Source organism: Alcaligenes sp. EGD-AK7 (assembly GCF_000465875.3).
In the GTDB taxonomy this organism is placed as follows: Bacteria; Pseudomonadota; Gammaproteobacteria; order Burkholderiales; family Burkholderiaceae_B; genus Alcaligenes; species Alcaligenes phenolicus.
In genome coordinates, this window is record NZ_AVOG02000001.1 from 1206517 (window position 1) to 1264187 (window position 57671).

The 57671-nt window shown below is 57.1% G+C and carries 53 protein-coding genes and 3 tRNA genes (2 of these 56 only partly in view); 18 read left to right on the top strand and 38 right to left on the bottom strand.

All coding sequences use genetic code 11. From position 1 onward, the window contains the following. From N879_RS05685 to flgB, 12 genes are all read right to left on the bottom strand, one after another. Positions 1-656 carry the beginning of a methyl-accepting chemotaxis protein gene (locus tag N879_RS05685; protein ID WP_279630676.1) on the bottom strand. 769 nt of this gene lie to the left of the window's left edge, so only the first 656 of its 1425 coding nucleotides appear in the window; it begins with the start codon at positions 654-656; its stop codon lies off the left edge, out of view. 68 nt (positions 657-724) lie between these two features. After that, positions 725-1942 (bottom strand): flagellar hook-associated protein FlgL, encoded by a 1218-nt coding sequence (flgL, locus tag N879_RS05690; protein WP_009458102.1) that lies wholly within the window; start codon positions 1940-1942, stop codon positions 725-727. Positions 1943-1977: 35 nt separating this feature from the next. Beyond that, a complete protein-coding gene (flgK, locus tag N879_RS05695) occupies positions 1978-3693 on the bottom strand; it encodes a flagellar hook-associated protein FlgK (protein ID WP_009458104.1) in 1716 nt (571 codons plus the stop codon). Between the two features lie 105 nt (positions 3694-3798). After that, on the bottom strand, positions 3799-4764 hold the full coding sequence (flgJ, locus tag N879_RS05700; protein WP_009458106.1) for a flagellar assembly peptidoglycan hydrolase FlgJ: 966 nt from the start codon (positions 4762-4764) through the stop codon (positions 3799-3801). Beyond that, positions 4764-5894 carry a flagellar basal body P-ring protein FlgI gene (locus tag N879_RS05705; RefSeq protein ID WP_009458108.1) on the bottom strand — a complete coding sequence of 377 codons (1131 nt, stop codon included), beginning with the start codon at positions 5892-5894 and terminating at the stop codon, positions 4764-4766. Before N879_RS05705 ends, flgJ begins: the two co-directional genes overlap by 1 nt. Positions 5895-5920: 26 nt before the next feature. Further along, positions 5921-6607 (bottom strand): flagellar basal body L-ring protein FlgH, encoded by a 687-nt coding sequence (locus tag N879_RS05710; protein ID WP_009458110.1) that lies wholly within the window; start codon positions 6605-6607, stop codon positions 5921-5923. 19 nt (positions 6608-6626) lie between these two features. After that, positions 6627-7412 carry a flagellar basal-body rod protein FlgG gene (flgG, locus tag N879_RS05715; RefSeq protein WP_021446824.1) on the bottom strand — a complete coding sequence of 262 codons (786 nt, stop codon included), beginning with the start codon at positions 7410-7412 and terminating at the stop codon, positions 6627-6629. 44 nt (positions 7413-7456) lie between these two features. Next, positions 7457-8206, bottom strand: a complete 750-nt coding sequence (gene flgF, locus N879_RS05720; protein ID WP_009458114.1) for a flagellar basal-body rod protein FlgF — start codon at positions 8204-8206, stop codon at positions 7457-7459. An 8-nt stretch (positions 8207-8214) separates the two neighbouring features. Then, on the bottom strand, positions 8215-9603 hold the full coding sequence (locus tag N879_RS05725; protein ID WP_009458116.1) for a flagellar hook protein FlgE: 1389 nt from the start codon (positions 9601-9603) through the stop codon (positions 8215-8217). A gap of 54 nt (positions 9604-9657) precedes the next feature. Next, positions 9658-10350 carry a flagellar hook capping FlgD N-terminal domain-containing protein gene (locus tag N879_RS05730; RefSeq protein WP_009458118.1) on the bottom strand — a complete coding sequence of 231 codons (693 nt, stop codon included), beginning with the start codon at positions 10348-10350 and terminating at the stop codon, positions 9658-9660. 22 nt (positions 10351-10372) lie between these two features. After that, positions 10373-10777: a flagellar basal body rod protein FlgC gene (gene flgC / locus N879_RS05735; protein ID WP_009458120.1), complete on the bottom strand. Its 405-nt coding sequence runs from the start codon at positions 10775-10777 to the stop codon at positions 10373-10375. Between the two features lie 12 nt (positions 10778-10789). Next, the gene (gene flgB, locus N879_RS05740; protein WP_009458122.1) at positions 10790-11206 is read right to left on the bottom strand and encodes a flagellar basal body rod protein FlgB; all 417 of its coding nucleotides are present in this window, start codon (positions 11204-11206) and stop codon (positions 10790-10792) included. A 175-nt stretch (positions 11207-11381) separates the two neighbouring features. Here flgB and flgA point away from each other — a divergent pair, with 175 nt between their 5' ends. The 3 genes from flgA to flgN all read left to right on the top strand — a co-directional run bounded on the left by flgA (position 11382) and on the right by flgN (position 12927). Further along, entirely contained in the window at positions 11382-12086 is a 705-nt protein-coding gene (gene flgA, locus N879_RS05745; RefSeq protein WP_021446825.1) for a flagellar basal body P-ring formation chaperone FlgA, read from the top strand. An 84-nt stretch (positions 12087-12170) separates the two neighbouring features. Further along, positions 12171-12461, top strand: a complete 291-nt coding sequence (gene flgM, locus N879_RS05750) for a flagellar biosynthesis anti-sigma factor FlgM (RefSeq protein WP_021446826.1) — start codon at positions 12171-12173, stop codon at positions 12459-12461. Positions 12462-12477: 16 nt separating this feature from the next. Next, positions 12478-12927 carry a flagellar export chaperone FlgN gene (flgN, locus tag N879_RS05755; protein ID WP_009458127.1) on the top strand — a complete coding sequence of 150 codons (450 nt, stop codon included), beginning with the start codon at positions 12478-12480 and terminating at the stop codon, positions 12925-12927. Between the two features lie 74 nt (positions 12928-13001). On the opposite strand, the gene flhF is transcribed toward flgN, so the two are convergent. From flhF to flhD, 14 genes are all read right to left on the bottom strand, one after another. Then, complete coding sequence (gene flhF, locus N879_RS05760) at positions 13002-15350, bottom strand: flagellar biosynthesis protein FlhF (RefSeq protein WP_009458128.1); 2349 nt, start codon at positions 15348-15350, stop codon at positions 13002-13004. After that, entirely contained in the window at positions 15347-17458 is a 2112-nt protein-coding gene (gene flhA, locus N879_RS05765; protein ID WP_021446828.1) for a flagellar biosynthesis protein FlhA, read from the bottom strand. Before flhA ends, flhF begins: the two co-directional genes overlap by 4 nt. A gap of 5 nt (positions 17459-17463) precedes the next feature. Further along, positions 17464-18615, bottom strand: a complete 1152-nt coding sequence (gene flhB / locus N879_RS05770; protein ID WP_021446829.1) for a flagellar biosynthesis protein FlhB — start codon at positions 18613-18615, stop codon at positions 17464-17466. Positions 18616-18830: 215 nt separating this feature from the next. Then, complete coding sequence (cheZ, locus tag N879_RS05775; protein ID WP_021446830.1) at positions 18831-19472, bottom strand: protein phosphatase CheZ; 642 nt, start codon at positions 19470-19472, stop codon at positions 18831-18833. 13 nt (positions 19473-19485) lie between these two features. After that, positions 19486-19875 carry a chemotaxis response regulator CheY gene (gene cheY / locus N879_RS05780; protein ID WP_009458133.1) on the bottom strand — a complete coding sequence of 130 codons (390 nt, stop codon included), beginning with the start codon at positions 19873-19875 and terminating at the stop codon, positions 19486-19488. Between the two features lie 44 nt (positions 19876-19919). Further along, positions 19920-20978, bottom strand: coding sequence for a protein-glutamate methylesterase/protein-glutamine glutaminase (locus tag N879_RS05785; protein WP_021446831.1), 1059 nt, complete (start codon positions 20976-20978; stop codon positions 19920-19922). Between the two features lie 62 nt (positions 20979-21040). After that, positions 21041-21883, bottom strand: a complete 843-nt coding sequence (locus N879_RS05790) for a CheR family methyltransferase (protein ID WP_026484567.1) — start codon at positions 21881-21883, stop codon at positions 21041-21043. Positions 21884-21887: 4 nt separating this feature from the next. Then, positions 21888-23624, bottom strand: a complete 1737-nt coding sequence (locus N879_RS05795) for a methyl-accepting chemotaxis protein (RefSeq protein ID WP_021446832.1) — start codon at positions 23622-23624, stop codon at positions 21888-21890. Positions 23625-23751: 127 nt separating this feature from the next. Continuing rightward, on the bottom strand, positions 23752-24252 hold the full coding sequence (locus tag N879_RS05800) for a chemotaxis protein CheW (protein WP_009455177.1): 501 nt from the start codon (positions 24250-24252) through the stop codon (positions 23752-23754). Positions 24253-24268: 16 nt separating this feature from the next. Then, a complete protein-coding gene (gene cheA, locus N879_RS05805) occupies positions 24269-26350 on the bottom strand; it encodes a chemotaxis protein CheA (RefSeq protein ID WP_009455179.1) in 2082 nt (693 codons plus the stop codon). An 86-nt stretch (positions 26351-26436) separates the two neighbouring features. Continuing rightward, on the bottom strand, positions 26437-27375 hold the full coding sequence (gene motB / locus N879_RS05810) for a flagellar motor protein MotB (protein ID WP_009455181.1): 939 nt from the start codon (positions 27373-27375) through the stop codon (positions 26437-26439). A 12-nt stretch (positions 27376-27387) separates the two neighbouring features. Next, positions 27388-28263: a flagellar motor stator protein MotA gene (gene motA, locus N879_RS05815; RefSeq protein WP_009455183.1), complete on the bottom strand. Its 876-nt coding sequence runs from the start codon at positions 28261-28263 to the stop codon at positions 27388-27390. 191 nt (positions 28264-28454) lie between these two features. After that, a complete protein-coding gene (gene flhC, locus N879_RS05820) occupies positions 28455-29105 on the bottom strand; it encodes a flagellar transcriptional regulator FlhC (RefSeq protein WP_009455185.1) in 651 nt (216 codons plus the stop codon). Between the two features lie 30 nt (positions 29106-29135). Next, on the bottom strand, positions 29136-29462 hold the full coding sequence (gene flhD, locus N879_RS05825) for a flagellar transcriptional regulator FlhD (RefSeq protein ID WP_009455187.1): 327 nt from the start codon (positions 29460-29462) through the stop codon (positions 29136-29138). 437 nt (positions 29463-29899) lie between these two features. Between flhD and N879_RS05830 the strand changes: the two genes are divergently transcribed. Next, complete coding sequence (locus N879_RS05830) at positions 29900-30397, top strand: C40 family peptidase (protein ID WP_009455189.1); 498 nt, start codon at positions 29900-29902, stop codon at positions 30395-30397. Positions 30398-30521: 124 nt separating this feature from the next. On the opposite strand, the gene N879_RS05835 is transcribed toward N879_RS05830, so the two are convergent. Beyond that, positions 30522-32120, bottom strand: coding sequence for a glycerol-3-phosphate dehydrogenase/oxidase (locus tag N879_RS05835; protein ID WP_031232312.1), 1599 nt, complete (start codon positions 32118-32120; stop codon positions 30522-30524). A gap of 201 nt (positions 32121-32321) precedes the next feature. Here N879_RS05835 and glpK point away from each other — a divergent pair, with 201 nt between their 5' ends. The 4 genes from glpK to N879_RS05855 all read left to right on the top strand — a co-directional run bounded on the left by glpK (position 32322) and on the right by N879_RS05855 (position 37497). Continuing rightward, positions 32322-33815 carry a glycerol kinase GlpK gene (gene glpK, locus N879_RS05840; RefSeq protein WP_021446835.1) on the top strand — a complete coding sequence of 498 codons (1494 nt, stop codon included), beginning with the start codon at positions 32322-32324 and terminating at the stop codon, positions 33813-33815. A 27-nt stretch (positions 33816-33842) separates the two neighbouring features. Next, positions 33843-34295 (top strand): TM2 domain-containing protein, encoded by a 453-nt coding sequence (locus tag N879_RS05845; RefSeq protein WP_021446836.1) that lies wholly within the window; start codon positions 33843-33845, stop codon positions 34293-34295. 393 nt (positions 34296-34688) lie between these two features. Continuing rightward, entirely contained in the window at positions 34689-36401 is a 1713-nt protein-coding gene (locus tag N879_RS05850; RefSeq protein WP_021446837.1) for an arylsulfatase, read from the top strand. Further along, positions 36388-37497 (top strand): formylglycine-generating enzyme family protein, encoded by a 1110-nt coding sequence (locus N879_RS05855; RefSeq protein WP_009455394.1) that lies wholly within the window; start codon positions 36388-36390, stop codon positions 37495-37497. Before N879_RS05850 ends, N879_RS05855 begins: the two co-directional genes overlap by 14 nt. A 118-nt stretch (positions 37498-37615) precedes the next feature. Here the strand turns inward: N879_RS05855 and N879_RS05860 are convergent, their stop codons facing one another. Continuing rightward, positions 37616-39316, bottom strand: coding sequence for a SulP family inorganic anion transporter (locus N879_RS05860; RefSeq protein ID WP_009455396.1), 1701 nt, complete (start codon positions 39314-39316; stop codon positions 37616-37618). A gap of 355 nt (positions 39317-39671) precedes the next feature. Next, on the bottom strand, positions 39672-41993 hold the full coding sequence (locus N879_RS05865; protein WP_235484244.1) for a heavy metal translocating P-type ATPase: 2322 nt from the start codon (positions 41991-41993) through the stop codon (positions 39672-39674). 78 nt (positions 41994-42071) lie between these two features. Between N879_RS05865 and cadR the strand changes: the two genes are divergently transcribed. Continuing rightward, positions 42072-42503 (top strand): Cd(II)/Pb(II)-responsive transcriptional regulator, encoded by a 432-nt coding sequence (gene cadR / locus N879_RS05870; RefSeq protein WP_021446839.1) that lies wholly within the window; start codon positions 42072-42074, stop codon positions 42501-42503. 18 nt (positions 42504-42521) lie between these two features. Here cadR and N879_RS05875 read toward each other — a convergent pair whose 3' ends face one another. The 3 genes from N879_RS05875 to N879_RS05885 are packed head-to-tail and all read right to left on the bottom strand — an operon-like array spanning position 42522 to position 43687. Next, on the bottom strand, positions 42522-42932 hold the full coding sequence (locus N879_RS05875; RefSeq protein WP_009455401.1) for a DUF6691 family protein: 411 nt from the start codon (positions 42930-42932) through the stop codon (positions 42522-42524). A gap of 10 nt (positions 42933-42942) precedes the next feature. Then, complete coding sequence (locus tag N879_RS05880) at positions 42943-43371, bottom strand: YeeE/YedE family protein (protein WP_026484580.1); 429 nt, start codon at positions 43369-43371, stop codon at positions 42943-42945. Continuing rightward, positions 43361-43687 (bottom strand): ArsR/SmtB family transcription factor, encoded by a 327-nt coding sequence (locus tag N879_RS05885; protein WP_009456065.1) that lies wholly within the window; start codon positions 43685-43687, stop codon positions 43361-43363. The genes N879_RS05880 and N879_RS05885 overlap by 11 nt, the downstream gene beginning before the upstream one ends. 74 nt (positions 43688-43761) lie before the next feature. Here N879_RS05885 and N879_RS05890 point away from each other — a divergent pair, with 74 nt between their 5' ends. Together N879_RS05890 and N879_RS05895 are read left to right on the top strand one after the other, a co-directional pair. Continuing rightward, the gene (locus N879_RS05890; RefSeq protein ID WP_009456066.1) at positions 43762-44628 is read left to right on the top strand and encodes an MBL fold metallo-hydrolase; all 867 of its coding nucleotides are present in this window, start codon (positions 43762-43764) and stop codon (positions 44626-44628) included. A gap of 117 nt (positions 44629-44745) precedes the next feature. Then, positions 44746-45126 (top strand): SirB2 family protein, encoded by a 381-nt coding sequence (locus tag N879_RS05895; RefSeq protein ID WP_021446841.1) that lies wholly within the window; start codon positions 44746-44748, stop codon positions 45124-45126. A gap of 231 nt (positions 45127-45357) precedes the next feature. On the opposite strand, the gene N879_RS05900 is transcribed toward N879_RS05895, so the two are convergent. Beyond that, positions 45358-46413, bottom strand: coding sequence for a YeiH family protein (locus N879_RS05900; protein ID WP_009456069.1), 1056 nt, complete (start codon positions 46411-46413; stop codon positions 45358-45360). 100 nt (positions 46414-46513) lie between these two features. On the opposite strand from N879_RS05900, the gene N879_RS05905 reads away from it, so the two are divergent. Further along, positions 46514-47419, top strand: coding sequence for a LysR family transcriptional regulator (locus tag N879_RS05905; RefSeq protein WP_009456071.1), 906 nt, complete (start codon positions 46514-46516; stop codon positions 47417-47419). 122 nt (positions 47420-47541) lie between these two features. Further along, complete coding sequence (locus tag N879_RS05910; protein ID WP_021446842.1) at positions 47542-48765, top strand: patatin-like phospholipase family protein; 1224 nt, start codon at positions 47542-47544, stop codon at positions 48763-48765. 18 nt (positions 48766-48783) lie between these two features. Here the strand turns inward: N879_RS05910 and N879_RS05915 are convergent, their stop codons facing one another. Beyond that, complete coding sequence (locus tag N879_RS05915) at positions 48784-49704, bottom strand: DMT family transporter (RefSeq protein WP_009456073.1); 921 nt, start codon at positions 49702-49704, stop codon at positions 48784-48786. Between the two features lie 330 nt (positions 49705-50034). On the opposite strand from N879_RS05915, the gene N879_RS05920 reads away from it, so the two are divergent. Then, positions 50035-50110 (top strand) — tRNA-Asn (locus N879_RS05920). 260 nt (positions 50111-50370) lie between these two features. Here N879_RS05920 and N879_RS05925 read toward each other — a convergent pair. Beyond that, positions 50371-51513, bottom strand: coding sequence for a porin (locus tag N879_RS05925; RefSeq protein WP_009456075.1), 1143 nt, complete (start codon positions 51511-51513; stop codon positions 50371-50373). Between the two features lie 546 nt (positions 51514-52059). Here N879_RS05925 and N879_RS05930 point away from each other — a divergent pair. After that, a tRNA-Asn gene (locus tag N879_RS05930) sits at positions 52060-52135 on the top strand. A gap of 115 nt (positions 52136-52250) precedes the next feature. Here the strand turns inward: N879_RS05930 and N879_RS05935 are convergent. Next, positions 52251-52697: an IrmA family protein gene (locus tag N879_RS05935; protein WP_021446843.1), complete on the bottom strand. Its 447-nt coding sequence runs from the start codon at positions 52695-52697 to the stop codon at positions 52251-52253. A 217-nt stretch (positions 52698-52914) separates the two neighbouring features. On the opposite strand from N879_RS05935, the gene N879_RS05940 reads away from it, so the two are divergent. After that, a complete protein-coding gene (locus N879_RS05940; RefSeq protein WP_022983200.1) occupies positions 52915-54492 on the top strand; it encodes a Na/Pi cotransporter family protein in 1578 nt (525 codons plus the stop codon). Between the two features lie 243 nt (positions 54493-54735). Further along, a complete protein-coding gene (locus N879_RS05945; RefSeq protein WP_021446845.1) occupies positions 54736-55824 on the top strand; it encodes an AI-2E family transporter in 1089 nt (362 codons plus the stop codon). 104 nt (positions 55825-55928) lie between these two features. Here N879_RS05945 and N879_RS05950 read toward each other — a convergent pair whose 3' ends face one another. After that, positions 55929-56312 carry an MAPEG family protein gene (locus N879_RS05950; RefSeq protein WP_021446846.1) on the bottom strand — a complete coding sequence of 128 codons (384 nt, stop codon included), beginning with the start codon at positions 56310-56312 and terminating at the stop codon, positions 55929-55931. A gap of 111 nt (positions 56313-56423) precedes the next feature. On the opposite strand from N879_RS05950, the gene N879_RS05955 reads away from it, so the two are divergent. Further along, a tRNA-Thr gene (locus tag N879_RS05955) sits at positions 56424-56499 on the top strand. A gap of 319 nt (positions 56500-56818) precedes the next feature. Here N879_RS05955 and N879_RS05960 read toward each other — a convergent pair. After that, positions 56819-57671, bottom strand: the 3' portion of a protein-coding gene (locus N879_RS05960; RefSeq protein ID WP_031232318.1) for a DUF1176 domain-containing protein. The gene runs 206 nt beyond the window's last position; 853 of the gene's 1059 nt are visible here — the last part of the coding sequence; its start codon lies off the right edge, out of view; its stop codon occupies positions 56819-56821.

Below are 57671 nucleotides of genomic sequence, written 5' to 3' on the forward strand. Positions count from 1 at the left end.
ATGCCTTGCATGGTTGCAACCACTTCATTGACGGCACTACCACCACGATGAGCCACATCCGATGCCGTGGCGGCCAACTGGTTGGCTTGCTGGGCGTTGTCCGCGTTCTGGCGAACAGTGCCGGCCAACTGCTCCATGCTGGCAGCGGTCTGCTGCAAGGAAGCGGCCTGCTCTTCGGTACGGCTGCTGATATTGGTATTGCCCTGGGCAATTTCCTGCGCACCGGCATGGATCTCTTCCAGGCCCAGACGTACCGTCGTGGTGGTCTTGACCAGGGATTCCTGCATGCGGCCCAGCGACTCGAACAGATCACCGATTTCATTGGCGGTCAGCACGCGAATACGTTGAGTCAGATCGCCTTTGGCAATTGCATCAAAGTACGCGGCAAAGTCGCCCAAGGGACGCACCACACGGCGGAAGAAGTAGCTGATCGCGGCCAGGCCCAGCAGCACGGCCAGCACCAGCACAACGGTCAGGACGATATTGAACGTGCTCTGCTGCTCTTGCAGGGTGCGCAAGACTTTGTCGCCCGAACCCAGGGCCAGCAGGCCATGAAAGTAATACAGCGCCCAACCTGCCATGGCCACTGTCAATGCCATCAGAGCAGCAATACAAAAGGTCATGCCGACCTTTAGACTCAAATTCTTAAAAAGCATAGAAGATTCCCGCACGTGGTGCTTGACTGCCGGTTTAAGGAAAAACCACCCAAAAAAGGAACGCAGGCTTAGCGATTCATATTGAACAAGCTCATGCTCTGAATCGTCTGGAACGCCATGGCCGACATTTCCAGCGCAGCCTTGCGCAACTCCAGATCGGTGGAAGCCTGAAAAATATTCAGATCCTCCAGACGCGAGAGTTCATTGGTGTAGTTCAAAGCACGAGCCGCGCCGTTGGCGCTCAAGGCATCAATTTCGTTCATGCGCGTACCCACCGAGGAAATCACGGTCTGCACGTTATCGAAGTTTTCCCCGATACGTTGCATGGCCGAGTTCATCGTGTTGCGGAACTCTGCCTGCCCAGCGGGATCGCCACTGACAGGTTTACGCAGGGCCTCAACCACCGATTGCAAGGTGTTGAACATGTTCATGTCTGCCGAGCTGGTGCTGTCTACCGAACTGACCTCGAAACTGTCACCGACGGCAGGCTTGCCTTCGATCTGGACGCTGACGCCACCGGGCAAATTAATGCGCTGGCGCTCGTTCTCGTCCAGTACGCCCTGGCTGACAACCGCGCCATTCACTTCGATGTCGTACTCGGTTTCCGAAGTAAAGCGGATGGTGTAATGGGCTTGGGCACCGGCCAGCGAGGAGTTGCCATTAGGCGCACTGACTACAGCCGAGCCCGTATTGGCATTGGCCTGGGTGAAATAGGCGGTCGAGCCGGGATTGGCGCGCTCGAAAATGGTGCGGCCATGATCGGCCGAATCCATTTGACGAGTTTGCTCAACCTGAATATTGCGGCTGTTGGTGTCGCCCGTGTAGCTGAAGGTATTGCCCGTACGCTCGAAGGCCTGTGTCGTGCCCTTGGCACCGGAGAACAGGTATTGCCCCGAACCATCCTTGGTATTGGCAAAGCCAAACAGAGTATCCAGAGCACTTTCCACCACCGTGGCCAAGGTGCTGCGGTCCGCGTCGGACATGGTGCCGGTAGAGGCTTCCACCAGACGGGTCTGCACGCCTTGCAACTGCAGGTTGACGGCATTGAGCAGGTTTTCTTCCTCACCCAGGGCACGCATGGCCACTTCACGGTTTTCACCGTAACGCTTGTCCATGGCCTGGGACTGGGCCAGATTAATGGTCTGGGCCGAGGCCAGCGGATCATCCGATGGGGTGATCATGCGCTTTTGCGAACCCATTTGCTGAAAAACCCGCATCAGATCGGACTGCTGCTTGTTGATCGAAGTCAGGCCCGTCTGAAAGAAAAGAGAAGAACTAATACGCATAGCAAGGTTCCAATTTCAAGACTAAAGAGCCGTACTCAACTACGCAGGCCTAAAAGGGTGTCAAACATCTGGGAGCTGACGTCAATCAGACGGGCAGCGGCCTGATACTGCTCCTGATAACGCTGGAGCATGATGTATTCCTCGTCCTTGTTCACGCCGGACAAGGTTTGCTGAGCGGCATAGTTTTGCTCGATCAGCTTTAACTGGGCTTTGGCCGCCGTGCCGTTTTGCTGCGTTTGCACCGCAATACGGTTCACGATCTGACCAAAAGAATCGTTCAGGCTCAAGGAGCCGTCGGCCAGCACCTTGCTATTGCGCAAGTCCGCCAATTTCTGGGCGATGGCACCGTTAGCCGAACCGGTATCTTTATCAGCTGCAGCAATATCCTGTGGACGCTTGATCTCCACCTGCAAGCTGCTGCCTGCATTGACGGTGGGCTGCAGCAACCAGGAGTCGCCATCCTGAGATTGGGTCTTCAAGCCGGAGACATCAATTTCCAGACCATCCACCCGGGTAATGCCACCGTTCTTGTCCGGACCGTTCAAGGGGGTAACGTCGTTGCTGCTCAAGTTACGCAGCTGGAAACGACCATCCACGCGCTCGATGCGGTAGTTGTCGCCCGTCAGCTTGTCGACTGGCTGGGTGTAGCCCTTGCTGGGATCAGCCGGATCAACAGGGTCTTTGTAGAAAGACACACCAGGCACACCGCTGCTGACCGGGTTATTGCCATTGGCAATCACTTTCGGGCCGCTGACGCTGAACATGTCTTTGCCCGCCTCACCCTTCAGGTCCACACCTTGACGGTGAATATCGTTCACCGTGTGAGCCAGACCCACAGCCAAACGCCCCAGCGCATTGATAGCCGGCTCCAGGCTTTCCTGACGGAACTGCAACAAGCCCCCCAAGGTGCCGCCTTTAATGGTGCCCTCGCGGAACTCGGACACCACCATCTTGCCGTCCACATTCAGTGCGGAGGTAAAGCCGACCACCATACGCTCGGGGTTTTCAGCCGAACGCACGGCGTGCAAGGGGTAAATACTTTCGCCACCCAGCAGCATCTGGCCGCCAGCGGTGGTGATGCTCATCCGTCCATCCTGCTCGACGGTACGCACATCAATCAGCTGCCCCAGCTCGGACACCAGCTGTTCGCGCTGGTCCAGCAAGTCATTGGGTTCGTGACCGGGCGTGGTGCCTTTGGCAGCAACGATCTGTTTGTTGACGTTATCAATCCGTTCCAGATAGCTGTTGATCTGGGTAACGGTGGTACCGACCTGGGTATTGATGTTCTCGTTGACGCGGTTCATGTAGGATGTCGCGTCACGAATCTGGGTAGCCAGGCTTTCTGCACGGCCCAGCAGTTCCTGGCGAGCCGAAGGATCCGCAGGTTGCGATGCCACGGCTTCCAGACCATTGAAAAAGTTTTGCAAGGCGGGGCTGACGCCGACCGTGCGGTCCGAGAACAGATTGTCCAGCTGGGCAATTTCCGTACCGTAGCTAACCAGAGCCGCACCGGTAGTTTGCGAGCGCACCAACTGCTGATACAGAAAGTTGTCGTAGGAGCGCTGAACGGTAACCACCTGCACGCCACGGCCGTAATAGCCATTGCCGCTTCCTACCGAGCCAGCCGTCTCAACCAGGACCGATTGGCGGTTATAGCCAGCGGTATCGATATTATTAATATTGTGGCCCGTCACCTGCATGCGCTTTTGAGCGGCAAACAAGCCGGTAATACCAAGGTTGGCGAGATTCATATCAAATCCTTTCTGTCCTGCCCGGCCCGTAGTGTCCAAGGCGAAAAATGAACATGCTGCTTTTTAACGACCACCTTGGTGCAATATTTAGACCTGTATCAATAATTAAGACTTGCCGCCATCAAAGTAGGCCATGATGGAGATCAGCTTTTTGGCGTAGGAGGGGTCAGTGGCGTAGCCCGCTTCCTGAATGCGTTGCGCCGCTTCTTGAGGCGAAGCCGCTTGTTTTACACTTTCATAGCGTTTGTTATTACCGATCAGGCGCGCGTAGTCCGCAAACGACTCGGCATAGGAGTCATAAGCACGGAAGGTCTGCGTCATTTTGCGCGCCACGCCGTTCTGATATTCCGTCGTCATGACCTCTACCGTTTTACCTTTCCAGGACGGTGTGGCCTTGATACCAAACAGGTTATGGCTGGTGGAGCCATCTGCGTGCATGATTTCACGCTTGCCCCAGCCCGACTCCAGCGCTGCCTGGCTCAAGATCAGTTGGGCCGGGACGCCACTGTCCTCGGCAGCCACTTTGGCGGCCGTGTTCATGCGGTCCACAAACTGACGAATATGATTGGGCGCACCCTGAATCGCGGAGTACACGCGCTGCACCGTATTGTTATTGCTGAGCTTGTCGATCAGCTCGGCAATCGATGCTGCATCAATGGAACGGTCATTAGGCATGCGCGAACGCAAATCCGCCCGACGCGAAGAGGCCGCTTCCGGATCATGGGACGCGACACCAAATGGCTCGCTGTTCTGCCCGCTCATCTGGGCCTGCAAGGCTTTGGCCAAACCAATGCCGGGGTCAGCCAGCTGCATGGCCAGTTGCTCATCACCCAGACTTTGTGCCATGCGCACCGACTGCGTATCAAACAGGCCGCCTTCGGGATTGGCTGCCCGTGCCTGCTTCAAAATATTTTGAATGAACAGGGACTCGAACTGACGCGCCACTTGCAGCTGAGTGGCCTGATTCTGACCGTCCTGCCCGGCTTGCCGACGCAGTTGGGCCAGTTGCTGCGGGTCAAAAATCGAAACCTGCGTTCCCGTGCCCGGACGTGGGAAGTACTGCACCGTCATTAGATGATCTCCAAATCGGCCCGCAAAGCGCCCGCGCTTTTCAGGTTCTGCAAGATGGACAACAAGTCTTGAGGGGTGGCACCCAAAGCGTTCAAAGCGCGCACCACATCGGCCAGATTGGCACTGGTCTTCACGCGTTGCAGGGAGCCGCTATCACTGCGCATTTCAATCTGGGTGCTGTCAGCCACTACGGTCTGACCACCACCAAAAGGAGTATCCGGCTGGCTGACCTGCGGTTGACGGCTGATGACCACGGACAGATTGCCGTAGGCAATGGCGGCTTCATCAATCGTGACCGTGCGGTTCATGACCACCGAACCCGTACGAGCATTGATCACCACGCGGGCACGTGCCGGTGGCAGATTCACTTGCAGGTTTTCAACATGCGAAATAAAGGCGGTTTGAGCCTGGGGGTCCAAGGGACCGCGCACCTGAATCAAGCGACCATCCAGCGCTGTTGCAGTTGAAGGGCCGAACTGCTTGTTCAGGGCCGCCACCACGTTCTGGGCTGTACCGAAATCCGAGGAATTCATTTCCAGATTGATCACGCCATCCCGAGCGTAAGTCGTGGGTACGCTCTGCTCAACCGTTGCGCCGCCTGGAATGGTGCCGCCATTGAGCTGGTTGACCTGGACGCTGGAACCACCTGCTTCGGCCCCTGCCCCACCCACCAGCAAGTTGCCTTGGGCAATGGCATAGACCTGACCGTTCGCACCTTTCAAGGGCGTCATCAACAAGGTCCCGCCACGCAAACTCTTGGCATTACCCATGGAGGACACGACCACATCCACGGCCTGACCAGGACGGGCAAAGGCGGGTAAACGGGCCGTCACCATGACAGCCGCCACGTTCTTGAGCTGCATATTGCTGCCCTGGGGAATGGTCACCCCCAACTGGGACAGCATATTGGTCAAGCTTTGCTGGGTGAAAGGAGCCTGACGCACCTGGTCACCGCTGCCATCCAGACCCACGACCAGACCGTAGCCGATCAGCGGGTTGTCTCGCACGCCCTGAATGGATGCCAGATCCTTGATACGCTCGGCCTGACTGACCGGAGCCAGCAACAGGCCCGCCGCCAGCATGGCTGCCTGCAGCACATGGCGACAAGAAGAAAAACGAGTACGACTCATGGAAAACGCCATAGCAAGCAAAAGGCTCAGAACGGAGAAATATTCAGGAAAAAACGCTGTAGCCAACCCATGGTCTGGACTTCGTCCATCACCCCTTTGCTACGAAACTCGATACGGGCATCGGCCACCTGGGTGGAGGACACCGTATTGCTGCCAGTAATGGAGCGTGGGTCCACCACACCAGAAAAGCGGATGTGCTCGCTGCCACGGTTAATGGCGATCTGCTTCTCACCGGCCACCTGCAAATTGCCGTTAGGCAAAACGCCGACCACGGTCGTCGTCAAGGTGCCGCTAAAGGTATTGTCGGCACGGCTGGAACCTTTGCCCTGGGCCTTGTTCGAGCCACTGACTTCAAAGTTCTGCTTGCTACCCACTTCGTTAGGCAGGAAAGCTGGAACGCCGGTAAAGTCCAGACCACCGCTTCCGGTCCGATCCGTATTGGTCGAGACATTCTTGGCCGCGTTGGTCCGCTCCTGGATCATGATCGTGACAATGTCGCCCACATTACGTGGTCGTCTGTCTTCAAACAGCGGATAGTTACCGTAAGCCGAGGGCTGGTAGATAGAGCCATTGGCCACCACGGCGGCAGGCACCGCCGGTGGCGGGGCCGCCGTCAGGGGGCCGGTTACCACATCTTCAGGGGGCACCAGCGCACAACCGGACAGGGCTACAAGCGCACACAAGGCAAGACGGCTCATCAGAGCTTGGAACATTGTCACGATCTCTTTAGATTTACAGCTGTGTCAGGCGAGCCAGCATCTGGTCAGCCGTGGAAACGGCCTTGCTGTTGATTTCGTAGGCACGCTGGGTGCTGATCATATTGACCAGTTCCTCGGCCACATTGACGTTGGAGGTTTCGTTGTACTTGTGCATGACCAGACCAGCACCGTCCATGCCAGGTTGCAGGAAGTTGGCGGCACCCGAGGCATCGGTTTCGATGTACAAGTTCTCGCCCATACTTTGCAGACCGGCCGGATTCACGAAGGTGCTCAATTGCAATTGGCCCACTTCCACACTCGTACCGGCTGCACCAGGCTGAGTGACCGACACGGTGCCATCACGGCCAATCGTCAGTTCCAGCGCGTTATCAGGGATATTGATGGGGGGCTGAATGGGATAACCGCCAGCAGTCACCAACTGACCATTCTGGTCACGCTGCAAGCTACCGTCACGTGTATAGGCAAACGTGCCGTCCGGCATTTCCACCTGCAGGAAACCGCTACCCTGAATCGCGATATCCATATTGTGGCCCGTGTGCTTCATGTCACCTTGGGTATGAATACGCTCGGTGGCTACGGTGCGCACACCGGTGCCAACCTGCAAGCCAGTAGGCAACTGGTTGGCAGCACCGACTTGAGCGCCAGGCTGACGAATGGTTTGGTACATCAAGTCCTCAAACACCGCACGGGTACGTTTGAAGCCGGTGGTATTCACGTTGGCCAAGTTATTGGAGATAACGTCCATATTGGTCTGCTGGGCTTCCAGACCGGTCTTGGCAATCCACAGAGAGCGAATCATGTGTGTGTAATCCTTGCAGCTAACGCCTGCGCAATCAGCGCGGCTTAGCCATTAAAAGAAAGTAGGGAGTTGGCCCGATCTTCGCGTGCGCTGGCGTCCTGGATGACCTTCATCTGGGTTTCAAAGCGGCGCGCATTGGCAATCATGGCCACCATCGCTTCAGCCGGGTTCACATTGCTTTTCTCGATAAAGCCCGAAACCATGCGTACCGACGGATCAGCCGGGGCCGGCGCCCCATTGCTCATGCGAAACAAACCATCCTGCCCCCGCAACAAATCAGCAGAAGGGGGATTGACCATCTTCAATTGACCCATCACCTGGATATCGCGTGGGTTGTCACCCGCACCCAGCGCGGTCAACTGACCGTCGCTGGAGAACGTGATCGATCCGCGATCCGGGATTTCAATGACCTGCCCATCGGCACTGAGCACGGGCAAGCCACCTTGTGTCACCAGCTGGTTCTGGGCATTGACCACCAGATCGCCTGCCCGCGTATAGGCTTCCTGACCATCCAGCGCACGGACGGCAAACCAGCCCTCGCCCGCAATGGCCACATCCAGCGCATTGCCGGTCTCGGCCATGGCGCCAGGTTGAAAACGGCTGCCAGGCGTCACCGTGGCCGTGCCTACGCGGGTTTGCGAACCCACATCGCTTGTGACGGGTACGGAACGGTAATACGCCAGCTGCTGGCGAAAACCGGACGTGTTCACGTTGGCCAGGTTGTTGGTAATGACGTCTTGTTGCTCCAGCGTGCGCTGGGCGCCATTCATGGCGGTGTAAATCAGGCGATCCATGACAGCTCTTAACGCAGGTTGACCAGGGTTTGCAGAACCTGATCCTGCGTTTTGATGGTCTGGGCATTCGCCTGGTAGGTACGCTGGGCAATAATCATATTGACCAGTTCCTGACCCATATCCACGTTGGAATCTTCCACCGCCTGACCCTTGATCGTGGCCAAGCCGTTCTCGCCGGGACGACCCAGGATAGGCTGGCCCGATGCGCCGGTTTCAGCCCAGGCGTTACCGCCTACAGGGCTCAGACCTTGCAGGTTGCTGAAGTCAGCCAGAACAAGGGAACCCAGACGCTGCGTTACACCGTTGGTGTAGGAGGCAATCATGGTGCCGTCCTTGTCGATGCTCATGCCAGCGTACTCACCCGTGGCGTAACCATCCTGGTAAGGCTTGCCCTTGGCAAACTCGCCACCGAACTGGGTGGTGCCGGTGTAACGCACATCAAACACCAGATCATCCGCTGGCGACGCATTGCCGCCCGGATTGGCCAGGGTCAGATTGACGGTAGCCGGATTGGGGCTGGTCATCACGCCTGCACCGTTAAAGGTCAAGGTCGCGCTGGCAGGCGACAAGGGCGTGCTGCCTTCCATGTAATACACGTCCCACACACTCTCACCGGCCGCATTGGCGGGGCGCTTGACGAAGTATTGGGAAACCTCGTGGCTGTTACCCAGCGAATCGTAGACAGAGTAGCTGAATGCGTTGCTGTAAGTGGTGGGGTCTTTGGGATCAAACACATTGACCGCAACGGTTTCCATGTCTGGTTCCATCACGGGCTCCATGACGGGGTTACCGCTGCCATCCAGAACGGGATCACCATTACCGTCCAGCTTGGGAGTCATTTCAGGATTACCGTTGGCATCCAGTTTGGGCTTGAATACCAGATCACCGTTGGCATCAACTTTTTGCTGCGTCTTTGTCGTTGGAATTGCTTCGGCACCGCCGGGCAGGTTGGGCTTGAAATCCAGGGCTGTCGTGGCTTTGGGAGGCACGTTGGCCGAAGGCACTTGCAAGCGCTCCAGCTGGCTACCACCTGGGCCGTAACCGGTCAGGTAATGACCTTGGGCGTTAACCAGATAGCCCGCCTTGTCCGGATAGAACTGGCCATTGCGCGAGAACAGGACAGCGCCGTTACTTTGCTCCAGGCGGAACAAACCGTTTGCACCGTCAATCGCCATGTCGAACTGATTACCCGAGTTGCTGACGTTACCTACCGAGAAACGCTGGCTGACCCGCGATACCTGCACACCCAGACCGATGCGCGAGTTGGCATACACGTCCGCAAACTGCACGGTCGAGGCCTTGTAGCCCACCGTGCCCGAGTTGGCGATGTTGTTACCAATAGAATCCAGGTTTTGGGAGGCGGCGTTCAAGCCACTCAATCCTTGTCCGAAGCTCATGAACTTTCCTTTTAATGTCGTGTTGGCCCAGCCCGCTGTTGGGGCAAGCGGCGCTTACATGATTTTGCGTATATCCAGCAGGGAGAACGAACCCGCCAGGCCAAGGTCCAGCATCAAGCCGCTGGAGGTGTAAGCCACGCTATCGACCTTGCCATGCGTCAATGGGCTGGCTGTGACGGCCGTGCCGTCATTACTGGCCAATACACTGACGGTGTACGAACCGTCGGCCAGCGGTGAACCATCGTTATCCAGGCCGTCCCACTCCAGCGAGTACACGCCCGCGTCTTTGGCGCCCAGATCGTATTCACGAACCACTTTGCCGCTGCTGTCCTTGATCTGAACCACGGTCGAAGTCGCTCCGCTGACCAGATCAATGCCGTAGGGCATGGCCACTTTTTCGCCATCCTGGCTGGTCCCCAGAGACACTTTCGAGCCCGGCACCAGCACTTGCTTGCCGATCAGATTGGCGGCCTGCATGGACTGGCTGACGTCCATTTGCCCGGCCACAGCCAGCAAGGTGTTATTCAATTGCTGAATCCCCGCCACCGTGGACATTTGCGCCATCTGGGTCGTGACCTGGGCGTTATCCATGGGGTTGAGCGGATCCTGATTACGCAGCTGCGTAATCAGCATGGTCAGAAAGCGGTCTTCCGTTTCCGCCATGGCGCTTTTGTTGCGGGCATCCACACCAGCCATGGCCCCTGCGGTGGGGTCCAGGGCGGTGCGATCGTTATTGACTGTGCTCATGTTCTATCTTCCGTAAACCGGCTTACTGGCCAATGGTCAAGGTGCGCAACATCAGGTTCTTGGAGGTGTTCACCACTTCCACATTGGCCTGATAAGAGCGCGACGCGGCCAGCATATTGACGGTCTCGGCCACCACATCCACATTGGGCAGAGTCACATAGCCTTGTTCGTCGGCGTAGGGATTGCCGGGGTCATATTGCAAACGGCCGGGCGCATCACTTTCCTGCACGCCCACCACTTGCACGCCACCCACGGGGCTGTTGCCCTGAGGAGTCATTTGAAACACCACTTGGCGGGCCTTGTAGGGCTGGCCATCGGGTCCAACCACGCTATCGGCGTTAGCCAGGTTGCTGGCCGACACGTTCAAGCGCTGCGATTGTGCCGTCAGAGCAGAACCGGCAATCTGGAAAATACTGAAACTGGACATGAAGACTCGCTATTACTGTTGCAAGGCCGCCATCAAGCCTTTCAAGCGCTGGGAAGCCAGGTTGATCGTGCTTTGATAGTGCAAGGTGTTATCGGCAAATTGCATGCGCTCCACATCCATCTCGACCGTGTTGCCGTCCAGAGAAGGTTGTACAGGAACGCGATAGAGCAACTCGTCCGTGCTGGGCGGACGGGTTGCCTGGGCGGGAATATGACGGGCCGAGGTCAAGGACAAACTGGTATTGGGCAATGCCATCTGGCCCTGCCCCCCTAAAGCGGCCTTCAAGGTGGCCGTAAAGTCCATATCCCTGGCCTTGTAGTTAGGCGTGTCGGCATTGGCAATATTGGAGGCCAGCACCTCCTGGCGCTCCTGGCGCACAGCCAGGGCCGTCTGGTAAAACTTCAGGTGCTCACCGATGCGATCAATCATGGAGTCAAGCCAATATTCTGTGTTCAAGTTTGAGATCCAGGTGAACGCGCGCACGCCTTTTCACCGCTATAACAGAATGGTAGCCAGAGGCACTGCTTCACAAATCAGGGAACAAAACGCAATTTATCGGCCAGTTCAGCTCTTGACCTGGCGACTGAGTCCGTAAAATTCAGTCATGACCTTATATAGACTCCTGATCTGCGTATGCCTGTTCGCCCTGGGTGCAACAGCGAACGTGCGCGCTCAAGAGAGCGTTCAGGCGCTGAGCGTGCAAGCCATGCAGGACCAGGCGCAGGACTATCTGCTCAAGCTGGCGCAAATGTATCCCGGTATCGCCACGATCACCCTGGACAGCGCGCGCCTGAACGCCATGCCTGCCTGCACCCAGAACCAGATATTTCTGCCCAGCGGTCAACGCCTGCGATCGCGCATGAGTATTGGCGTGCGCTGCCTGAGCCCACAAAGCTGGAGCACCTCCATCAGCGCCACCTTGTCTATTCAGGGACACTATTACGTCACCAACCGCCGCATCAATCCGGGCGAGACCATCAATCAGGACGATCTGCTTGAGCGCGAGGGGGATTTGCTGGCTCTGGCCAATGGCGTGGTCATTGATCCCAACCAGATCATCGGGTATGTCGCCAGCCAGCGTATTCCTTTGGGCAATGCGATACGGGCTTCGGCTCTACGCGACCCGCAGTCGGTAACACGCGGCCAGATGGTGCGCACCATTGCGCGCGGTATGGGTTTTGTAGCGACCGGCGAGGGCCAGGCGCTGCAAAGCGGCTCACCAGGCACCCAGATTCAGATCAAGGCCAGTTCGGGGCAAGTGATTTCAGCCACGGTACTGGATGCATCCACGGTTCAGGTCGTTCTCTAAACTAAATCGGATGAGCATGCTAAAGTTTGCGTCCAGAGCGCCGTTACAAGATCAACGCAAAGAACAGGCCGCACGGAGAAACACGTGAAGATCAGCCCCTCCCCCCTCAAGACACCCCTTGCTGAAACGTCTGCCGCAGAGCGCAGCACGGCATCCCCTCGTGCGCGCCACGCGTACAACAACAGCAGCAGCACCAACGAAGTGGACTTCAGCGCTGCAGCCCGCCAGCTCAATTCCCTGCAAGACAGCAGTGCCGATGTCGACATGAAAAAAGTCGAGGCCTTGCGCAAGGCCATTGCAGCCGGCGAGCTCAAAATTGACACCAGTCGGATCGCCGACTCCCTGATTGCCTCTGTGCGCGATCTTCTCAAGTAACTCACCTGAAACGGCCATGTCTTTGCAAACCTGTCTTGCCGATCAACGCCAAACCCTGCTGGACTTCGAGCAGCTACTGGCAGAAGAAAACACCCTGCTGCTGCGCAGCTTCGAGCCACAAGAACTGGCCCAGATCACCCTGCGCAAATATCAGCTGGTTGAACGTATCGAGCAACAGGACCAGGCTCGCGCCCAGCTCCTGCAAGCACGTGAACTGGAAAACAACCTCCAGGGCCTGCGCTACGCGGCTGAAGAAGACGAACTGGAAGAAGAACTAGAACAGTTGATCGAGCTGAGCGAGAAGGTGCGCAACGCCAGCGACAACAACCGCATTTTGGTGGATACCTTTTTGGTCGACACCCAGCAAAACCTGGACGCCCTGGAAGCCTTCACGGGTCGCAATACCTTTTACGACGCGTCCGGCAAAACGCAGAATACGCAGTCTTCCTTGAGCTTGAAGGTTTAGGGCCAAGCCAAAGCTGCGCTCTGACAGACATAAAAAAGCCTGTCACACGGCAGGCTTTTTCAATCTTGCTGAATTTAGCTCATCGCTTCCTTCAACACCAGCATCTTTACCAGCGCATCAACCGCGTGGCTGGACTTCAGCCCCGGTTTGCCCAGCAAGCGTGCGCTAAGTTGTCGCACACCCAGATTGTCCGGTGCCTGCAGCAAATCCCAGGCGGCCAGCGTCAATTGGGCGGCGGCCAGCAAGTTGAGTTCTTCTTCAAACTCGGAATTGCTGGTAGGCAAAATGCCACGCACAGTGCTTAGCAAGCGCGCCATTTCCTGCACTTCGCTACGCAGCATCATGTAGCAGGCCAGACTGGCCGGGGCGATAGCCTCGGAGCCTGCACGTTGGTGCACCAAGGCAAAACGGGTTTTCAACACTTTGCCGTCGTGACGACGCACGGTGCGCAGGATGATCAGGTCCAGATGCACAGGCTCGGCATTGCGTTGTCGCAACTGCACCGGCTCGACGGCGTACCACAGGGCGATTTCACCCTGCTTGGCGCGGCCCAACGTTTCCAGATGCAATCGTGCTGCCAGATCAGGAATCGCGTGAAAGGCCAGCTGTTTGCCAAGGGCATTAGGCGTGGTCTTGCCGTCCTTGTGCCACAAGGAAGTCGCACCCGGAATCAGGGCCAGCCAGTCGGCTTCCATATCAGCCCATTGACGCCACATGGTGGGCGAACCACCTTCAAAAATATGCAGCAAGTTTACCGGTTGGGCCTGGGCATTCAAGACCTGCATGGCCTGGTTCAGTGCCTGTGTCGGGCCCGGCCGTTCCATGCTGCGCACGCCCCGTACATCCGACCATTGGGAGGGCGTTTGGCGTTGATAATACGGCACGCTCAAGGCCTGGCCCTTAGGACTGAACAGGAAACTGAACGAGCATTGCTCCTGGCTACCGGCAAGCTGATGATCGGCATGGATCACCAGCAAGCGGGACACATTGCCCTCACTGACTTCCTGACACGCGGCACGCATCAGGCCTTCGGCACGCTGTGCCGCCGCCCCGTCCTGAACAGGGGCATTTTGCGCATGCAGATCGCGCCAGAAATCGTAGGCTTCCGCGCAGGCCAGACGCTCGTCCAGGTCGGCGGCTGCACGACGGGCCTGCTCCAGGGCGATAGGGCCACCCGCAGAGGCAGCCGACAACAGACGCGGCAAGACACGCGCACGGCGTTCTTCTTCAGCCTGTTGCTCCTGGGCGGACTGGCCACCGCTTTCCAGCAAGGCCGCCAGATCACCGGAACTGGGCGCGTACAAGGGACGCTGGTTCCCGCGCACCTGCAAGGCAGAATCGACCAGTTCGGCGGCACTCATGAAACGCAAATCCTCGGGCACTTTCTGGCCGTTGGACACGTAATGAATAGGCAGCTTGAAGCGAATGGCCGTATCCAGCGGGCCACCCAGCTTGATCGCCTCGTCCACTTTGGAGATGATGCAACCGCTTAGCGGTGTGCCACCATCTTGCGTGTAGCTGCGGGCGACCTCATCCAAGGTATCGCCCTGGCTGGCGGCGTTCAGGACCAGCAAGCGTTGCACCCGGCGTCCGGCACTGGCCAGCAATGCAGCTTGTTCTCGCACATAACGGTCGCGCTGGCTGATGCCCATATTGTCGATCAGGATCACCTGATCGGGCCGCACACCCAGCATCACGCTACGCAGTTGCGCCACGTCCTGAACGATATGCACGGCTACCCGCATCAGGTCGCCATAAATTTTCAGTTGCTCGTGCGCACCGATCCGATAGGTGTCAGTCGTCAGCAGAACGACCTTATCGGGACCAAAACGACGCACGGCACGCGCAGCCAGTTTGGCCAGCGTGGTGGTCTTGCCCACACCCGTGGGGCCCACTAGAGCCAAGGCCAAGCCGGGCTGCCACAAGGAGTCCTCGGAACGCAGCACCGGCAAATGGGTTTCCAGCTCGGTCCGCACCCATTGCAAGGCCGCCCGCGCGCCCAGCTCTTCAGGCAGGCGCTTGAGCATGGCACGCAACAAGGCAGTACTGAAGCCTTGCGATAAAAGACTCTGAAATAGATTCACCGCTACAGGCGAGCGCCGCATCTGGTGACTCCAGACCAGATCATCCATGCGGCCTTCCAGGGCACCACGCAATGCCCCAATCGCACCCATCACATTGTCGGCAGCGGGCGGCGGGGCCATTTCCTGCTGACGTATCCCCGCGGCTTGATGCGGCGCACTGCTGGGCATGGGCGCACGTTCGGTGGCGCCCCCCGGTACCGAGCTGGAGTCGGTAGCCAGAATCTCAACGCCGCCATTGACACGACGGTTGGACACAATCAAGGCATCGGGGCCCAAAGCGATGCGCACCTGACGCATGGCTTCCCGGCTGGTACTACCAAAAAAGCGACTTATATTCATTCAGACTGACCAATAATGGTGGTGACCCGAAGGATGCGTTCTTCAGGGATTTCAGCGTTGGACAAGACACCCAGTTGTGGGATGTGGTGACGCAAGAAACGCGACAAGGTGGCCCGCAAAACAGGCGGCACAACCAGCACGGGCGGATCCCCATGTTCCTCCTGGAACTGGGCCGCACGCATGGCATCGGTCAGTACCGACTCGGCCAGACCTGGTTCCAGCGCACCACTGCTGGTCAGCGCCTGCGTCATGACCCGCTCCAGACGGGCATCCAGACCAATCACACGCAATTCGCCCTCGCCAGGGAACCACTGCTGCACAATAGCGCGTCCCAAGGCCACGCGCAGAACCGCAAGCAATTCGCCAGCCTCCTGGCCGGGCTGAACCGCGCCGGGAGCCAGAATGCGCGGTGCGTGTTCAGCCAGCGTTTCCACAATGCTACGCATATCGCGAATCGGCACATCTTCAGCCAACAGACCACGCAAGACCTTGAGCAAGAGGCTGAGGGACAAGGTTTGCGGTACAAAATCTTCGACCAGCTTGGGCGCTTCGCGGCCCACGTGATCCAGCAATTGCTGCACTTCCTGACGGCCCAGCAAATCGGCCCCGTGGCGATGCAGCAAGTGATTGATATGCGTGGCAATCACCGTGCTGGCATCCACCACGGTGTAGCCCGCGATCTGGGCCTGCTCGCGCATGCTGACATCCACCCACACGGCGGGCAGGCCAAAGGCCGGGTCCGTGGTAGGTGTGCCGGGCAGCTTCATGGTGACGCCACCGGGATCAATGGCCAGCCACTGCCCTGGCGTGGCGGTACCCCGGCCAATTTCCACCCCGGCCAACAGGATGCGATAGTCGTTGGGCTTGAGCTCCAGATTGTCCCGAATATGAACCACAGGCGGCAAAAAGCCCACTTCCTGTGCGAACTTTTTACGCAAGCTGCGGATACGATGCAGCAGCTCGCCGTTTTGCGCATGGTCCACCAAAGAGATCAGGCGATAACCCACTTCCAGACCCAGCGGGTCCACCATGGACACATCATTCCAGCTGGCTTCACTGGCGGCAGAATCGGCTGCGGCCAGGACTTCATCATTGGGTTCGCTGGCTTGCTGCTGCTGCTCGAGCTGATGCTTTTGCATCATCCAGGCTCCAGCACCCAATATCGCGGCCAGCAGCAGGAACACCAGATTGGGCATGCCGGGAATCAAACCCATCAAACCCAGAATACCGGCGGTGATGTACAGCACCATGGGATTGCGGAAAAGCTGGCTGACCATTTGCTGGCCCACGTCTTCATCCGTCGCCACTCGCGACACCACCACACCGGCGGCAGTAGAAATGATCAGGGCTGGAATCTGGGCGACCAGGCCGTCACCAATGGTCAGCAAGGTGTAAACGCGACCGGCTTCCGAAAAAGACAAGTCATGCTGCAGGACACCAATAATCAGACCGCCAATCACGTTGATGACCATGATCAGCAAGCCCGCCACCGCGTCCCCGCGCACGAACTTGCTGGCACCGTCCATGGAGCCGTAAAACTCGGCTTCCTGCGAAACCTCGGTACGGCGACGACGGGCATCGTCTTCGCCAATCAGGCCAGCGTTCAAGTCGGCATCAATGGCCATCTGCTTGCCCGGCAAGGCGTCCAGGGTAAAGCGTGCCCCCACTTCCGCAATACGGCCAGCACCCTTGGTAATCACCACAAAGTTGATGATGACCAGAATCACGAACACGATCAGACCAACGGCAAAGTTACCGCCCACCAGAAAGTGGCCAAAAGCTTCAATCACCTGACCGGCAGCATCCGGACCTTTGTGGCCGTTCATCAGTACCACTCGCGTCGAGGCCACGTTCAGAGAAAGGCGCAATAGGGTGGCAAACAACAGCACTGCCGGGAAAGCGGCAAAATCCAGCGGCTTTTTGGTGAACATGGCCACCAGCAGGATCATGACGGCCAGGGCGATGTTAAAGGTAAACAGCAGGTCCAGCAGAAACGGTGGCAAGGGCAGAATCATCATGGCCATGACCATGAGGATCAGCACCGGACCGGCTAAAAGCCGGGCGTGTTGACCACCGTTTTGTTTCAGTAAGGCAAAAAAATTGTTCATTGCTTTTAGTGTTTGCGCGAACGCAGTGGCCCTTCATCCATGCCAGTTGGCACTTTCAATCGGGTGGGCATGATCGGGCGCTCGCCCTGCCCCTTGTTCCAGTTACGAAGCTGATAAACCCAGGCCAGCACTTCGGCCACGGCCGAGTACAAATCCACAGGAATCTCGCGCTCCAGCTCCACGTTGAAGTACAAGGCCCGTGCCAGCGCAGGCGCCTCCAGCATGGCCACCTTGTGCTCGGCGGCCAGCCCGCGAATCTTGGCAGCAATCAGCCCCGTGCCTTTGGCAACCACACGGGGGGCACCGCCCTTGCCGTCCTGATACTTCAAGGCCACCGCATAATGCGTGGGGTTGGTAACCACCACATCGGCCCCCGGCACCTGAGACATCATGCGCGAACGGGCCATGGACCGTTGCTGCTGCCGGATGCGCCCTTTCACATGCGGATCACCCTCGCTTTCCTTATGTTCTTCTTTCACATCCTGGCGCGACATGCGCAGCTTTTTGTAAAAGCTCCACAACTGCCAGGGCGCATCAATCAAGACAATCACCAGCAAGCTGGCGGCGATCAGGGCACAGCACTTGATGATCAGCGTCATCCCCGTGGCTATGGCCGCAGTGGGATGCACATACATCAGAGCCGTCATCTGCTCGCGCTCGGTCCAGATCACATACACCGCCACCGAACCTACCAGGCCGGCTTTGGCCAGGGTCTTGATCAGCTCGATCACGGTCTGCATGGAAAACATGCGCTTGATGCCCTTGGCCGGATTCATGCGCTCGAACTTGGGCTGCAAGGCCTTGCCGCTAAAGCTCATGCCGCCCAGGGCGATCGAGGCAAAGATCGCGACCACAACCAGCAGCAGGAACAGCGGTGCCAGACCTTTTAACGCTTCGCCTGCCAGACCGGCCGCCTGTACCACCATAGCGCTGGGATCGTGCGCTACGCGCGGATCAAACCAGACGCTGCGACGCACAATGCCGCCAAAAGTCTCGTACAAATAGCTGGCTCCGGCCCAGATTCCGCCAATCCCGGCCAGCAGCATCAGGAATGTCGTCAGCTCTCTGGAACGCGCCACCTGCCCCTCTTCCCGCGCCTTCTCCAGGCGCCGGGGTGAGGCCGGTTCTGTTTTTTCGAGATCGCTGTCTTCTGCCATGGACTGCCAAGACGCAGGAATTGAAAGAATGAATCACGCGCCCAGCACGAATGTCGCGTTCGCACTGCAGGCCGCGGGGTCATTCTAAAAGAGCACCGCGGCTCTGATAGCGCGGAGAAAGCCCGATAAAAGCAGGCTGTTCCCCACAAGCAAAAAGGCGCTGCAAGGTGCAGCGCCTTTCTGAAGCGAACGCGATGATCGAATTTGGGCGAGGATTAAAAGCCCAGATTCGCCAGCAAGTCGTCCACCTGGTCCTGGCTGGTGACCACTTCCGAGGCTACCGGCGAGACCACCGGGCCGTTGATAAGACTTTGAGTTTCTTCGCGTTTTTCTGTGGGGACATTATCGACCAGCACCTGGACCAGTTCGGTCTCGATAGTGCCAACCACACCCAGCATGCGCGTGATCACCTGCCCGGTCAGATCCTGAAAGTCCTGGGCCATGATGATTTCCAGCAGATTGTCCTGCGTCTGCTGGGCCTTGACGGGCACATCGCGCAAGAAGCCTCGAGTACGCTTGACCAGTTCGCGGGCCTGGTCCTGGTCCAGAGGCTGTTCAAACCACTGTTCCCATTCGGCATCCAGGGCCTGGGCATCCTCTTGCAAGGACTCCTGCAAAGGACGCACCTGCTCGGCCGCGTTCAGTACCCGGTTGGCGGCCTGCTCAGTCATGCGAGCCACATAGTGCAGACGATCACGGGCATCCGGAATCGCGTGCGCGGCATCTTTAATGGCCTGATCCAGACCCAGTTCGCGCATGCTTTCCCGCAGCAGGCGGGTCAGATTGGCGATGCGGTAGACCAGATCAACCGGTACGCTTTGGGGGTCGGGATGATTCGGTGTTTGCTGTGGATCCATGACGTACTCCGTATTAACCGGCCATTTTCTCGAAGATCTTGTTCAGCTTCTCTTCCAGAGTTGCGGCGGTAAAGGGTTTGACGACGTAGCCATTGGCGCCCGCCTGGGCGGCGGCAATAATGTTCTCTTTCTTGGCTTCGGCGGTCACCATCAGCACAGGCAAAGAGGACAGGTTGGCATCGGCACGAATCTGCTTGAGCATTTCCAGTCCATCCAGATTCGGCATATTCCAGTCAGAGACCACAAACTCGAAATTGCCGTTGCGCAGTTTTTCCAGGCCCATCTGACCATCTTCTGCTTCGTCTACATTCTCGTATCCCAGATCCTTGAGCAGGTTCTTGATGATCCGGCGCATGGTGGGAAAGTCATCGACGACGAGAATTTTTATATTTTTTTGTACCATTTACATTCTCCAAATGAGTAGCATGCCAGTGCGTTCAGGACCGTTTATACACGGTGCCCAAAGGCCCCCACACTGGCTAGAATTCGTTCGCTGATCTGCCCCAAGGGCAAGGCGATGTCCGCCGCGCCAATTTGCAGGGCTTCACGCGGCATGCCAAAGACCACGCTGGTGGCTTCGTCCTGGGCAAAAGTCATGGCACCGGCCTGTTTCATGGCCAGCAAACCTTGCGCGCCGTCCTTGCCCATGCCGGTCAGAATGACACCCACGGCATTGCGTCCGGCCAGCTCGGCGGCAGAGTGAAACAGCACATCAACCGAGGGCCGGTGGCGGTTGACAGGTTCACTGTCCACCAGCTTGACCACATAGTTGGCACCCGAGCGGGCCAGCTTCATGTGCGCCACGCCACCAGGAGCCAGATACACATGGCCGGGCAACACGCGCTGACCATCTTCGGCCTCGTGCACCTGCATGGAACACAGTCCATCCAGACGGTTCACAAACGAGCGCGTGAAACCGGCTGGCATATGTTGGGTAATCATGATGGCCGGACAATTGGCCGGCAAAGGCTCCAGCACCTGGCGAATGGCCTCGGTGCCGCCTGTGGATGCACCGATCATGATCAGTTTTTCAGTGGTCGAAAAGTTGTGCGTCAGGCGACGAGCCGGGGCGGACCCTGCCGGGGCCGGGGTCGCACGACGTGGACGGGCAATGGAGGCGGCGCGGATCTTGTCGGCAATCAGGTCCGAGTAATCCAGCAAGCCGTCCCGCAGGCCCAGCTTGGGCTTGGTCACAAAGTCCACCGCGCCCAGCTCCAGGGCACGCAAGGTCACGTCCGAATTGCGCTCGGTCAGCGAGGACACCATCACCACGGGCATGGGACGCAAGCGCATCAGGCGCTCCAGAAAGTCCAGCCCGTCCATACGCGGCATCTCGACGTCCAGCGTCAGCACATCCGGATTGTGTTCTTTGATCAGCTCGCGCGCCACCAGCGGATCGGGGGCCACGGCCACCACTTCCATATCCGCATGACTGTTGATAATTTCCACCATCAGGCTGCGCACCAGGGCGGAATCGTCTACACACAAAACTCGAATTTTCTTCATGCTACTCATAATCCCGATTTCAAACGCCAACAGAGCTTGGGGCGGGGTGAAACTAATGGGCCCTAGTTCCGGACATACACCGTCTGACCCAGCAGTCGAAAGGCCTTGGTCAGGTAGGAGAAGTTCTCGGAATGCCCCACAAACAGCAGTCCGCCAGGCTTGGTGACGGCGGCAAAGCGCTCCAGAATGCGTGTCTGATCATCACGATCAAAATAAATCATGGTGTTTCTACAGAAGATCACATCAAAACGGCTGGAAGACGGCCAGGCCGGCCCCACCAGATTGAACTCCTCGAACTCCACCATATTGCGCAACACGGGCTTGACGCGTGCCAGCCCCTTGCGAGCGCCCACGCCACGCTGAAAGTAACGCGGCAGCCACAAATCGGGCACGGGCTGAATGCGCTCCAGGGTATACACGCCCTGACGGGCCTTGTCCAAGGCAGCCGAGTCAATATCGCTAGCCAGAATGGACACATTCACATCCGGTGAGGGGCAGTGTTCGCGCACCGTCATGGCAATGGAATACGCTTCCTCGCCCGTAGAGGCGGCGCTGCACCAGATATCCAGGGGTTTGCCGCGTGTACTGACAAACTTGCCCAGAATATCGAAGTGATGCTGTTCCCGAAAAAACGCGGTGTGATTGATGGTGAAGGCGTTGACGAAGTCCTGCCACTCCTGGCTATGGGTGTCCTGTTCCAGAATATCCAGGTACTGGCGTACCTCGCGCATGCCCGCGTTCTGACTGCGCATACCCAGCGTGCGGGCAACCATATCTTCTTTGTGGGTACCTAAGATGATGCCCGCATACGACTTGAGCAAGCGCGCGGCTCGCTCACAGTCGGCCCTCGAGGCTTGCGGGATCGAGGGCAATGTATAAACAAAAGGTTCCACAGATGTGCTCATATAACTACAGGCTGGCCAAGGTCCCGCTAAAAGGCCCCGCCGACAGACGCTCGGTAGAACGTAATCGTTCCGGCTCGGGCGCTTCAAACGGATCATCAATAATGTCTTGCGCACTGACTTTGAACGCCGACACCGCATCGGACAAACGGGTTGCCTGATCCTGCAAAGAGCCCGCCGCAGCGGTAGCCTGCTCGACCAGGGCCGCGTTCTGCTGCACAACCACATCCATTTGCGCAACCGCCCGATTCACCTGCTCAATTCCTTCCGACTGCTCGTTTGAAGCCGAGGAAATTTCCGCCATGATGGTCGTTACGCTCTGTACCGAGCTGACCACTTCCATGACCACCTTGCCCGCCTCATCCACCTGTCGAGTCCCTTCTTTCACTTTGGCCAGCGACTGCTCGATCAAGCCCTTGATCTCGCGCGCCGCTTGCGCACTGCGCTGGGCCAGACTGCGTACTTCACCGGCTACCACCGCAAAACCCTTGCCCTGCTCGCCCGCACGGGCGGCTTCCACCGCGGCGTTCAAGGCCAGAATATTGGTCTGGAAGGCAATGCCGTCGATCACGTTCACGATCTGGGCAATCTGTCCCGAACTGGCCGACAAGTCTTCCATGGTTTGCACCACGGTAGAGACCGCCTGGCCACCGCGCAGAGCCACTTCGGAAGCATTCTTGGCAACCTGGTCCGCTTGCTGGGCATTGTCCGAGTTCTGGCGAACCGTGCTGGCCAACTGCTCCATGCTGGCCGCAGTCTGCTGCAAGGAGGCGGCCTGCTCTTCCGTGCGACTGCTCAAGTCCGTATTGCCCACATAAATTTCGCGCGAACCAAAGGTGATCTCTTCCACGCCCTGACGCACGGTTTGCACCATGGACTGCAAGCTGCCCTGCATGCGACGCACGGCGTCATACAGCACACCAATTTCATTGGTGGACTTCACTTCCACGCGCTGGGTCAGATCCCCGCTGGCAATGCGATCAAAGTGCGCACCAGCCTGACGCAAGGGGCGCAACACCATGCGATTCAAGAACACATACACGGCCAAGGAGATAAACAGACAAAGCACCATGGCCAGACCCACCAGACGGATCACCATGTTGTACTGGTCGTTTTCTTTCTGGTATTGCGAGTCGATAGAACGCTGCTGAGCTTCCTGCAAGGTGTTCAAGGCGCTGTACAGATCCTCTTCCAGGAACTTGGTGGTAGTCGCCACATAGCTGCGGAAACCCGCAATATCACCTTGCTCCAGGTAGGCGATCAAGGGCAGCACGCCACCTTGCATCAGGGACATGAACGCCGCGTCGACACGCTGGTAGTAATCGTTGGTGCCTTCCAGCTGGGTAGCGACACCCTGGTATTCAAAGAAGGATTCCTGGGCCAGCTCAAACTGCTTGCGCGTGGCGTCCAGGGCATCACGGGTTGCCGAGCTGATCGCCGAGGTTTTGGGAGCCACATCGCTCCACTCGGCCATCAAGTCCTGGTTTTGCAGATCATTGCTGACCACATAGCTGATGGCCGCTCGTCCAATCAGGGTTTGAGTCTCTTTGTAGCGCTCGATGGCCTGATACATGGCCGAGCCTACACGCTGATTGACCACGATGCTTTGCAGCGCACCGTTATTGGCGCGCAAGGACAAAATCCCCAGAGCGGCGCCTGCCACCAGCATTGCTAAAAAAAACACCAGTACCAGAATCAGACTGGTCCGCACCTTCAGATTGGCTAAACGTAATCCATCCAGCATTGCAAGCACCTTGTCTAGAGTAGATCCGAACATCAGAGGCGCTTGTGACGCCTCCCCCGGCCCGAACATTCCTTGAAGGACCCGTTAAACAAGTCCCCGCCTGGCAAGTCTTTGCAGACTCGGGCGATCAGGCCACTGCGCTGTCAACCAGAGCCATCTCTTCACTGGTCATCAGTTTTTCAATATCCACCAAAATCAGCATACGTTCGCCCAGCGTACCGATACCGGTCAGGTACTCGGTCGAGAAGGCGGTGCCGAAGCTGGGGGCAGCGCTGATCTGGGACGATTGCAGCACCAGTACATCCGAGACACCATCCACCACCACACCCACTACTCGGTCGTGCAAGTTCAGAATCACCACGACGGTCTGGTGGTCGTACTCCACCCGTTCCATATTGAAACGCACCCGCAAGTCTGCGATAGGAACAATTACGCCACGCAGATTGGTAACACCCTTGATGAAATTGGGCACGTTGGCGATACGAGTGACGGTCTGGGAGTCGTAGCCCCGGATCTCCTGAACTTTCAGAATATCGATGCCGTATTCCTGGTCGCCCAGAGTAAATACCAGATACTCCTTGCCGCCAGCCTCGGCAGCTTCGGAGTGGGAAGTAAAGTCGTTGGACATAAAGATCTCCGAATAATCAGGCCCACGTCGAGGCGGGGTCACGCGCCAGACGTTGCAAGGCAAAAACATCAACAATCAGGGCTACGCTGCCATCGCCCAAAATGGTGGCAGCAGAAATACCCGGAATTTTTCGATAATTGGCTTCCAGGTTCTTGACCACGACTTGATGCTGACCAATCAGGTGATCGACCAGCAAGGCAAAGCGCATGTCTTCGGCCTGCAAGATAACGGCAATCGCACGAGTCACATCAGTCTCGGCCCCTTCAACCGAGAAGATGTCACGCAGGGAAATCAGGGGCAGATACTCGCCACGCACAAACATGACGTGATCGGTATCGGTGACGCTGCGCAACTGCTCTTCTGTGGGCTGCATGGATTCGGTTACGTGAGCCAGCGGCAGGATGAACACCTCATTGCCCACCTGGACCGACATGCCATCCAGAATCGCCAGCGTCAGCGGCAAGACAATACGGGTGGTCGTTCCCTTGCCTGCGCGCGAGTACAGCTGCACATGGCCGCCCATGCTTTGGATATTGCGTCGCACCACGTCCATGCCCACGCCGCGTCCGGAAATTTCCGTGACTTTGTCGGCGGTGGAAAAGCCGGGGGCAAAAATCAGTTGCCACACTTCGTCGTCCGGCATGGTCTCGGTGACAGGCAGGCCCGAAGACATGGCTTTCTTCAGAATACGTTCGCGGTTCAGACCAGCGCCATCGTCCACCACTTCAATGATGATATGACCGCCCTGGTGCTGGGCCGACAAGGTCAGCACGCCCTCTTCTTCCTTGCCCGCTGCCAGACGATCCTCGGGCATTTCAATGCCGTGGTCGATACTGTTGCGCACCAGGTGCGTGAGCGGATCAATAATGCGTTCGATCAGGCTCTTGTCCAGCTCGGTGGCCTGCCCTTTGGTGACCAGACGAATCTTCTTGTTCATGCGGGCCGCGCTTTCACGCACCACACGCGGAAAGCGGCTGAACACGTAATCCATCGGCATCATGCGAATGGACATCACGGACTCTTGCAGATCGCGCGCATTGCGCTCCAACTGTTCGATGCCATTCAAAAGACGATCATGCACGACCGGGTCCAGCGTCGAGGCAGTTTGCACCAGCATGGCTTGTGTAATGACCAGCTCGCCCACCAGGTTGATGATCTGGTCAACTTTTTCCACGCCCACGCGGATCGTGCCGGACTCTTTGGGAGCCGCGGCCTTGGCGGGTTTGTCGGCAGCTTTAGGGGCAACAGCAGGAGCAGGCGTTTCGGTTTTTTCAGGTTCAGCCGCAACAGGGGCTGGTGCTGGAGCGGCCGGAGCGACAGCGGCGGGCTCGACAGCCACGGCGGCGGCAGGAGCAGAAGCTGCGGCGGATGCTGGAGCCGCCGCTTGCCCAGGAGCAGCAGCCGGTTTTACCGACACCTGGTCGGCATTCAGAATAAAGCAGCAAACGGCCAGGATGTCGTCCGCTGAACCTGTGGTTTCCACCCAGATATCCAGGCGATCGCCTTCACGGGTTTGATGGACGATGGTGCCCATCAACTCCATTTCTTGTTGCAGCGCCTCCGCATCTTTATCCGATACCGGTCCCATGGACACCCACAGTGGCAAGCCATCCGTGTTGGCAGCCGGTTCCGGCTCGGGTTCCGCTTCGGCTTGCAGAATCGCTTCGGTTCCTTTCGCGTCCGTTGCCAGAATGCCCTTTTGCTCCAGGGCCAGTTGCCTCAATTGCGCGCAGATACGGGTATAGGCTTCCTCGTCAGGCTCCTGTTCCTCGCGGTAGGCATTGACTTGTCCGGTTAGCACGTCCTTGGTTTCCAGAAAGAGGTCAATCATGTCCTTGCGCAATTGCATCTCGCCATTACGGACCAGATCGAGCAGATTTTCGAGTAAGTGGGTAGTTTCAGCCAGCTGACCGAAGCAACCAAACGTGCCTGCACCGCCCTTGATTGAGTGCGCGGCCCGGAAGATGGCATTGAGCTGATCGCGATCAGGCTCGTCCAGATCCAGCTCCAGCAGCAAGCGCTCCATGTCCGCCAGCAACTCATCGGCTTCATCGAAAAAGGTTTCGTAAAACTGACTCAGATCTACGCCGGAGCTCATGAACACTTCCTTCCTGGTTATGGCTTAGAACAACAAAACAAAAAGCACAGCCCAAACACCTGGGCCGTCGGGCCTGTTAACAAGCCCTAGGGCACCACTGGCAAGGCAGAAGGCATTTCAGGCAGACCGGGAATATGAATACTGATTGGCCCCTCGGTCTCCTGCATGGCTTCGCGCAAATCAAACTCTTCCGAACCGCTTGCGGCTTGCTCGTCCATGCGTCGTTCGGCCCGGCTATTGAGCACGAGCAGGCTGATACGTCGATTTACGGCTGCGGCGGGGTTATCTTTAACCAGGCTGACACTATCGGCCAAACCCACGACCTGCTTGACCTTGGCCTCGGCCAGACCACCAGCCACCAGCTCCTGTCGAGCCGCATTGGCACGATCGGCCGACAGCTCCCAGTTACTGTACAAACGCTCGCCACTGGCGTACTGCAGCGAGTCGGTATGACCGGAAATCAGAATACGGTTAGGCATCTCGTTCAAGGGAGCGCTTAGCGAGCGCAAAATAGCCCGCATATAAATCTGCACCTGTGCGCTGCCCGTGGAGAACATGGGGCGGCTTTGACGGTCGATAATCTGGATGCGCAAACCGTCCTGAGTCATGTCCAGCAGTAGTTGCGGACGGAACTCTTTCAGCACGGGGTCGATGCGGATCAGTTCTTCCAGAGCCGATTTCAAATCTTCCAGACGCTCCACATCCTGGCGATCATCGGCCGCCTGACTGCTGTTCGTGCCGGGATGGGGATTGGGCACCAGGCTGGGCTGGCCACCAGGAATGACGCTGCGCGAATAGTCGGCCTGATAGCCGCCCGAAACGGCGTCCATCAAGGGCATGCGGAAGTAATCGGCAATTTCCTTCAAGTCCTGCTTGGGAACCAGGGAAAGAATCCACATCACCAGGAAAAAAGCCATCATCGCCGTCATGAAGTCGGCGTAGGCAATTTTCCAGCTACCACCATGATGCTCGGCATGGGCCGTCTTCTTGCGACGGATGACCACGCGATCTTTATGATTGCTCATGAACGCATCCGCTTAGGCTTTGCGACCAGCACCCGAGCGGGCCTGACGCACATGCTCTTCCAGCTCCTGGAACGAAGGGCGATCGGAGGAAAACAGCACTTTACGGCCAAATTCCACGGCAAGCTGGGGCGGGTAACCGTTCAGATTGGCCAGCAAAGTGACCTTGATGCACTCCAGCACCTTGACCGAATCCGAGGTACGGCGCTCGATGGTAGCAGCCAAGGGAGCGACAAAGCCGTAGGCCAGCAAGATACCCAGGAAGGTACCAACCATGGCCTTGGAAATCAGGTCTGCCAGCACGGCAGGCGGCTGGTCTACAGAGGCCAGCGCTTTCACCACACCCAGCACGGCCGCCACAATCCCGAAAGCGGGCAAGGCGTCAGACACTTCACGCAAGGCACGTGCAGGCACGTTACGTTCGTGCTGGTGGGTTTCAATGTCCTGGTCCATCAGCGTTTCGATTTCAAACGAGCTCATATTGCCGCTGATCATCAAACGCAGGTAGTCGGACACAAAGTTCATCAAAGCCGGATCTTTCACCACATTGGGGTAATCAGCAAAGATGGGGCTTTGTTCGGGGTTTTCGATATCCGCTTCGATGGACATCATGCCATCGCGTCGAGCCTTGTTCAGCAGCACAGACAACATGCCCATCAACTGCATGTACAACTGCTTGTTGTAGGGGCTGCTGCGAAATGCAATCGGCAACGCTTTGGCCAGCAGCTTGATGGACTTGCCGCTGTTGGACGCAAAATAGGCTCCCAGGGCCGCGCCACCAATCAGCAGTAATTCAAAAGGCTGGTATAGCGCACCCAAGTGCCCGCCCAGCCCCACAAAGCTCCCGAAAACGGAGACGAAAACAATGATATATCCAAGGATAATAAGCACGGATACGCCTTCTTCAAATACACGCTGCTAATGATGGCGGCAAGCAACCGGGCTAAAACGACGCGTTAATGGCCTTTTTCCAGCCTAGATCAACGCTTCCAGTTGCCTTGACACATTCAGATTCTTATCAGATCCACATCAAAAACCAGCATCTATCCGGCTTTGCTGCACACTGACGACAAAAGCTATTGTTAGATGGGCACGTCTACCTGTGCGTTGACGTGCCCCGTGACCCTGGCTTGCGGCTCCTTGACCGGCTCTGATTTTCGACTTTTGCCGCCCGGAGATTTAGGTGTACTGCGCGCCTTGCTGGCACGGGTCTTGCCGGCCCGTGGTGGCGGACGGCAAATGGCACAAATAAAGCCTGATTCAGGATCGTGCGCATGGGCCACGAAGCCCCCCTTGCAGCGCTCGCACTGGGACAGTTGCAACAAACCGCTATCAAAAAAGCGCAGCAGCATCCAGGCACGGGTAAAACTCAGCACGGGCTCTTCGTCCGGCCCCACTTCCAGACGCCCGGCCGACGATTGCTCCAGGTAAAGGCGATAGGCCTCGACCAGTGCACGACTTTTGTCGCACGGCGTATGTACGGCCATGAACTGGTAAATGCTATAGAACAGGCTGGAATGAATATTGGGCAGCCAGGTCATGAACCAGTCGACAGAAAAAGGCAGCATCCCTTTGGGTGGCGAGCAGCCCTTGACTTCACGGTACAAACGGGCCAGCCGGTCGTAGCTTAATGATGTTTCTGCTTGCAGGACCTGCAAACGCGCCCCCAGCTCAATCATGTCGGAAGCAAGCCCAATTTCCTGGGCTTCTTTGGCGACGCTTTTTATAGCCATAGTTCTTGATGTAATAAGTTCGCAGCCGGTTTAACCGGCTTGTTCTGCCGTCGCGCGCTGTGACAGAAGAATAGTGGAGTGAGCCTGCTGCAATACCCCTCCCAGCACATCCTGCGTCAAGGTGGTGAGCAGGTCGTAATCATTGAAGCGAAAGCCGCAAATCAACGAGCTGGAGCTGGCCAGCTTGACCAATTGGGCCGGCGACAGACGCAACAAGGTCTCTGCCACATCAGTATCGAAGCCCAAACGGAACATACCTGCCGAAAAATTCTCCCGCAGCAGGCGCTGCGCGAGTAACAAGTACGACAAATTGACTTCCTGAATATCATTCAGCAGCGAATTTTCCGATACGGGCATGTCAGCCATCCTTGTAAATCTGTTAATCAGCCAGTTTCTTGTAACAAAACACATTTAAAACATATAAAGTTACATAAATATGTATCATGCCTTGCAATCTATTGCGTGAATATAAATTTTACATTCTCGATGTTTCCGACACGCACTCTCTTTTAATGCCCTAAAAACATGGAAAACAATAAATATATGCAATAAACGTATCAAGACACAGCAGAATATTATCAGATGCTCACTTAATGTTGTAGTTATAAACGAGATGTAACATGACAAAGATCAAAGCGCCTGTATCAAATTTATGTTTTGTTGCATACATTAGCCATTAATTAATGCATATTTCGACGATCCATCTCGCGTGCAGCCTAAAAAGCGTTGAAATATCGGATAATCTTCTGGGGACAGCTTTCCCCGCCGCCACCACATCCGTTTTGTAACAGCCCATGGTTCCTGCTGCTTTTACGCAACGTCTGTTCGCCTTGTGCCTGACACTGATCCTGGCAGCTTGTGCGCACACGCCCTCGTCCCGCCTACCCGCCGGCAAACCCATTGGTGTGGATGAGCAGCGCCGCTCAGCCGTCGTCCTGTCTGCCCTGACCTTGCTGGATACGCCTTATCGCTACGGCGGACGCGAACCGTCTACCGGCTTTGATTGCAGCGGCCTGGTGCACTATGTATTCAGCCAGGAGTCCAGCTCCCCCATTCCACGCCGCACCGGCGACCAGGCCAGCGCGGCCCGGCGTGTCAGCCGTTCACAGCTGCGCCCGGGTGATCTGGTGTTTTTCAATACACTGGGTACCCCGAACTCGCATGTAGGCATCTATATAGGCAAGCAACAATTCATCAACGCTCCCTCCAGTGGTGGACGCGTGCGGATTGATTCACTGGACAATCCCTATTTCGCCAAGCGCTTTGAAACAGCTCGCACTTTCTTTGATTGACTCATCAGCAAGCCAGCGCAGGTATTGAATGGAAGCGGGCCTGATCTTTCACCAGACCCAATTTCATTGAGCGCAGAAAGCAAAAGGGCCCGTAATGAACGGGCCCTTTCTTATTGCCATACGTTTAACGCGTAGGCACGGTGGCGTATTGCTCGGCCAGTTCCAGAAAGGCCCCCAGCTCGGGCGAGCGCCCGGTCTCTTCTTCCATAATTGCCGCCACCGCTGGGGCAAGTGACTGCGCCAGACGCGCATCAAGGAACAAAAGGCGCGAACGACGGGCCAGCATGTCTTCAACGGTACGGGCGTATTCAAAGCGGCAAGCAAAGCGCACCATGGCCACACTCAAGCCCGGCGCCAATTCCTGATCCGCTCCCGGCAAGGTCTGCACCCAGTCGGCCTCGCTGCCATACGCATCCAGACCGGCTGTACGCCCCAGAGAACGCCGATCGCCTACATAAGAAGCACCGACCAAACGTTGCTCCTGAGTCCGACAGGCTGGCAAAGGCCCCAGCAAGCCGGACTGCTGGCAGCGTTCCAGCACATCTTCGGCCATGGCACGATACGTCGTCCATTTGCCGCCAGTGACTGTCAGCAAACCATTCGCACTAACCGTAATGCTATGTTCCCGGCTGATGGATTGCGTCTGCCCCGCGGCCGACTCGGCTGCAGGGCGCACCAACGGTCGCAGCCCCACCCAGATACTGCGCACATCCCGCACCGTGGGCGCTTTTTGCAGATAATTCGCGGACTCTTTCAGAATGAAATCCACTTCCTGGGCCAAGGGGCGCGGCTCCAGCGGAATATCGTCTCGGGGAGTATCCGTCGTGCCCAAAATCAGCTTGCCCAACCAAGGCACGGCAAACAAGACCCGGCCATCCTTGGTCCGTGGCACAAGCAAGGCGTGTTCACCGGGCAAGAATTCCTGATCAACCACCAAGTGCACACCCTGGCTGGGCGAAACCATAGGGCGCAGTTCACGCCCGGCTTCCTGCGCATCCAGTTGTCGCACCTGATCCACCCACACGCCCGTGGCATTGACCACGCATTTGCTCTGGATCTCATAGGTCTGACCGCTTTCCTTGTCCTGGCAGCGCACCCCGCAGACCTTGCCCTCGCTGTGCATCACATCCACAACCGGACAGTAATTGATGAGCAAGGCCCCATTCAGTGCCGCCGTACGGGCCAGGGCCAAGGCCAGACGGGCATCATCAAACTGGCCGTCCCAATATTTCACGCCACCTTTCAGGCCACTTTGCCGCGCACCGGGCAGAAGCTGCCGGATCTTGGAAGCACTCAAAAATTGGGTATGACCCAACCCCTCGCGCCCCGCCAAACCGTCATAGGCCATCAGGCCCACCCCGTAAAACGGAGTCTCCCAGCACTTGTAGCTGGGCATGACAAAAGGCAGGCGCTGCGCCAGATGGGGCGCATTGCTGAGCAAATGCATACGCTCGCGCAAGGCTTCACGCACCAGACTGACATTGCCCTGGGCCAGGTATCGCACCCCGCCGTGTACCAGCTTGGTCGCCCGCGAGGACGTGCCTTTGGCAAAGTCCCAGGCTTCCAGCACAACCACACTCAAGCCCCGCAAGGCCGCGTCCAGAGCCACGCCCAAGCCGGTAGCGCCACCACCCACCACGACCATATCAACCTGCGTGGTGCGCGCCAAGGCGCCCAGCATCTGGGCTCTGTCGGTCAATAAGGGGGAACTTAATGTAGTCATAAGATGAGCTTTGGACCTGAAATTAGCAGACACCCGAAAAAAAACACTGACTGGCTCGGGATTTACCCTGATTTTAGCCCCTGAACTTTTACCGTCCAGTGAAACTTGTTTGCTCGCGTATCAAGTCCCCTTCTGCGACCGGACACAGATCACACAGAGCCAGTACACTGTGGTCTGCTCCGCTTTTACTGCCTCATTCGCATGACATTCATACTTGCTCTTGATCAGGGAACCTCCAGCTCGCGCAGCCTTGTGGTAGCGGCAGACGGCCGCATTCTGGCCAAGGCGCAGCAGGAAACTCAGCAATACTACCCGCGTACAGACTGGGTGGAGCATGATCCCCAGGAAATCCTGGACACCCAGTTCCGAACCGCCCGGCAAGCGATTGAGCAGGCAGGGCTGCGCCCTCAGGACATACACGCCATTGGCATTACCAATCAGCGTGAAACCACAGTGCTATGGGATCGGCAAACCGGGCAGGCCCTGCACAAGGCTATCGTCTGGCAAGACAGACGCGCCGAGGACTTCTGCGCCCAGTTGCGCGAACAAGGGCACGAAGCCACCATTACCGGCAAGACCGGCCTGCCTATTGATGCCTATTTTTCGGCCTCCAAGCTGCGTTGGCTGCTGGACTCCGTACCCGGCGCCCGTGAACGTGCAGCGCGTGGTGAACTGGCTTTCGGCACCATTGACAGCTGGCTGATCTGGCATTTAAGCGGCGGCAAAGTCCATGCCACCGATGTCAGCAATGCCTCACGCACTCTGCTCTACAACATTCATAGCCAGCAATGGGACGATGAATTGCTGGCCCTGTTCAACATCCCGGCCAGCGTCTTGCCCCAGGTACAGAGCTCCGCCTCCGAGTTTGGCCATTGCAGCCCCGAAATTCTGGGTAGCCCCATTCCCATTTGTGGTGTGGCGGGCGACCAACAAAGCGCCCTGTTCGGCCAGGCTTGCACAACACCCGGCATGGCCAAGAATACCTATGGCACAGGCTGCTTCCTGTTGATGCACTGTGGCTCTCAAGTCCCCCAATCCCATAACGGCCTGATCGCAACCAGCGCCGCCCATCACGGCGATGCTCCCGCCTATGCGCTGGAAGGCAGCGTATTTATTGGGGGGGCGGTGGTCCAATGGCTGCGCGATGGTCTGGGCGCACTGGAGCATAGCGCGCAAGTCGAAGAGCTGGCTCGCAGCGTGCCGGATGCACAAGGCGTACGACTGGTCCCTGCCTTCACCGGCCTGGGCGCCCCCTATTGGGATGCCCAAGTCCGCGGCACCATTACCGGCCTGACACGCGCCTCCACCATGGCCCACATCGCCCGCGCTGCTCTGGACAGCATTGCCTACCAAAGCGCCGCCGTGCTGCAAGCCATGAATCGGGATGTACAGGCCAACGGCGGCCCGGCTTTGCACGAGCTGCGTGTGGACGGTGGGGCCTGTGCCAATAATCTTCTGATGCAATTTCAAGCAGACTTGTTGGGCCTGCCTGTCGTGCGTCCCGTTACTATTGAGACGACCGCGCTGGGCGCCGCCTATCTGGCGGGCTTGGGCAGCGGTCTGTATTCAGGTCTGCCTGAGATTGCGGCGCTATGGCAATGCGACCGGGTTTTCGAGCCCATCATGTCGCGCGATGAAGCCCAAAACCTGATGCTCAGTTGGGAACAAGCCGTGCGTCAGGCACGCACTTATTGAACTTGCTGTTTTTTTGACGGAAACACCATGCTGCAAAAAATCATTCTGGGCATTGCCATCTTCCTGATCGTGATGTTGGGCCTGACCTTTGGCGAGGCCATTTTCCACTACATTTCCTCGTACCTGGGATTCCTGTTCCATGACTTCATCGAGTTGATGCAGCAAGTTCAGCGCTACCTGACCGTGCATTGGGGCAAGGCACTGATCGCCTTGATCATTACCGTCCCGCTGGTGATCTGGATTTCCAAGAACAAGAAAGACGAAATGTCCAAGCCCAACAGCCACCGCAAGATCGCGATTGTGCTGGCGATATTCCTGGGCTGGCTGGGCGTGCACCGCTTTTACCTGGGCCAGATCGGCATGGGCTTGTTATTCCTGGTGCTGTTTGCCATCTGGTCGCCCCTGGCCTACTTCCTGGCCCTGATCGACGCCTTGCGTTACGCCTTCATGGGCGACGACGAGTTCAAGCTGGCCCGTTAATTTCCAGATTGCTCACCAAAGCCCCACTTGCTGGGGCTTTTTTCATGGCTGAGCGCCGGACGCGTTCCCGAAGCCCGACGACGGCAATCAAACAGACCCAATTCAGAACATTTTGTGGTCCCATCAGGGAAAACCACAGCCCATGCCACGTACAAACCTAGTTCCTTGATTTCCAATACTTATATTAGCCACCATACCTTCCAGGTATACAAGCAAACCTTTTTAGTCTTGGAAATCCCCACGCCGCTTCGTGTCCAATCGAATTGGGGGAGACACGCCAGCCTCTAAAAGACTGGCAGCGGCGGCTCAGATCAAAAGTGTGAGGCCTTTGTTGCTGGCTCTGTCTACACATCCGTTCTACCTATAAACATAACTAGATTGAGACACAGGAAAATGAAAAATACTTATTTGCTGCGCAGCTTGCTGGGCCTGGCTTTGGCCGCCTGCACGCTAAACAGTCACGCAGCCACAGAGACAAAACGCCCCAATATTTTGCTGATCGTGGCCGATGATCTGGGGTATTCAGACATTGGCGCATTTGGCGGGGAAATTTCCACCCCCAACCTGGATGCCCTGGTCAAAGACGGCGTAGCCCTGACTGACTTTTACGCCTCCCCCTTCTGCTCTCCAACCCGCGCCATGCTGATGTCCGGCGCAGATAACCACCAGGTCGGCTTTGGTGGCATGGCCGAGCTGATGACGCCCCAGCAGCGCGCCCTGCCCGGCTACGAAGGCTTTTTAAGTGACCGGGCCCTGCCCTTTCCACTGGTCCTGCAAGACAATGGCTACCGTACCTATATGGCGGGCAAGTGGCATTTGGGTGTGAAAGAGGAAGTCGCCCCGCCCAATCGGGGCTTCGACCAGTCTTACGCCTTGATGCACGGTGGCGCCAGCCACTTTGACCAAAGCGGCATCATCACCTTTGATGCCAATAAAGCCCCGGTCGCCCTGTACCGTGAAAACGGCAAGGAAGTACAGCTTCCCAAGGACTTCTACTCCAGCGAGTTCTTTGCCTCGCGCCTGATGTCTTATATAGACGCCGACAAGCGCAAGGATCAGCCTTTCTTCGCCTACCTGGCCTTTACCGCGCCGCATTGGCCTTTGCACGCCCCCGACGAATACATACGCAAATATGAAGGCCGCTACGACGTAGGCTATGACGTGCTGCGTGAACAGCGTCTGGAGCGCATGAAAAAGCTGGGTCTGGTGCCCCAGGACATGCAAGGCTATGTGGGCAATCCGGCCTGGCCACGCTGGAAAGAGCTGAGTCCTGAACAGCAACGTGTTGAAAGCAAACGTATGGCGGTCTACGCCGCGATGGTGGAAGCCATGGATGCACAGATTGGCCGTGTCATCGAGCACCTGAAACAAACCGGCCAGTACGACAACACCGTCGTCATCTTCATGTCCGATAACGGTGCCGACGGCAATACCGTGCTCGATGAAGGTGAAACCCGCGCCTGGGCCCACAAGCATCGCGATAACAGCTATGAAAACACGGGCCGTCCCGGCTCCTTTGTGGAATACGGTCCAGGCTGGGCGCAAGTTGGCTCCACGCCCTTCAATCTGTACAAAGCCTTCATGTATGAAGGCGGTATCTCGGTGCCCAGCATCATGCGCGTACCCGGTGGCAAGCGTCAGGGCGAATTTGTGCGCGCTCCGGCCCATGTAACCGACATCGCCCCCACCATTCTGGCCTTGGCCCAGATCGACCAACCCAAGGGCGAATACCGTGGCCGCCAGGTCATCCCCATGCAAGGCAACTCCATGGTCGATGTGCTGACCGGTCGCAGCGATCAGGTCCATGAAACCTTCCGCCAAGGCTGGGAGCTGAATGGCCGCCGCGCCATGCGCGTGGGTGACTGGAAAATCGTGTACGCCAATGCACCGTGGGGCAAAGACCGCTGGGAACTGTTCAATGTGGTCGAAGACCGCTCCGAGCTGAATGACCTGTCCGAAAAACATCCTGAAAAGCTGAAAGAGCTGATTGCCGAGTACGAGCAATATGCCAAGCGCAACGGGGTGGAGGATTTTGAAGGTCTGGCTTCGCGCCCTGGCTACAGCAACAGCCTGAACTACTACAAGGATCTGGATGAAGTCCTTTAAGCTCTCCCGAGCCAAGGCACTGCTGACGGTATGCGGGCTGCTGGCAGCAGCCCCGCTGCCCGCCGCGGCAGAAGGCTCCACCTCAATCCCTCCCCCGGTTCCGGCGCACGATTGCCAGGCATATAGCGGCATACCGGCAGGCTTTGGCCCAGCCCAGAACGGAATAGCCAACCAGGCTGGTTTGGTCCCCATCCCCAGCGGGCGTTTTCTGATGGGGTCCGACGAAGGCTATCCGGAAGAAAAGCCGGTACATCCCGTGGAGGTCCAGGCTTTTCAGATAGACCAGCACGAAGTCACCAATGCCCAATTCGCACAATTTGTGGCGGCCACAGGCTATGTCACCCAGGCGGAACGGGTGCCGGAATTTCCGCCGCATGTTCAGGTTCCTGAGCAGTATCGTCAGCCCGGATCTGCCGTCTTCACACCACCAGCAGCAACGCATGATCATGATCACCACGAAGGACACAATCAGCACGCCCCTTCCGGCAATTACAACTGGTGGGTATGGGTGCCGGGTGCCAACTGGCGGCATCCCGGTGGTCCCGATACCAATCTGAACGGCCGTGACAATCATCCCGTCGTCCATATCGCCTACGAGGATGCGCTGGCCTACGCCCGCTGGTTGGGACGCGATCTGCCCACCGAAGAGCAATGGGAGTTTGCAGCGCGCGGCGGACTGGAAGGCGCTACCTACCCTTGGGGCAATACGCCTGAAGTGCGCGGCCGCTTGATGGCCAACACCTGGCAAGGTAGTTTCCCCGCCCAGAACCTGCTGCGCGATGGCTACGAAGGCACCGCCCCCGTAGGCTGCTTCCCGGCCAATAACTATGGCCTGTGGGATTCGGTCGGCAATGTCTGGGAATGGACACGCAGTGCATGGCAGCCCCAGCATCGCCCCCTGGCGCCCAAACCCCTTCTCGTGGCAGCAACGGATGCCAACGGAAATCCGGCAACAGGCGTCATCAAGGGCGGCTCGTTTCTGTGTGCGGCGAACTTCTGCGTACGCTATCGCCCAGCTTCACGGCAACCCCAGGAAACCACCATGTCTACCCAGCATGTGGGCTTTCGTACGGTGCTTAATGAAATAAAAAACTAAGCTCAAAAGCCGGGCTCACCCTTGCCAAGCCCGGCACCAAACAACAATCCCCCCGCTTTTCACGAGGGGATTGTTCACTATCAAGTTCTTTCAGGGCAGACAAGCAAGGCATCAAGGCTTACGTTGCCATTCCCGTTTCAGGCGTGGCCGTTTCTTTTTGCTTGACGGCCTGATGGTCCAGGGTCTCGCTGACGCTTTCCCACGCATTCTGCAAGCTATCAAAAACGCGATGCGCGTGAATCTGCTTGAACAGACCCATGCGAATCAGCTTGCGACCCACTTTCTCGTTCGCCTCGCACAGCGCCACCATGACATTGCGCTGTTCCAGCTCCGCCAAGGCAGTCTCCAAAGCCTGCATGGCCGTCGCATCCACAAAAGGCACGTAATTCAAGCGCAAGACCACGGCCCGAACCTGCTCCGGCACCGTCAGCAAGGAACGATTCACCGCTTCCACACTGGCAAAGAAGTACGGTCCTTCCAGAGTCAGCACCGAAATATCCTGCCGCAATTCCTGGCTGAAGGACAAATCCAGTGCCCGCTGTAAACGGCGGCCTTCCAAGGCCCGCACTTGCACCCCATCCGAGGTGCGTTTGAGCACATACAGCATGGCCAGAATCACCCCAATATTGACGGCTACCACCAGATCCGCAAATACCGTCAGGGCGAACGTCACCCACAGAATGAACAAGTCAGCGGTAGGCATACGGCGCTGCAGGCGAAGGACCAGCTTGGCCTGACTCATATTCCAGGCCACCATGAACAGAATGGCCGCCAACACCGTCAGCGGGATATAAGCCGCCAGCGGGGCCAGTAACAGCAGAACCAGTACCAGGAAAATGACATGCACCACGCCGGCAATGGGGCTGTCACCGCCATTACGGATATTGGTAGCGGTACGGGCAATGGCCCCGGTAGCCGCAATCCCGCCAAACAAGGGCGAGAGCACGTTGGCAATCCCTTGGCCCACCAATTCCTGATTGGAGTCGTGACGGGTCCCTGTCATGGAGTCGGCCACGACAGCGGACAGCAAGGACTCAATCGCACCCAACATGGCAATTGCAAACGCAGGCCCGATCAGCTCCACCACGCGAGTCAGCGTAATTTCCGGCCATTGAAACGACGGCAAACCACTGGGCAAGGCACCGAAGCTGGAGCCGATAGTGGCCACCGACTCAAAACGGAAAATCGCCTGGATAAGCGTAATGACCACCAGGGCCACCAGCGGTCCGGGCAAACGCGCCAGACTTGGGATCTTGGGCACGACAATCAGAATCGCCAGAGACAAAAGCCCCAGCAGTGTGGTTGCCCAATCCAGGGACGGCAGGTTCTGCAGCAAGAACCAGAGTTTCTCGTGAAAGTGCTGGCCCTCGACGACGGAAAGGCCAAAAAAGTCCCGCCATTGACCCACCCAGATGATCACCCCGATACCGGCGGTAAAACCCACGATGACCGGATCGGGAATAAAGCGGATCACGGCTCCCAGGCGCAGCAGGCCCAGCAGCAGCAAGATCACCCCGGCCATCAGCGTGGCAATTTGCAGGCCCGCCACCCCATGTTGGGCCACCACCCCGGACAGGATGACAATGAAGGCCCCCGTCGGCCCGGCAATCTGCACCCGGCTGCCGCCAAATAAAGACACCGCCAAACCGGCAATAATGGCGGTATACAAACCCTGCTCGGGCTTGACCCCGGAGGCAATGGCGAAGGCCATGGCCAACGGCAAGGCCACCACCCCCACCACCAAACCAGCCAACAGGTTATTCAGCCAGTGTTTTCGCCCCAGGAGTCCGGCTCGACCCGCTTCCAGCAGTGCAATCATCGCGCGTCCTTGTCATGCCCAGCCTGCTCGACACAGATGAGAAACAAGCAGGGCCTCAACCCAAATGAAGCCTTAATGATACTACTGCGTGTCAAAAAAACTTCACGTTAGTGATGGGCTTATTTGATGCGGCATAAAAAGGCCCCCACGCTGCGCCTGCGGCTTGCGCTCCACCTCGCGGCCTGCATGCCGCTCGGATTCGCCTGGCACACAGCAGGCCGCAATGGACTACTGTGTGTCCAGGCTCATCCCCGAGGGGGCGCTTTTTACCGGGGGCGCCGAGCCTTGGGACGGCCCAGCGATAAAAAAAGCCCCACCTCAAAGAGGTGGGGCTCAGTGACAACGAACACGGAATTCAAGGGTTGCGGGCGCGCAGCAAACGCAAGCTGTTCAGCACCACCAGCAAGCTGGCACCCACGTCGGCAAACACGGCCATCCACATGGTGGCCTGGCCGGTCAGGGCCATCACCAGGAACACGGCCTTGATACCCAAAGCCAGGCTGATGTTCTGCCACAACACGGCATGCAAGGCTCGGGACTGACGCATCAGCAAGGCAATCTTGCCCAGATCATCGTCCATCAAGGCCACGTCAGCGGTCTCGATCGCAATGTCCGAACCCAAAGCTCCCATCGCGATACCCACATCGGCACGAGCCAGGGCGGGTGCATCATTGATGCCATCACCCACCATCGCCACCAAACCGTTACCCAGTTTTTCCTCGATACGGTCCAGCTTGTCCTGTGGCAGCAAACCACCTCGGAAATCCTTGATTCCGGCTTGCTGGGCGACATGACGCACGGCTTGCTCGTGGTCGCCCGAAAGCACTTCCACCTGAACGCCCTGCGCTTGCAGATCGCGAATCGCCTGGCTGGTGGTGGGACGCAGCGTATCCATCATGGCGAACCAGGCCAGCAGACCGTGCTCGTCACCCAGATACACCATGGTGGCACCGCTCTCTACCGCTTGCTGCTCGGCCTGGCTGGACTCGGCCTTGTTCTGCCCCAGCACCCAGCTACGCTTGCCCAGACGCAATTGGCCAGTCGTGCCTTGTGCTTGCACACCATTACCCGCCAAAGCTTCGAATTGATCCAGGCGCACCAGACCCGATGCCACACGGCCACGGGCAATCGCTTGCGAGGCAGGATGATCCGAACGCTCGGCCAGAGCAACGGCCATGTCCAGCACTTCGCTATCTGACAGGCTTGGACGCAGGCTGCCATATTCGCTCAAGGAAGGCTCGCCCAAGGTCAGGGTGCCGGTCTTGTCCACGGCCAAGTACCGTAGCTGACGAGCCCGCTCCAGATACACGCCACCTTTAATCAAAATACCGGCACGCGCGGCACTGGCCAGGGCACTGACTACGGCCACAGGCGTGGAGATCACCAGGGCGCAAGGGCACGCAATGACCAGCAGAACCAGAGCGCGGTATACGGACTCCGACCAGCTCACACCCCAGATCAAGGGCAAGGCCACAGCCATCAAGGCTGCCGCCACCACAACCAGCGGGGTGTAGATGCGAGAGAACTGGTCGACAAAGCGCTGAATCGGAGCCTTGTTGGCCTGGGCCTCCTGAACCGAACGTGTGATACGGGCCAGCAAGGTTTCATCATGCGCGGCCTGGACCTGATACACCAGTTCGCCCATGCCATTGATGGTGCCTGCAAAAACCTCGTCACCGGGCGCTTTGTCCACGGGGGCACTTTCACCCGTGATAGGAGCCTGGTTAACCGTGCTTAGCCCTTGCAGAACTTTGCCATCCAGACCAAAACGCTCCCCAGGGGCCACACGCACTTGCCAGCCTGCCTGCACCTGATTGGCCGGTACACGCTGCCAATCCTTGCCATCGGCACTGACCAGCACTTCATCCGGAACCAGCTTGAGCAGGCTGTCCACCGCATTACGGGCGCGGTCCAGGGAACGAGCCTCAATCCACTCAGCCAGGCTGAACAAGGACATCACCATGGCGGCTTCAGGCCATTGGGCCAGTAGTACCGCGCCGGTAACGGCAATACTCATCAAGGCATTAATATTGAGCTGACCATTACGCAGCGCAATCCAGCCCTTCTTGTAGACCTGCACGCCGCCGGACAGAATCGCGGCCAGAGCCAGAACAATCACCAGCCACTCGGGGGCCGCCAGCCAGTGGCTGATCTCGGCGGCCAAAGCCAGCACCACGGCGCCGGCAATGCGAATCAGACCTTGCTTGGGCGATACCTGCTTCACAGGCTCTTCATCGGCCATGCGGGGTTCAAAGCCCAGGCCGCGCAACGCGCCCAGCACCTTGTCACGGGCACCATCCACGTGGTCTACGGTCAACACACGCTGCATCAGGTCAAAACCCAGGTTCTGCACCTGATCCAGCTTTTTCAGGCCGGAGCGAATCATGTTCTCTTCCGCCGGGCAGTCCATATCAGCAATATGCACGACCAGACGAGTGGAGGTACTGGCCGCCAAGGTCACCGATGGGCCAAATGCGGGTGCCGAGCAGCACGCCCCCTCGTGGGAGTGCGACGCTTGTTCTGCATGGCTGTGATCGTGATCATGGCTATGCTCGTTGCTGTGATCGCCCGCCGCATGGTCGTGATCATGACTATGGTCATGTACGTGCTCGGTCTGGCAGGCTGATGTTGTGCACTGCCCCACGCCGAGCTTTGATGTGTTGTTAGCTGATGTCATAGCAGTTCCTCGCTTCTTGCATGGGACCAGTAGAAAGCCTAAAGTAACTACAAGGTCAAGCCCTTTGGAGGCCAAGCAATGAAAATTGGTGAGTTGGCGGAAAAAAGCCACTGCAACACGGAAACCATCCGCTATTACGAGAAAGTTGGGCTGCTGCCCGAGCCGGAGCGCAGCGAGGGCAACTACCGCCTGTACCGCAGCATCCACCTGGAACGGCTACGTTTTATTCGCAACTGCCGCAGCCTGGATATGACGCACGAAGAAATTCGCGGCCTGCTGGCATTCATGGACGGCCCAGCGCAAGACTGCGCCCCGGTCAACGATTTGCTGGATGAACACATCGAGCATGTGGCCGTACGCATTGCCGAGCTGGAACACCTGCAAAAACAACTGATTGAACTGCGTCACCGCTGCGGACAGGCCGGTGGCCTGGAGCATTGCGGCATTTTGCAGGGATTGGTGAATATGGAGCCGGATCAAGTCCCGGCTCCCACAACCCATTTGGGCTAAGGCGGTGTGACGTGGTCCTTAGCCACGCACCCGCCCTGCCGCCCACATTCCGATCAGCATCGCGACCAGAAACAAAATAGCCAACGGTGCGCCCGACGCAGCCAGCACAATGGCCGGTCCGGGGCAGAAACCTGCCACACCCCAACCAGCGCCGAAAATCAAAGCACCCAACACCAAAGGACGGTCTATTTGACGCTGCTTGGGCAGATTCATGGGCTGGCCAGTCACAAAAGCACAAGGACGACGGCGTGCCAGACTGAACGGCACAATCGCCACCGCAATTGCCGCGGCCATTACCAAGGCCAAAGACGGGTCCCAGGCTCCGGCCAGATCCAGAAACGCCAGCACCTTGCTGGGGTTGGCCAAGCCGGAAATCAATAAACCCAAGCCAAAAATCAGGCCGGAAACTAAAGCGATGAAATAGTGCATGGCGGGCTCCTTAGATCAAATGACGCAAGACAAATACGGTCAGAAAGCCGCTGGCCATAAACGTCAGCGTTGCCACCAAAGAACGGGGCGACAAACGCGACAGACCACACACACCATGACCACTGGTGCACCCCGAACCCAAACGGGTTCCGAACCCCACCAGCAAACCGGCTACCACCACCCACATCCAGGGCTGCGGCTGCACGACAGGTACGGTTTCCCCGGCCAGGCGGTACAGCCAGGGTGCCGCCGCCAGGCCCAGCAAGGCCATCCAGCGCCAGCCCTTGTCACCCGCCTCCCCGCTCCAGGTGCCCGACAGCAGGCCGGATATGCCAAACACCCGACCATTGAACAGCACCAGCACCGCGGCCGCCAAACCAATCAAGGCGCCGCCAAACAAGGCGCTCCATGGGGTAAAGGAACTCCAGTCAATTGCGATCATCAATGCCTCCTGGGGCACAAAAAATTCCATATAAAGTTTGCATGACAGCCAGCACCGCCGGGTTTTCCAGGCGGTAATAGACGTACTTGCCCTCTTTGCGGCTGGCAATCAGCTCTTCGCGCCGCAAAACCGTCAATTGCTGGGATAAAGTAGGTTGTGAAATTCCACTGCGTTGCGCCAGCTCCCCCACATTGCATTCGCCCTGCACCAACGTGCACAGAATCATCAGGCGGTCAGGGTTGGCCAGGCTGCCCAGCAAGCTGCTGGCTCGGCCCGCTACCTGTCGCAGGGCTTCCAGTTCGGTTTGATTCATAACGTTCTACAAAAATACAATATATATTATTATATAATATCTTTTCATATTTTTTAAGCAACAAGAGGTCTGACATGCTCCAAGCCCAGGTCGCCAGCTTCTTTCATACGGACACATCCACGTTCACCTACGTGGTTTATGCCGAAGGTCAACGCGAATGCGCCATCATTGACTCGGTGCTGGACTACGACGCCGCCTCCGGCCGCAGCAGCACCGTGTCTGCCCAGAAGGTCGTGGACTTTGTGCGCCAGCATCAGCTGGAGGTGCAATGGATTCTGGAAACCCATGCCCATGCCGACCATCTGTCCGCTGCGGTCTGGCTGCAAGAACAGGTGGGCGGGAAAATAGCCATTGGCAAACACATCAAGCAAGTGCAGTCCACGTTCAGCCGCATCTTTAATATAGAGGCCGAAATACAGGCCAACGGCACACCCTTCGATACGCTGTTCAAGGATCAGGAACCGTTCCAGATCGGCGCCATTCAAGTGCAGGCTTTGCACGTGCCCGGTCATACCCCGGCAGATATGGCCTATCACGTTCAAGGTCTGGGCGTATTTGTGGGCGACACCTTGTTCCTGCCCGATGTCGGTACCGCCCGCTGCGACTTTCCGGGCGGCAGCGCCAGCCAGCTTTATGAATCCATCCAGCGCCTGCTGGCCCTGCCCGCAGATACGGTCTTGTTCATGTGCCACGACTATCCGCCTGAAGGACGGGAGCCCCAGTTCCACTGCACGGTTCAGGAGCAGAAGGACGGCAACATCCACGTACACGACGGCATCAGCCAGGAACAGTTTTGCGAGCGCCGCCGCGCACGCGATAAAACCCTGGGCATGCCACGCCTGATCCTGCCTTCCATTCAAGTCAATATCCGCGCCGGACACTTTCCCGAACCAGAAAGCAATGGTCAGATCTATCTGAAACTGCCCGTCAATCTGCTTTGAATATGACTTTTTTTTGCGTCCGGGCAGACACAGGCTCGGACGTAGAAAAACTTTTAAGGCTCAGCCTGCGTATACTGCCCTTTTCTGCACCCTGAACTTCAGAAGGAAATAACTGGCATGACTTACGTGGCCCTCAAACACTTGCACATGACAGCCGCCGGGCTGAGCATTCTGTTTTTCATTATTCGGGCCTTTTGGTCAGTCAGCGGATCATCCTGTTTGCAGAATCGCTTTGTGCGCATTGCCCCGCATGTCATCGATACCGTCTTGTTGGTCTGTGGTCTGGCGCTGGCCGGCATGTTGGGCGCAGCCGCCAACCAGCCCTGGCTGCTGACCAAGATTGTGTTGCTGGTGGTCTACATTGTGGTGGGCAGCTATGCCATCAAGCGCGGTAAAACCGCCTTTAGCCGCGGCGTGGCAGCCCTGATTGCGATTGCCATCTTTGCCTATATCGTAGGCGTGGCGCTGAATCGCAGCCCGGCGTCCTGGTTCGTCTAAACCAGTAGCCCACATACAAGAAAAGCCCCCACGCTACGCCTACGGCTTGCTGCCCCCCGAGGGAGAGCTTTTTGTCTTGGGACGGCCCGGCGACAAAAAAAGCCCCCACGCTACGCCTTCGGCTTGCTGCCCCCCGAGGGGGAGCTTTTTGTCTTGGGGCGGCCCGACGACAAAAAAGCCCCTGTCAGTGAAAGTTATCTTCCACTGACAGGGGCTTTTTACATAACTGTCTTACCAGACACCTATCCAGCGCTGTACCAGCAAACTGCTGACCGCCACCGCGATCCAGACTCCCAAGCCCAGCAAGGCAGGCCGCACGCCCGCTCGGGCCATCACACGCAAGTCCGAACACAAACCGATAGCTGCCAGGGCCAGAACCATCAGGAACTCAGCCAGAAAACGCAGGGGTTCCAGCCACTCCACCGGCACCCAACCCAGCGAGCGCAGAGCCGAGGCCACCATGAACCAGACGATGAACCAGGGAAACACACGCATCAAGTCAAAATCCCGACCAGCCTGACGCGAACGCCACACTTCCAGACCCGCCAGAATCAGGCAAATCGGGATGATCAAGGTTGCCCGAGTCAGCTTGACGATAGTGGCGTGGTCACCGGCCTGACGGCTGTAGCTATAGCCTGCTGCCACTACTGAAGACGTATCGTTGATGGCGGTTCCCGCCCACACCCCAAAACCTGCGTCCGACATATTCATCATGTGACCGGCCAAGGGGAAAACCAGCACGGCCACAATATTGAAGATAAAAATGGTGGAAATCGCCAGTGCGGTTTCATGTTCCTCAGGCTTCAGAATAGGCGTGACCGCTGCAATGGCCGAGCCACCACAAATCGCTGTCCCCACCCCAATCAGGGTGCGCAGCTTGGAAGGAATCCCCAAGGCTCGGCCCAGCACCAGCGCCGTCACAAACGCCACCGTCAAGGTCACCAGGGTCACCGCCAGCGAATCCATACCGGTACGCATCACTTGCGGCAGGCTCAAACCAAAACCCAGACCAATAATCGACCACTGCAACAATACCTTGGACGAAAAGCGCAAACCGGGCTGAAACACCGTAGCCACGCCCATGCTGTTACGCAATACCATGCCCAAGACAATCGCAAAAACCGGACCGCCAATCAAAGGCCACACTTTGCCCAGGCCCATAGCCGCAACACCTACGGCCACCGCCAGTAAAAAGCCCCACCAACGCGACGGCTTCAGAGAGAAACCCGATTTGCCCTGTGCCTTCAGGGTCGTGCTTCCTGCTGGTAAATCGGTCACACTGCTCATCTCGTCATTCCAGATATGTAATAAGTAAAAGTAATTTTAGGTTGACCCCGAGTATTAAAAAATTCATTATTACTTATCGTAAGTATCAATTTTATTTATCATGAATGCGATCAGCATCAGACAACTGGAAGTGTTCGTAGGCATTGCCACCTTGGGCACCGTGCGTGCTTGCGCCGCCCAGATTCACTTGTCCCAACCTGCCGCCAGCATGGCTTTGGCCGAGCTGGAAAAGCAGCTGGACTGTCCCCTTTTTGAACGCACGCCAGGGCGCATGCAGCTGACCAGCCGCGGCAAGCAATTGCTGCCGCACGCTCGCGAAATTCTGGAGCGCCTGCGGGAGATGCAAAGCCAGCAGGAAGAAAGCGAGTTGCGTGGTGAAATCCGCATCGGGGCCAGCAATACCGTCGGCAACTATCTGATTGGGGATCTGGTGGGGCAGTTTGTGCGCCAGCACCCGCGCGTCTCCCTGCATGTGTCCGTGGACAACACGGCCAACATCATCAATCAATTGCTGGAACATGGCTGCGACATTGCCTGCGTGGAAGGCCCGGTCAATCACCCTCAGTTGGAAACCTGGATCTGGCGCGAAGATGCGCTGGTCGTCTGCGCCGCCCCTGATCACCCGCTGGCTACCAAGGCCACCTTGGAAAAACAGGACTTTGCGGGCATGAGCTGGATCATGCGCGAACGTGGCTCGGCCTCCCGAGCGCTGACCGAACAAGCCTTGAATGTGCTGCCCGGCGGCCATGTGCTGATGGAGCTGGGTCAGGTAGAAGCCATCAAACAGGCGGTCATCGCCGGACTGGGCCTGGCTTGCCTGCCACAGGCAGCTACCCTGGATGCTGTTGCCAATCAGCGACTACGCATCCTGGACACCCCTTTTCTGGATTTGAAGCGCCGCCTGTCCCTGGTCCTGCATAAAGAACGCTACCGTAGCCAGGTGTTAAGCGCTTTTGCGGAACATGTACACAGCCCGGAGTCCGGTTCAAACGCATCGGAAACTTGACGCAAGTTTGCATTCTGATGATGGTTGACACCCGCAGCAATGCTATTCTTGCTGCAGTGCAGCACAAACAGAAGGGACCATAAGTCCCGCTCTCCTGCCCACCTCTTGAACCGAGTGATGCCATGAACACTGTTCCTACGCCACAAGCGCAAGATGTCCCCGCTTTTGCCCGCCCCTCTTATTTGCCACCCTACGAAACGGTAGCCCTGGTATTGCAAGGCGGCGGCGCTTTGGGAGCCTATCAAGCCGGTGTGTATGAAGGCTTGCTGGAAGCAGGAATCGAGCCAGACTGTTTATCCGGGATTTCAATTGGGGCCTTGAACACCGCGATTATTGCGGGCAATCCCCCCGAGCGGCAGGTAGAACGCCTGCGGGAGTTCTGGAATACCATTTGCGAGCCCTACTATGGCTGGTCCAGCCCAGCCTGCCTGGAGCGTGCCCTCTTTGGTATCAACGATGTCATGCGTGAGGCCATCAGCGCCTTCAATGCCAGCAACGCCCTGGTCTTGGGACAGCGTGGCTTTTTCCGCCCCCGTTTCCCCCCTCCAATGCAAGCCACACCGGGCGTGCCCGAAGGTGCCAGCTATTACGACACCAGCGCCCTGAAAGACACGCTGGAACGTTTATGTGACTTTGATCGCATCAACGACAAGCGTCAGCGCATCTCGGTAGGTGCTGTCAATGTAGGCACGGGCAACTTTGTTTACTTTGACAACCATCGCACCACCTTGCGAGCCGAACACTTCATGGCCTCGGGTGCCCTGCCTCCGGCTTTCGCCCCCGTGGAAATTGATGGTCAGTATTACTGGGACGGCGGTCTGGTTTCCAATACGCCGCTCTCTTATGTGCTGGATCAGTCACCCCGCCGGGACACTCTGGTTTTTCAAGTGGACTTGTGGAGTGCGCGTGGCCCGGTACCCAACAATATGGGTGAAGTCAGCGACCGCTTGAACGAGATCCGCTACTCCAGCCGTACCCGTATGGTGACCGAGGACATGCGTCATTCGCAGTACATGCGTCATATCCTGTCAGAGCTGCTCCCCCTGATCCCCGAAGATCAACGCAAAGACCTGTTGCCGTGCCGCCTGGCCGAAGAGCTGGCCAGCAACAAGCGCTACAACGTGGTGCACCTGATTTACCGCAACCAGCCCTACGAGCAGCACTACAAGGACTATCAGTTTGGTCGCATGACCATGCGCGAGCACTGGCGTAGCGGTCTGGATGATATTCGCCAGACGCTGATCCATCGAGACAAGCTGAACATGCCGGAGAACCTGGCCGGTTTCACCACCTACGACGTGCACCGCGACGAAATCGAAAAACGGCTGGCCAACAACGGCAAGTAAGCCAGCCTGTGCCGAGACTTAGCGGCGGCTCAAGACCATCGCGCCGCTAAGTACAAAGGCCGTACCCAGCAATTGCATGAGCGTAATCGGCTCCCCCAGAAACCAGTTCGCCAGAAACAGAACCGAAACTGGGCCAATCAGCCCCATTTGAGCACTCATGGGCGCGCCTACTCGCTCCACTGCCCACATTGTCATAAAGGTCGGCAAAACCGTATTGCAGACGGCGTGAATCATGGACAGGCCATAGACCGGCGCAGGCTGCACCAGCCCCTGCCAGCCCAGCACGGCAAAAAAGTGAATCAGGGTGTAGACCGCCGAGAAGGACATGGCATAAGCCACCAGCCGTGTAGAACCAATGGCCTTGAGCAGCTCGCCCGAACCAATCAGGTAGATGGCATAGGAAATGGCCGAACCCAACACGCAAAGCGCACCCAGCAGCACATCATCGCCGGTCAGGCTCAAGTCCTGCACAAAGACCAGCCCTACCCCTAAATAGGCCAGCGCCAGAGCCAGCCATTGTTTGGGCAGAATGCGTCGTTTCAGAAAGATGGCGGAGAACATCAGCACAAAGGTAGGCGACAAAAACAGAATCAGCCGCTCCAGGCCTGCCGAAATATATTCAAGGCCGATAAAGTCCAGCAAACTGGCCAGGTAATAGCCCAGAAAGCCCAGCACCACCAGCTCCAGCTTCTGACGACCAGTCAGTGCGGCCAGCTTGCCCTGCCGTACTTTCTTCACTTGCCAAAGGGCAATAGCCAGAAAGAAAGGCAGCGACAAGAGCATTCGAAAGCCAATAACGGTCAAGGCGTTGACATCGTATTGATAGGTCAGCTTGGCAACCACCGCTTTGGCGGAGAAAAGAATAGAGCCGCCCCCCGACAGGGCCAGTCCAATTAAAAAGGAACTGCGCTGCGCACTGGAGCTTTGACTAGCTTGCATGGGAATTTATCACTTTGCAGGGCGACACCGTCAGCACAAGAGCTGCTGGCCCCAGCGAAAAAAGAGTCAACAAGCCGTCGATTCTACTCTTTGCTTCTGGCAGCGGCCACGTTGACCCTGCCAATATCGCAGCCAATGGCCCACTAGAGTGCACAAGTCTCCAAAACCGGAAGATCGCGAATGACACGATGTCGAACCAACTCCTCAATAAAGACAAGGACTTAGTCTGCCCACCCGTGAAAACAGCACCAACATGCCAAAACTTTTGTGCTGTTCCTCCATGAAAACTTGCACATTTCGCAAAATACATGCTATATTCTTTTTCTCTGGTCCCCGATAGCTCAGTCGGTAGAGCGACGGACTGTTAATCCGCAGGTCCCAGGTTCGAGCCCTGGTCGGGGAGCCAAGAAAGCCATTGAAATCAGCCCATAGCATTTGCTTTGGGCTGATTTTTTTTGTCCTTGCAAAATGCGTCTGTCCGATAACAACGCAGCGGCGCCATTAACATTTTGACAAACAAAATCCTTTAGCCAAAAAGACAGCGGGACTGCATGTTGATGCCGCCCCGCTGTGGCTCTTTTCCCCTGACCTAGCCCCTGCCCGGGACGATGCCGCCGCTGCTAACGCACTACGTCGACCCGGAGCTGGCAGAATCAGTCAGAAAGATCAGAAACGGTGCGTGATACCGACCGTGGCAACCGTGCTCTTCAGATCGCTGTAGTAGCCGATGTTGCGAGCGTAGGAGCCAATCGCGTACAGATTGGTGCGCTTGGACAGGTTGTGCAGGTAGCCAGCGCTAAATACGTGCTGGGTCTTGGCATCATCAGTACTGCGTGGAGTCGAGCGTGGATCAGCCATGGTCCAGGAAGCCAGAACCGAGCCGGCCTTGCCTGCAGGAACAGTCACGCCCAGCGCGTAGGAGTTAACCTTCAGGTCTTTGTGCAGTCCGGGACCAAACTGTTCGGTTTGCAGCGAGCCACCGATGTAACCGTTACGGCTTTGGCCAAAAGCAGCGTGCAAGGTAGCAAAGCTGAATTTGTAGCTGGCAGCCAGGTTCCAGGCGCTGACATTGCCGCTTTCAGCCGCAACCAGGTTGCCGCCTTGCTCACGAGCCGAACCATAACGGGCCTGGTCAAAGCTCAAGGCCGCTTTCAAAGGACCATTGGTGTAACGCATGGCCACGCTAAAGGCTTTCACGTTAGCGTCGTCGCTGTTGATGGTATTGCCAGTCAAACCGCTACGATCCCACTTTTGTGCGCCGTTGGTATTGAAAGAATAGCCAGCACCGAACTGGAAGCCGGAGAACTCGGGGCTCTGGTAGGCGACCATATTGTCGTAACGAACCGTGTTGGCCGCATCAAATGCAGCACCCACACCGTACTGATAGCCGTTGCCACCAAAGGGACTGGCTACACCGGCAACGTACAGGGAAGTCACAGTGGTTTGACGGCCCAGATCCACACGCCCCCAGGATTCGCCGCTCAGACCCAAGGTAGCTTGACGACCAAACAAGCGGTTCTGGCGCATATTGCCATCGCTCAGATCAAAGCCGCTTTCCAGCATGAAGTTGGCTTTCAGACCGCCCCCCAGATCTTCACTGCCCATCAGGCCCCAGCGGTTACCCATCCAGCCCTGATCGTACAGACCAAAACGGCTTTGTTTCTCTGCGCCACCTTTCAGGTCGCTCCCTTTCCACTGCTCGTAGCCCAGGCCTGTATCCACCACGCCGTACAAGGTCACGTTTGATGCGGCGTATGCGGGAACCGCCAACACAGGCATCAACATGGCTGCCAAGATAGTTTTTTTCATGTTCTCTGTTCTCTGTAAACGTCTGAATGCCGGATTTCTTATCGTTGTCCGGCTCTTGATCAAGTGCTGGGTCCCACCGCCTGAAAAGCTGATTTCCCGACGTCAATCCCCTGCACCCCCTCCTATTTCTTGAAGCAAAACTGCTCAACAGATCAGCCCTGAAACAGGGATGAAAGGGGCTTGATAGTTGAGGCACATATACTGCAAGCATTTATATTTCAGACATAAACAATATTGGTGTCAATAAACTGAATCCAGCGTGTTTACTGGGTTTCATACGCATTTTCCCTAGTTTTTCACCTACAGAGAATTCAGCAAAAAATGGGCTATACGGTCGCAAAGCCAATAAACAAAAGGCTTGCAACCATTTGCTACAAACCAGGCTCATGAGCCTTATTGACCAGACGGTATGTTTCCAATGAAAAAATCAGGATTTACGCCTATTGCCAAGGCCGCATCCAGTTTTGCGTATATGAAAATGAACTTCTCAAAAAATACCTCTTTACAATCTCGATAGCCCTACCCTATAATTATTTTCTTTGCTGGTCCCCGATAGCTCAGTCGGTAGAGCGACGGACTGTTAATCCGCAGGTCCCAGGTTCGAGCCCTGGTCGGGGAGCCAAAAATACAAAAAGCCCAGCTACGCAAGTAGCTGGGCTTTTCTACGTCTGGCCTCATGAAAAAAGCCTCTTGATTGCTCCAGAGGCCTTGTCTGCAAGATCACTATCCAGAATCGCTTACTTGGCTCCTGCGGGTGTAATGCTGATCTCATACGGCACGAAGTTCTCCACTTCCAGCAGATCCTTGGCCAACAAATCAACACGCTCGCCATTCATCACTGCAGTCGCCCCCGTCACCACCACTCGCAAATTCTGATCGCAAGCGATTTCGTTATACCAATAACCAGTGGCATAGCGATCGGCACTGGAACTTCCAAAATCGTCCACCTCGATCACATCCTCGGCCACCAGCTTATTGTTCTTCTTGCTTAGCACCTGAATATGAACCCTCAGTTGCTGCACCGGCTCCATTTGGGAATCAAAAGTAAAGTTCGCAGCGCACATTCCCTGATTCGCAAAGACCGTATCGGAATGCCACATCTGCACCGCCTGTGCCTGGCCAGCAACCACACCACCCAGCAGCATGGCCCCTGCAGCCAGCTTCACACTTTTACGAAAATCCACATTGCCCTCTCTTTTGCCATAGAAGCCCAAGCGCTCTTATACACAAAAAAGAGAATAACCGCTGTGTTTGCAACATACGCTTCCAGAAACGTCCAGTTTGCAACACTGAAGTATTTCACTCCATAGGCTGCGTAACTGGCGATAATGCAGCATCCCGTTTTCTATCCCGGTCTGTCGCGCCGGAACCTGCCGATTATTTCGCTGCTTGCACTCTTTTATGCTTGATACTCTTTTTCCCTTTTTAGGGGGGCTTGGCCTTTTCCTGATTGGCATGATGCTGCTGTCCGAAGGACTGGTGGCTTTTGCGGGTGGCTCTCTCAAGCAGATCCTGCTGGCGTTTACCGGCAGGCCCATCAAGGCCTTTGTTTCCGGCGCCCTGATTACCGCGCTGGCCCAATCCTCTACCGCCACCACCGTCACACTGATTGGTTTTGTCAGTGCAGGCCTGATTTCCTTTACACAAGCCATAGGCGTAGTCATCGGTGCCAGTCTGGGCAATACCGCCACCGGCTGGATCATCTCGGGTCTGGGGCTGAAAGTGAATCTGGGCTTTTACACCCTGCCGTTGATCGGCTTGGGTGCCCTGCTCAAACTGCTTGCCCCCGGTCGCTATAAGGAGCTGGGCCGGGCACTGGCAGGCTTTGGCACTCTATTTCTTGGATTGGGCATGCTGCAAGACGGCATGCAAGGGCTGGCAGCCAGCTTCAGCCTGGCCCATATGCCAACAGGAGGCTATGGCGCACACCTGTTGATCATGCTGACCGGCCTGGCTCTGACCGCCGTGCTGCAATCCTCGACCGCCGCAATCGCCATGACCTTGACCGCATTGGATGCCGGTGCCGTCAGCTTTGACCAGGCCGCCGCCATTGTCGTGGGAGCCTCCATAGGCACCACCCTAACCGGCGTACTGGTTGCGATCGGTGGCACCATTTACGCAAAACGCACAGCCATTGCCTACATTCTGTTCAATGTTATTGCCGGTCTATTGGGGCTGCTGATCCTGCCCTTGTTCCTGAAAGCCATGTATGCCACAGGCTCCTACATCAACGTTCCTCCCGGTGCATTAGGACTGGCAGCCTTTCACAGCCTGTTCATCGGCCTGGGGGCTGCCTTGTGCCTGCCCTTTACCCAGCAGTTTGCTCGCTGGGTACAAGGCCTGGTACCCGACCGGGCTGCCCGGCCCCAGCACCATCTGGACGACAGCTTGCTGCAAGTACCGGCCCTGGCCCTGGAAACCACACAACGCACCCTGGAAGAGTTGGCCCAGCGCCTGCTGAACCTGTATCAGCACAGTCTGAACATGAGCCGCCCCAGCACCGCCACTGCCGACCTGCAGCAAATCGAGACAGTCCTGGATCAAGCCTACGAATTTGTATTGCGCATCCCCAGCGCAGCCGATGATCCCGCCGTTGCCGCCCGTATCAGCGCGCTCTTGCACACCATTGACCATATGCAGCGCCTGCGCAGCCGACTGCAACATCCGCCCAGCACGGACCTGCAGGACAATCGTTACCAGCAAGCTCAAACCCTGGCCACAGAGCTCAATACCCTGGCGCAGCAAGGCCTGCACGGACAAGCCCCTGTTGATTGGCTGGAACAAGTACAAGCCAGAGCCCAGGCCCTGGCCGACTTGTTAAGCGCCGTTCGCAGTCAGCTTCTAGCCGCGCCACAAGGCCATGATGATGTCTCACGCACCTTGCGCATCACAGACACCCATCGCTGGTTCGAACGCAGCAGCCAGCATGTCTGGCGCAGCAGCTATTACTTGCAGCGGGCTCGCCAACCGGAGCAATAAGCCCCAAGCCCATACATCAACCCGGCTGGCGCCGCTACCCGCAAGCAGGCGCCCCCAGCTTACCCTTCATACTTGAAGCAACTTTTGGGGCTCTCCTGCCGCGCAAAACTCATATGACAAGAATATGCAAAACAAGCGTGTTTTAAAGCCCACAGAAACCCAATAAACAGATACCAAGATTCACGCTCATAGTAAGGATTCCCCCTTACAATCGGCTCAAATTCACGCTAATGGAAAAACTCCATGTCCACCCGGCCAAATCTACAATTCCATACCTTTTTGCTTTTGCTGGCCGCTGTATCCGCTGCCTTTGTCTGGATACTTCTTCCCTTTTATGGCGCCATATTCTGGGGTGCCGTTCTGGCTATCTTGTTTACCCCCTTGCAACGCAAACTGCTGGCTAAAACCAAAGGCCGGCGGTCTCTATCTGCCCTGATCAGTTTGCTGGTCATCATTTTGATCGTCATTATTCCGGTCATCCTGATTTCCATTTCCCTGGTTCAACAAATCGCCTCTTTGTACGATTTGATGAATAGCGGTCAGCTCAATCCGGGCGCCTACCTGCAAAAAATACTGAATGCCCTGCCTCCTAGCGTGACGGATTTTGCCGCTCGTTTTGGTCTGCATGACTTTGCATCCCTGCAAGAGAAGTTCTCTGAGTTTGCCGTGCAAGGCGGCCAGTTCCTGACGAAACAAGCCCTGAACGTCGGCCAGAACACCTTCCAGTTCCTGGTCAGCCTGGGCATCATGCTGTACATGCTGTTCTTCCTGCTGCGCGATGGCGTGGAGCTGGGTCGTCATTACCGCCAGTTGATCCCTCTGAGCGAGGGCCAGAAAACCCATCTGTTCCGCAAATTCACCACTGTGGTACGCGCTACCGTCAAAGGCAATATCGCTGTGGCAGCCACCCAAGGTGCGCTGGGCGGGGTCATGTTCTGGTTCCTGGACATTCAAGGCGCACTGTTCTGGGGTGTGCTGATGGCCGTGCTGTCCTTGCTGCCTGCCGTGGGCGCCTCGCTGATCTGGGCTCCGGTTGCCATCTACTTCTTTGTCTCGGGCCACTACGTCCCCGGCATCATCCTGACCGCCTTTGGTATTTTGGTAATCGGCCTGGTAGACAACCTGCTGCGCCCCCTGCTGGTGGGTAAAGACACCAAGATCCCGGACTACGTGATCCTGATCTCCACCCTGGGCGGTTTGTCGATTTTCGGCCTGAACGGCTTTGTGATTGGCCCGCTGATCGCCGCCATGTTCATTGCCTGCTGGGACCTGTTCCCTTCGGCCGTCAGCGCCCGCGTGGAAGCGGAAGAGCAAGATAGCAACGGCAAATAAAAACAGGCCAGCTTTGCGACTGGCCTGCCAATAGTCCAAGCAAGCAATCCCAGGGCCTGTTCCATGCTTGATCAAAAGCACAGAACAGGCCCTTATTCATTTCATCAAGTCCGCAGCACGGGCAGGAACACAATCCAGATATTGACGGCCAAGGCCAGGAACCACACCAGCGAACGCAAGGTGGCCTTGTCCATTATGTACATCAGCAAATACAGCACGCGCAGCACAATCCAGGAAATCATCAGGTTCTGCACGCGCAAGGCATCCGCCCCCGACCATAAGGCCAGCAAGACAGCCGCGTAAAAGAACGGCAAGGCCTCAAACGCATTGGCCTGCGCCGCATTGGCCCGACCACGCCAGCCCGACAGGCTGGCCAGCCACGGACGAGGCTCATGATTCGTAAAGCCCGCCCCACCGGCTTTGGCACAAATCGCCGCCAACCAAGGCAAGAAAGCCGCTACCACCAAACTGATCTTGATCCCCAGCATCATCGTCCCCTTCACAGGCTGAAAACGCCCAACATAGCACGCCGCAGCCCAAATGCGTGCGCAGAATTTACAAACCCGAAAAAAACAGGATATACTTATCGTCTTAGGTTAGCCGATGTAGCTCAGTCGGTAGAGCAGCTCATTCGTAATGAGAAGGTCGAGGGTTCGATTCCTTTCATCGGCACCAGCTAATCTAAAACCATTGAAATAAAATAATCAATAACTCAGTTAAATCAATGGTTTAACATCAGAAGCAATTAATCGCCTGCTTTCAACTATTCCACATAGACGGCCCCAAAAAAGCCCCACGGCTAGCCTCATGCAAATGGGCATATGGCAAGCAATGCCAAACATGCAGCGGCCATAGCAAGCCAGCCCAGAAACCGTTAGGTTTCTCCGCTCACCAACACATCATTGCCGAGCTGAGAACCAAAAAAATAAACCCCCAGGCTCGAAAGCCGGGGGGATCAGTACTCCAAGGCCACGTCGGTAGCTTTTTTATAACCTCACGGCCCGACCACTTGGCTGACATGCTCCGGAATATTCCAGGCCCCCCCAGCGCGAATCAGAGCACAGCGCCCGGTGTCGCCGCGTTCACTTTCAACAAAGTCGGTTCCATCCCAGACCGATGCCTCGTAACTCCAGCAATCGCCCAAGCCCCGCCCCTTCATGCTGGACGAGATCATTCCATTATCGTAATCAGTGGCGCTGGTACTCACTAACACCGGAGCAGACTGCATATTGTTATTGATCACAAAATAGGCTGCCCCTCCGTTGTAAGCGGCTAACCAGCAAGGCGCGCCAACCAGGGAGAACTGCTGATTCAATCGTGCGATTTCCCATGGCTCGGACAGCATGTCAGCACTACAGGATTGCTCTTCATCAGCGGCAAGTACCTTCAACAGCACAGGCCGAATCAAGGCATCCTCTTGCGCTGTCATGGGGCGCAAGCTTTTATCCACTACCGGGGCACGGTTGATAACTGGCGCAGCAATAGGTGCCTTGACCGTAGACTCGCTGCCCTTCCCTTTACGCAGAATAGCCCCTGGCGTATTGACACGTCCTTGAACGTCATCCATTTTCAACAAGACGGCACTGGAACCTGCCCCCGAGAATGCATAAGTGCTGCCATTCCCACGAAAGGAAATTACGGCGTCTTTTTTCAAGGCTGCCAAAAACTGGGCTAACTGCGCCTCACTCATTTGCCAAGACTCGTCACCCGCAACACTCAGTGAACCGGCTTTACGTCCCGCAATAACAAGTTCTGGCACTGAGCCTTTTGGCCACTCGGGATCGTCGTAATGTGCAAGCATGACTCTATTTGCCACCGGCTCTCCACTGCCCGCTTTACGCGTCAAT

Excerpts from the sequence above, each read along its gene's own strand:
- N879_RS05865 (WP_235484244.1), bottom strand. The coding sequence starts at position 41,993 with ATGACATCAGCTAACAACACATCAAAGCTCGGCGTGGGGCAGTGCACA.
- flgG (WP_021446824.1), bottom strand. The coding sequence starts at position 7,412 with ATGATTCGCTCTCTGTGGATTGCCAAGACCGGTCTGGAAGCCCAGCAG.
- N879_RS05785 (WP_021446831.1), bottom strand. The coding sequence starts at position 20,978 with ATGAAGAAAATTCGAGTTTTGTGTGTAGACGATTCCGCCCTGGTGCGC.
- N879_RS05875 (WP_009455401.1), bottom strand. The coding sequence starts at position 42,932 with ATGCACTATTTCATCGCTTTAGTTTCCGGCCTGATTTTTGGCTTGGGT.
- flhC (WP_009455185.1), bottom strand. The coding sequence starts at position 29,105 with ATGGCTATAAAAAGCGTCGCCAAAGAAGCCCAGGAAATTGGGCTTGCT.
- N879_RS05850 (WP_021446837.1), top strand. The coding sequence starts at position 34,689 with ATGAAAAATACTTATTTGCTGCGCAGCTTGCTGGGCCTGGCTTTGGCC.
- N879_RS05860 (WP_009455396.1), bottom strand. The coding sequence starts at position 39,316 with ATGATTGCACTGCTGGAAGCGGGTCGAGCCGGACTCCTGGGGCGAAAA.
- N879_RS05855 (WP_009455394.1), top strand. The coding sequence starts at position 36,388 with ATGAAGTCCTTTAAGCTCTCCCGAGCCAAGGCACTGCTGACGGTATGC.
- N879_RS05950 (WP_021446846.1), bottom strand. The coding sequence starts at position 56,312 with ATGCTGGGGATCAAGATCAGTTTGGTGGTAGCGGCTTTCTTGCCTTGG.
- N879_RS05730 (WP_009458118.1), bottom strand. The coding sequence starts at position 10,350 with ATGAGCACAGTCAATAACGATCGCACCGCCCTGGACCCCACCGCAGGG.
- cheY (WP_009458133.1), bottom strand. The coding sequence starts at position 19,875 with ATGGTACAAAAAAATATAAAAATTCTCGTCGTCGATGACTTTCCCACC.
- N879_RS05845 (WP_021446836.1), top strand. The coding sequence starts at position 33,843 with ATGCTGCAAAAAATCATTCTGGGCATTGCCATCTTCCTGATCGTGATG.
- cheA (WP_009455179.1), bottom strand. The coding sequence starts at position 26,350 with ATGAGCTCCGGCGTAGATCTGAGTCAGTTTTACGAAACCTTTTTCGAT.
- N879_RS05925 (WP_009456075.1), bottom strand. The coding sequence starts at position 51,513 with ATGAAAAAAACTATCTTGGCAGCCATGTTGATGCCTGTGTTGGCGGTT.
- N879_RS05915 (WP_009456073.1), bottom strand. The coding sequence starts at position 49,704 with ATGCAAGCTAGTCAAAGCTCCAGTGCGCAGCGCAGTTCCTTTTTAATT.
- flgK (WP_009458104.1), bottom strand. The coding sequence starts at position 3,693 with ATGAATCTCGCCAACCTTGGTATTACCGGCTTGTTTGCCGCTCAAAAG.
- flgF (WP_009458114.1), bottom strand. The coding sequence starts at position 8,206 with ATGGATCGCCTGATTTACACCGCCATGAATGGCGCCCAGCGCACGCTG.
- flhD (WP_009455187.1), bottom strand. The coding sequence starts at position 29,462 with ATGCCCGTATCGGAAAATTCGCTGCTGAATGATATTCAGGAAGTCAAT.
- flgB (WP_009458122.1), bottom strand. The coding sequence starts at position 11,206 with ATGATTGATCGCATCGGTGAGCACCTGAAGTTTTACCAGACGGCCCTG.
- N879_RS05795 (WP_021446832.1), bottom strand. The coding sequence starts at position 23,624 with ATGCTGGATGGATTACGTTTAGCCAATCTGAAGGTGCGGACCAGTCTG.
- flhB (WP_021446829.1), bottom strand. The coding sequence starts at position 18,615 with ATGGCAGAAGACAGCGATCTCGAAAAAACAGAACCGGCCTCACCCCGG.
- cadR (WP_021446839.1), top strand. The coding sequence starts at position 42,072 with ATGAAAATTGGTGAGTTGGCGGAAAAAAGCCACTGCAACACGGAAACC.
- N879_RS05710 (WP_009458110.1), bottom strand. The coding sequence starts at position 6,607 with ATGTTCCAAGCTCTGATGAGCCGTCTTGCCTTGTGTGCGCTTGTAGCC.
- N879_RS05705 (WP_009458108.1), bottom strand. The coding sequence starts at position 5,894 with ATGAGTCGTACTCGTTTTTCTTCTTGTCGCCATGTGCTGCAGGCAGCC.
- N879_RS05830 (WP_009455189.1), top strand. The coding sequence starts at position 29,900 with ATGGTTCCTGCTGCTTTTACGCAACGTCTGTTCGCCTTGTGCCTGACA.
- flgJ (WP_009458106.1), bottom strand. The coding sequence starts at position 4,764 with ATGACGGTGCAGTACTTCCCACGTCCGGGCACGGGAACGCAGGTTTCG.
- N879_RS05895 (WP_021446841.1), top strand. The coding sequence starts at position 44,746 with ATGACTTACGTGGCCCTCAAACACTTGCACATGACAGCCGCCGGGCTG.
- flgA (WP_021446825.1), top strand. The coding sequence starts at position 11,382 with ATGACCTTATATAGACTCCTGATCTGCGTATGCCTGTTCGCCCTGGGT.
- N879_RS05890 (WP_009456066.1), top strand. The coding sequence starts at position 43,762 with ATGCTCCAAGCCCAGGTCGCCAGCTTCTTTCATACGGACACATCCACG.
- N879_RS05790 (WP_026484567.1), bottom strand. The coding sequence starts at position 21,883 with ATGAGCACATCTGTGGAACCTTTTGTTTATACATTGCCCTCGATCCCG.
- flhF (WP_009458128.1), bottom strand. The coding sequence starts at position 15,350 with ATGAATATAAGTCGCTTTTTTGGTAGTACCAGCCGGGAAGCCATGCGT.
- flgL (WP_009458102.1), bottom strand. The coding sequence starts at position 1,942 with ATGCGTATTAGTTCTTCTCTTTTCTTTCAGACGGGCCTGACTTCGATC.
- N879_RS05800 (WP_009455177.1), bottom strand. The coding sequence starts at position 24,252 with ATGTCCAACGACTTTACTTCCCACTCCGAAGCTGCCGAGGCTGGCGGC.
- N879_RS05945 (WP_021446845.1), top strand. The coding sequence starts at position 54,736 with ATGTCCACCCGGCCAAATCTACAATTCCATACCTTTTTGCTTTTGCTG.
- glpK (WP_021446835.1), top strand. The coding sequence starts at position 32,322 with ATGACATTCATACTTGCTCTTGATCAGGGAACCTCCAGCTCGCGCAGC.
- N879_RS05885 (WP_009456065.1), bottom strand. The coding sequence starts at position 43,687 with ATGAATCAAACCGAACTGGAAGCCCTGCGACAGGTAGCGGGCCGAGCC.
- N879_RS05900 (WP_009456069.1), bottom strand. The coding sequence starts at position 46,413 with ATGAGCAGTGTGACCGATTTACCAGCAGGAAGCACGACCCTGAAGGCA.
- flhA (WP_021446828.1), bottom strand. The coding sequence starts at position 17,458 with ATGAACAATTTTTTTGCCTTACTGAAACAAAACGGTGGTCAACACGCC.
- flgC (WP_009458120.1), bottom strand. The coding sequence starts at position 10,777 with ATGTCCAGTTTCAGTATTTTCCAGATTGCCGGTTCTGCTCTGACGGCA.
- N879_RS05905 (WP_009456071.1), top strand. The coding sequence starts at position 46,514 with ATGAATGCGATCAGCATCAGACAACTGGAAGTGTTCGTAGGCATTGCC.
- flgN (WP_009458127.1), top strand. The coding sequence starts at position 12,478 with ATGTCTTTGCAAACCTGTCTTGCCGATCAACGCCAAACCCTGCTGGAC.
- N879_RS05725 (WP_009458116.1), bottom strand. The coding sequence starts at position 9,603 with ATGAGCTTCGGACAAGGATTGAGTGGCTTGAACGCCGCCTCCCAAAAC.
- N879_RS05835 (WP_031232312.1), bottom strand. The coding sequence starts at position 32,120 with ATGACTACATTAAGTTCCCCCTTATTGACCGACAGAGCCCAGATGCTG.
- N879_RS05910 (WP_021446842.1), top strand. The coding sequence starts at position 47,542 with ATGAACACTGTTCCTACGCCACAAGCGCAAGATGTCCCCGCTTTTGCC.
- motB (WP_009455181.1), bottom strand. The coding sequence starts at position 27,375 with ATGAGCAATCATAAAGATCGCGTGGTCATCCGTCGCAAGAAGACGGCC.
- N879_RS05940 (WP_022983200.1), top strand. The coding sequence starts at position 52,915 with ATGCTTGATACTCTTTTTCCCTTTTTAGGGGGGCTTGGCCTTTTCCTG.
- cheZ (WP_021446830.1), bottom strand. The coding sequence starts at position 19,472 with ATGGATCCACAGCAAACACCGAATCATCCCGACCCCCAAAGCGTACCG.